General features: G+C 64.0%; 56 protein-coding genes and 2 pseudogenes (1 of these 58 cut by a window edge). 28 read left to right on the top strand and 30 right to left on the bottom strand.

The genetic code is table 11. From position 1 onward, the window contains the following. From FJ934_RS19660 to FJ934_RS19650, 3 genes are all read right to left on the bottom strand, one after another. A protein-coding gene (locus FJ934_RS19660) for a KamA family radical SAM protein (protein WP_140611487.1) crosses the window boundary here: on the bottom strand, positions 1-304 show its 5' end (the start). The gene continues 842 nt to the left of window position 1, outside the view; only the first 304 of its 1146 coding nucleotides appear in the window; its start codon is at positions 302-304; its stop codon lies beyond the left edge, outside the window. A 161-nt stretch (positions 305-465) separates the two neighbouring features. Continuing rightward, on the bottom strand, positions 466-1362 hold the full coding sequence (locus FJ934_RS19655; protein WP_140611485.1) for an NmrA family NAD(P)-binding protein: 897 nt from the start codon (positions 1360-1362) through the stop codon (positions 466-468). Further along, positions 1359-1541, bottom strand: a complete 183-nt coding sequence (locus FJ934_RS19650; protein ID WP_140611483.1) for a DUF1127 domain-containing protein — start codon at positions 1539-1541, stop codon at positions 1359-1361. The genes FJ934_RS19655 and FJ934_RS19650 overlap by 4 nt, the downstream gene beginning before the upstream one ends. On the opposite strand from FJ934_RS19650, the gene FJ934_RS19645 reads away from it, so the two are divergent. The 4 genes and pseudogenes from FJ934_RS19645 to FJ934_RS19630 all read left to right on the top strand — a co-directional run bounded on the left by FJ934_RS19645 (position 1541) and on the right by FJ934_RS19630 (position 4508). Beyond that, positions 1541-1732 carry a hypothetical protein gene (locus FJ934_RS19645; protein WP_140611481.1) on the top strand — a complete coding sequence of 64 codons (192 nt, stop codon included), beginning with the start codon at positions 1541-1543 and terminating at the stop codon, positions 1730-1732. The genes FJ934_RS19650 and FJ934_RS19645 overlap by 1 nt on opposite strands. A gap of 22 nt (positions 1733-1754) precedes the next feature. Further along, the gene (gene gcvA / locus FJ934_RS19640; RefSeq protein WP_140611479.1) at positions 1755-2663 is read left to right on the top strand and encodes a transcriptional regulator GcvA; all 909 of its coding nucleotides are present in this window, start codon (positions 1755-1757) and stop codon (positions 2661-2663) included. A 21-nt stretch (positions 2664-2684) separates the two neighbouring features. After that, positions 2685-2873, top strand: a pseudogene (locus tag FJ934_RS19635) (LysR substrate-binding domain-containing protein); the annotation flags it as partial. Positions 2874-3275: 402 nt separating this feature from the next. Continuing rightward, a complete protein-coding gene (locus FJ934_RS19630) occupies positions 3276-4508 on the top strand; it encodes a peptidoglycan-binding protein (RefSeq protein ID WP_181165691.1) in 1233 nt (410 codons plus the stop codon). A 140-nt stretch (positions 4509-4648) separates the two neighbouring features. Here FJ934_RS19630 and FJ934_RS19625 read toward each other — a convergent pair whose 3' ends face one another. Together FJ934_RS19625 and FJ934_RS19620 are read right to left on the bottom strand one after the other, a co-directional pair. After that, complete coding sequence (locus FJ934_RS19625) at positions 4649-5383, bottom strand: hypothetical protein (protein ID WP_140611475.1); 735 nt, start codon at positions 5381-5383, stop codon at positions 4649-4651. A 41-nt stretch (positions 5384-5424) separates the two neighbouring features. Further along, positions 5425-6486 (bottom strand): hypothetical protein, encoded by a 1062-nt coding sequence (locus FJ934_RS19620; protein WP_140611473.1) that lies wholly within the window; start codon positions 6484-6486, stop codon positions 5425-5427. 276 nt (positions 6487-6762) lie between these two features. Here FJ934_RS19620 and FJ934_RS19615 point away from each other — a divergent pair, with 276 nt between their 5' ends. Continuing rightward, entirely contained in the window at positions 6763-7740 is a 978-nt protein-coding gene (locus tag FJ934_RS19615; protein ID WP_140611471.1) for a nucleoside hydrolase, read from the top strand. A 211-nt stretch (positions 7741-7951) separates the two neighbouring features. Here the strand turns inward: FJ934_RS19615 and FJ934_RS19610 are convergent, their stop codons facing one another. After that, positions 7952-8152 carry a hypothetical protein gene (locus tag FJ934_RS19610; protein WP_226890652.1) on the bottom strand — a complete coding sequence of 67 codons (201 nt, stop codon included), beginning with the start codon at positions 8150-8152 and terminating at the stop codon, positions 7952-7954. A gap of 175 nt (positions 8153-8327) precedes the next feature. On the opposite strand from FJ934_RS19610, the gene FJ934_RS28780 reads away from it, so the two are divergent. Beyond that, on the top strand, positions 8328-8651 hold the full coding sequence (locus FJ934_RS28780; RefSeq protein ID WP_181165690.1) for a hypothetical protein: 324 nt from the start codon (positions 8328-8330) through the stop codon (positions 8649-8651). Positions 8652-9160: 509 nt separating this feature from the next. Here the strand turns inward: FJ934_RS28780 and FJ934_RS19600 are convergent. Next, complete coding sequence (locus FJ934_RS19600; protein ID WP_140611465.1) at positions 9161-9841, bottom strand: DUF1236 domain-containing protein; 681 nt, start codon at positions 9839-9841, stop codon at positions 9161-9163. A 318-nt stretch (positions 9842-10159) separates the two neighbouring features. Between FJ934_RS19600 and FJ934_RS19595 the strand changes: the two genes are divergently transcribed. The 4 genes from FJ934_RS19595 to htpG all read left to right on the top strand — a co-directional run bounded on the left by FJ934_RS19595 (position 10160) and on the right by htpG (position 15973). After that, the gene (locus FJ934_RS19595) at positions 10160-11179 is read left to right on the top strand and encodes an NAD-dependent epimerase (RefSeq protein ID WP_140611463.1); all 1020 of its coding nucleotides are present in this window, start codon (positions 10160-10162) and stop codon (positions 11177-11179) included. Between the two features lie 186 nt (positions 11180-11365). After that, on the top strand, positions 11366-11854 hold the full coding sequence (locus tag FJ934_RS19590) for a hypothetical protein (protein WP_140611461.1): 489 nt from the start codon (positions 11366-11368) through the stop codon (positions 11852-11854). A gap of 1149 nt (positions 11855-13003) precedes the next feature. Then, entirely contained in the window at positions 13004-13891 is an 888-nt protein-coding gene (locus FJ934_RS19585; protein WP_140611459.1) for a hypothetical protein, read from the top strand. 195 nt (positions 13892-14086) lie between these two features. Next, complete coding sequence (gene htpG, locus FJ934_RS19580; protein ID WP_140611457.1) at positions 14087-15973, top strand: molecular chaperone HtpG; 1887 nt, start codon at positions 14087-14089, stop codon at positions 15971-15973. Positions 15974-16050: 77 nt separating this feature from the next. Here htpG and FJ934_RS19575 read toward each other — a convergent pair whose 3' ends face one another. Further along, positions 16051-16752: an alpha/beta hydrolase gene (locus tag FJ934_RS19575; protein WP_140611455.1), complete on the bottom strand. Its 702-nt coding sequence runs from the start codon at positions 16750-16752 to the stop codon at positions 16051-16053. A gap of 186 nt (positions 16753-16938) precedes the next feature. Between FJ934_RS19575 and FJ934_RS19570 the strand changes: the two genes are divergently transcribed. From FJ934_RS19570 to FJ934_RS19540, 7 genes are all read left to right on the top strand, one after another. Continuing rightward, entirely contained in the window at positions 16939-18489 is a 1551-nt protein-coding gene (locus tag FJ934_RS19570) for a winged helix-turn-helix domain-containing tetratricopeptide repeat protein (RefSeq protein WP_140611453.1), read from the top strand. Positions 18490-18644: 155 nt separating this feature from the next. Further along, positions 18645-19523 (top strand): ABC transporter permease, encoded by an 879-nt coding sequence (locus tag FJ934_RS19565; protein ID WP_140611451.1) that lies wholly within the window; start codon positions 18645-18647, stop codon positions 19521-19523. Then, positions 19520-20362, top strand: coding sequence for an ABC transporter permease (locus FJ934_RS19560; protein ID WP_140611449.1), 843 nt, complete (start codon positions 19520-19522; stop codon positions 20360-20362). The genes FJ934_RS19565 and FJ934_RS19560 overlap by 4 nt, the downstream gene beginning before the upstream one ends. Continuing rightward, on the top strand, positions 20359-21501 hold the full coding sequence (locus tag FJ934_RS19555) for an ABC transporter substrate-binding protein (protein ID WP_140611447.1): 1143 nt from the start codon (positions 20359-20361) through the stop codon (positions 21499-21501). Before FJ934_RS19560 ends, FJ934_RS19555 begins: the two co-directional genes overlap by 4 nt. Continuing rightward, complete coding sequence (locus FJ934_RS19550; protein WP_140611445.1) at positions 21494-22672, top strand: ABC transporter ATP-binding protein; 1179 nt, start codon at positions 21494-21496, stop codon at positions 22670-22672. Before FJ934_RS19555 ends, FJ934_RS19550 begins: the two co-directional genes overlap by 8 nt. 284 nt (positions 22673-22956) lie before the next feature. Further along, complete coding sequence (locus FJ934_RS19545) at positions 22957-23580, top strand: hypothetical protein (protein ID WP_246671571.1); 624 nt, start codon at positions 22957-22959, stop codon at positions 23578-23580. Between the two features lie 140 nt (positions 23581-23720). Further along, positions 23721-24374, top strand: coding sequence for a glutathione S-transferase family protein (locus tag FJ934_RS19540; protein WP_140611441.1), 654 nt, complete (start codon positions 23721-23723; stop codon positions 24372-24374). A gap of 2 nt (positions 24375-24376) precedes the next feature. On the opposite strand, the pseudogene fusA reads toward FJ934_RS19540, so the two are convergent. From fusA to FJ934_RS19525, 3 genes and pseudogenes are all read right to left on the bottom strand, one after another. Further along, positions 24377-25246, bottom strand: a pseudogene (gene fusA, locus FJ934_RS19535) (elongation factor G); the annotation flags it as partial. Positions 25247-25376: 130 nt separating this feature from the next. Beyond that, positions 25377-25742, bottom strand: a complete 366-nt coding sequence (locus FJ934_RS28475) for a hypothetical protein (protein WP_140611517.1) — start codon at positions 25740-25742, stop codon at positions 25377-25379. 142 nt (positions 25743-25884) lie between these two features. Then, the gene (locus FJ934_RS19525) at positions 25885-27507 is read right to left on the bottom strand and encodes an ABC-F family ATP-binding cassette domain-containing protein (protein WP_140611437.1); all 1623 of its coding nucleotides are present in this window, start codon (positions 27505-27507) and stop codon (positions 25885-25887) included. 410 nt (positions 27508-27917) lie between these two features. Here FJ934_RS19525 and FJ934_RS19520 point away from each other — a divergent pair, with 410 nt between their 5' ends. Next, positions 27918-28229 carry a hypothetical protein gene (locus FJ934_RS19520; RefSeq protein ID WP_181165689.1) on the top strand — a complete coding sequence of 104 codons (312 nt, stop codon included), beginning with the start codon at positions 27918-27920 and terminating at the stop codon, positions 28227-28229. A gap of 239 nt (positions 28230-28468) precedes the next feature. Continuing rightward, on the top strand, positions 28469-29098 hold the full coding sequence (locus FJ934_RS19515; RefSeq protein ID WP_140611435.1) for a glutathione S-transferase family protein: 630 nt from the start codon (positions 28469-28471) through the stop codon (positions 29096-29098). A gap of 5 nt (positions 29099-29103) precedes the next feature. Here the strand turns inward: FJ934_RS19515 and FJ934_RS19510 are convergent, their stop codons facing one another. Next, complete coding sequence (locus FJ934_RS19510) at positions 29104-29703, bottom strand: YdeI family protein (RefSeq protein ID WP_140611433.1); 600 nt, start codon at positions 29701-29703, stop codon at positions 29104-29106. Between the two features lie 184 nt (positions 29704-29887). Between FJ934_RS19510 and FJ934_RS19505 the strand changes: the two genes are divergently transcribed. After that, complete coding sequence (locus FJ934_RS19505) at positions 29888-30232, top strand: VOC family protein (protein WP_140611431.1); 345 nt, start codon at positions 29888-29890, stop codon at positions 30230-30232. A 142-nt stretch (positions 30233-30374) separates the two neighbouring features. Here FJ934_RS19505 and FJ934_RS19500 read toward each other — a convergent pair whose 3' ends face one another. Further along, positions 30375-30848, bottom strand: coding sequence for a cupin domain-containing protein (locus FJ934_RS19500; RefSeq protein WP_140611429.1), 474 nt, complete (start codon positions 30846-30848; stop codon positions 30375-30377). A 65-nt stretch (positions 30849-30913) separates the two neighbouring features. Here FJ934_RS19500 and FJ934_RS19495 point away from each other — a divergent pair, with 65 nt between their 5' ends. Further along, on the top strand, positions 30914-31369 hold the full coding sequence (locus tag FJ934_RS19495) for a MarR family winged helix-turn-helix transcriptional regulator (protein WP_140611427.1): 456 nt from the start codon (positions 30914-30916) through the stop codon (positions 31367-31369). 98 nt (positions 31370-31467) lie between these two features. Here FJ934_RS19495 and FJ934_RS19490 read toward each other — a convergent pair whose 3' ends face one another. Next, positions 31468-32373 (bottom strand): S1C family serine protease, encoded by a 906-nt coding sequence (locus tag FJ934_RS19490; protein ID WP_140611425.1) that lies wholly within the window; start codon positions 32371-32373, stop codon positions 31468-31470. A 191-nt stretch (positions 32374-32564) separates the two neighbouring features. On the opposite strand from FJ934_RS19490, the gene yghU reads away from it, so the two are divergent. After that, the gene (gene yghU / locus FJ934_RS19485) at positions 32565-33431 is read left to right on the top strand and encodes a glutathione-dependent disulfide-bond oxidoreductase (protein ID WP_140611423.1); all 867 of its coding nucleotides are present in this window, start codon (positions 32565-32567) and stop codon (positions 33429-33431) included. Between the two features lie 47 nt (positions 33432-33478). Here yghU and FJ934_RS19480 read toward each other — a convergent pair whose 3' ends face one another. The 4 genes from FJ934_RS19480 to FJ934_RS28070 all read right to left on the bottom strand — a co-directional run bounded on the left by FJ934_RS19480 (position 33479) and on the right by FJ934_RS28070 (position 36321). Next, complete coding sequence (locus FJ934_RS19480) at positions 33479-34273, bottom strand: hypothetical protein (RefSeq protein WP_246671570.1); 795 nt, start codon at positions 34271-34273, stop codon at positions 33479-33481. Positions 34274-34535: 262 nt separating this feature from the next. Beyond that, entirely contained in the window at positions 34536-34835 is a 300-nt protein-coding gene (locus FJ934_RS19475; RefSeq protein ID WP_140611421.1) for a DUF1236 domain-containing protein, read from the bottom strand. A gap of 707 nt (positions 34836-35542) precedes the next feature. Beyond that, positions 35543-35761: an exopolysaccharide production repressor protein gene (locus FJ934_RS19470; protein WP_319022913.1), complete on the bottom strand. Its 219-nt coding sequence runs from the start codon at positions 35759-35761 to the stop codon at positions 35543-35545. 116 nt (positions 35762-35877) lie between these two features. Then, positions 35878-36321 (bottom strand): hypothetical protein, encoded by a 444-nt coding sequence (locus tag FJ934_RS28070; RefSeq protein WP_181165688.1) that lies wholly within the window; start codon positions 36319-36321, stop codon positions 35878-35880. Positions 36322-36443: 122 nt separating this feature from the next. Between FJ934_RS28070 and FJ934_RS19460 the strand changes: the two genes are divergently transcribed. From FJ934_RS19460 to FJ934_RS28695, 4 genes are all read left to right on the top strand, one after another. Beyond that, positions 36444-37184: a sulfotransferase family protein gene (locus FJ934_RS19460; protein WP_140611417.1), complete on the top strand. Its 741-nt coding sequence runs from the start codon at positions 36444-36446 to the stop codon at positions 37182-37184. 116 nt (positions 37185-37300) lie between these two features. Continuing rightward, the gene (locus tag FJ934_RS19455; RefSeq protein WP_140611415.1) at positions 37301-37585 is read left to right on the top strand and encodes a hypothetical protein; all 285 of its coding nucleotides are present in this window, start codon (positions 37301-37303) and stop codon (positions 37583-37585) included. A gap of 346 nt (positions 37586-37931) precedes the next feature. Then, positions 37932-38138, top strand: a complete 207-nt coding sequence (locus FJ934_RS19450) for a hypothetical protein (RefSeq protein WP_140611413.1) — start codon at positions 37932-37934, stop codon at positions 38136-38138. 467 nt (positions 38139-38605) lie between these two features. After that, positions 38606-38728, top strand: a complete 123-nt coding sequence (locus FJ934_RS28695) for a hypothetical protein (protein ID WP_264296524.1) — start codon at positions 38606-38608, stop codon at positions 38726-38728. A gap of 150 nt (positions 38729-38878) precedes the next feature. Here the strand turns inward: FJ934_RS28695 and FJ934_RS19435 are convergent, their stop codons facing one another. From FJ934_RS19435 to FJ934_RS19380, 12 genes are all read right to left on the bottom strand, one after another. After that, positions 38879-39649, bottom strand: coding sequence for an exodeoxyribonuclease III (locus tag FJ934_RS19435; RefSeq protein WP_140611411.1), 771 nt, complete (start codon positions 39647-39649; stop codon positions 38879-38881). A gap of 173 nt (positions 39650-39822) precedes the next feature. Then, on the bottom strand, positions 39823-40476 hold the full coding sequence (locus tag FJ934_RS19430; protein ID WP_140611409.1) for an alpha/beta fold hydrolase: 654 nt from the start codon (positions 40474-40476) through the stop codon (positions 39823-39825). 232 nt (positions 40477-40708) lie between these two features. Next, positions 40709-41833 (bottom strand): tetratricopeptide repeat protein, encoded by a 1125-nt coding sequence (locus tag FJ934_RS19425; protein WP_140611407.1) that lies wholly within the window; start codon positions 41831-41833, stop codon positions 40709-40711. Next, positions 41830-42735 (bottom strand): Ku protein, encoded by a 906-nt coding sequence (locus FJ934_RS19420; protein WP_140611405.1) that lies wholly within the window; start codon positions 42733-42735, stop codon positions 41830-41832. Before FJ934_RS19420 ends, FJ934_RS19425 begins: the two co-directional genes overlap by 4 nt. Positions 42736-43443: 708 nt before the next feature. Beyond that, positions 43444-43731, bottom strand: a complete 288-nt coding sequence (locus tag FJ934_RS19415) for a GIY-YIG nuclease family protein (RefSeq protein ID WP_140611403.1) — start codon at positions 43729-43731, stop codon at positions 43444-43446. A 116-nt stretch (positions 43732-43847) separates the two neighbouring features. Further along, positions 43848-46346 carry a DNA ligase D gene (gene ligD, locus FJ934_RS19410; protein WP_140611401.1) on the bottom strand — a complete coding sequence of 833 codons (2499 nt, stop codon included), beginning with the start codon at positions 46344-46346 and terminating at the stop codon, positions 43848-43850. A 245-nt stretch (positions 46347-46591) separates the two neighbouring features. Then, a complete protein-coding gene (locus FJ934_RS19405) occupies positions 46592-46816 on the bottom strand; it encodes a hypothetical protein (protein ID WP_140611511.1) in 225 nt (74 codons plus the stop codon). A gap of 227 nt (positions 46817-47043) precedes the next feature. Beyond that, a complete protein-coding gene (locus tag FJ934_RS19400) occupies positions 47044-47352 on the bottom strand; it encodes an EthD family reductase (protein WP_140611399.1) in 309 nt (102 codons plus the stop codon). A gap of 79 nt (positions 47353-47431) precedes the next feature. Next, positions 47432-48625 carry a GNAT family N-acetyltransferase gene (locus FJ934_RS19395; RefSeq protein WP_246671569.1) on the bottom strand — a complete coding sequence of 398 codons (1194 nt, stop codon included), beginning with the start codon at positions 48623-48625 and terminating at the stop codon, positions 47432-47434. 58 nt (positions 48626-48683) lie between these two features. After that, positions 48684-49910 carry a GNAT family N-acetyltransferase gene (locus FJ934_RS19390; RefSeq protein ID WP_140611397.1) on the bottom strand — a complete coding sequence of 409 codons (1227 nt, stop codon included), beginning with the start codon at positions 49908-49910 and terminating at the stop codon, positions 48684-48686. 9 nt (positions 49911-49919) lie between these two features. Further along, positions 49920-51224, bottom strand: a complete 1305-nt coding sequence (locus FJ934_RS19385) for a hypothetical protein (protein ID WP_181165687.1) — start codon at positions 51222-51224, stop codon at positions 49920-49922. After that, on the bottom strand, positions 51221-52402 hold the full coding sequence (locus FJ934_RS19380) for a glycosyltransferase family 4 protein (protein ID WP_246671568.1): 1182 nt from the start codon (positions 52400-52402) through the stop codon (positions 51221-51223). The genes FJ934_RS19385 and FJ934_RS19380 overlap by 4 nt, the downstream gene beginning before the upstream one ends. 424 nt (positions 52403-52826) lie before the next feature. Between FJ934_RS19380 and FJ934_RS19375 the strand changes: the two genes are divergently transcribed. Together FJ934_RS19375 and FJ934_RS19370 are read left to right on the top strand one after the other, a co-directional pair. Next, on the top strand, positions 52827-53996 hold the full coding sequence (locus FJ934_RS19375) for a DUF1972 domain-containing protein (protein WP_140611395.1): 1170 nt from the start codon (positions 52827-52829) through the stop codon (positions 53994-53996). Continuing rightward, positions 53993-55264 (top strand): cellulase family glycosylhydrolase, encoded by a 1272-nt coding sequence (locus tag FJ934_RS19370; RefSeq protein ID WP_140611393.1) that lies wholly within the window; start codon positions 53993-53995, stop codon positions 55262-55264. Before FJ934_RS19375 ends, FJ934_RS19370 begins: the two co-directional genes overlap by 4 nt. Positions 55265-55297: the final 33 nt, after the last annotated feature.

The following is a 55297-nucleotide window of genomic DNA, read 5'->3' as shown; positions in this document are numbered from 1 at the left end:
CCGGGCTGAACTCGTGATCGGCGATGGGATCGCCAAGCTCGCCCTCCGCCTCCTCCAACTCCCCCGGCGACGGGATCACCTGCGCGCGGATCGGATCGGCGGGGTCGTTCCAGTCGATCAGGTCGAGATAGGCTTTCGGCGCGCGCACCTTGTGGCGGCTGGCGGCTTCCCGCGCGGCTTCGCGCTCGGCGGGCGACAGCGGCAGGGAGGCCAGGTCGCTCACATGGCGCACCCCCTGGCGGACATCGTCCTGCCAGATTGTGTCGGCGGTCGGCGCGCGGGTGGCATTTTTGAGGTCGATCATCGGGGTCTCGGGCTGTTCGCGCGGACCTATCGGCCGGATGGACGGCCGGGTCAACCACCCGTCGCATCGACTTGTCATCCGCGGCGTTCCCGCCCACCCCCCTCTGTTTGCCGGGCAGAGGGGGGTGCGACGGAACACCAGCCTCGCCGGATACACCGCACCTAGCCGGCGGTTTGGCGCATTGCGTCCATCGCCACGAAAGCAGTTTCGATGCTTTCAAAACTCAGCTCCGGATAAAGCGCGCCCGCTTCAGGATTGGCCGTTTCCAGCGCCGTCTCGCCACGGATCCAGAACGCCCGCAGCAATCCGAGGCCGGGGACTGCCGCGATCATCCTCTCCAGCTCTTCCGCGCTCTGCCGCACGATGCGCGGCGAACGGCCGCTCACGCGCCGCCACAGATCGATCATCGCGCTTTGCGTGATCCTGTTCTGCGCGATGCGGATTTCACTGCGGACAGCACCGGGATCCTCCAGCGCGCGCATGGTGACGGCGGCGATGTCCTTTTCGCTCACGAATGTCGCCGGCACATTGCCGTCGCCATAGAGCGTCACCTCGTCCGGCGGCAGGGGCGTCGAACCGAAGCGCGTCAGGTCGCCCAGTGTCGCCACCCAGGTCGAGAAGAACCCGTTGGTGTAGATCACCGTATAGGGCAGATCGGCCTCCCTGACCGCATCGAAGATGGCTCTCTTGAGGTCGAGCGGTTCGATCGAGCCCGGCGCGGCGGCGGCAAAGTCGAGGCCGAAGCCGGCGGAAGGCACATAGCGTGAAACGCCCGCGTCCTTGACGGCGCGCACCAGCGTCATCTCGCTGGCCGAACCGACATGCACCGAGCTGATAACGCGATCGGCCTTGCCGACGGCGCGCACAAGGCTGTCATAGTCGTCGAGATCGCCGACATGGACCGTGGCGCCGAGCTCCTTCAGCGGGCGCATCCGCTCTTCATTGCCCGCAGTTGCCGGCCGGACCAGCACATGGACGCTGTCGCCGTTGCGCGCGCTGGCCTTGGCGATCTCGCCGCCGAGCAGCCCGGTGGCGCCGATGATAAGGGTGCTGGTCATATCCCCCTCCCATTGCCAAGGATGGAGCCGTCCCAGTCGCGCTCCAGGCCGATGTCGCGCAAACGGTGGTCTGAAAGCCGGGAAATCCGGCGCAGCGTGCGGCGGCGCTCGAATGTTGCGGCACTGCGCCTGGCAAGGCCGCTTATCGCGGCGCCGATGGGTCCAAGGGTCAAGGTCATTGTCCGTCTCCTGTTTCACTGTGCGCAAGCGCGCCGGTGCCGCCGCGAGGGCGAGCGTGACGATTGCTCACACTGTGATTGGTCATTTCAGCGCATCCGGTGTTCCGAAGGCCGATCTGGATGCGCGCTACACCTGGATATTGGGTGTTTTCGGGCTGGACGACAAACGACTCTTTGTGCAGGATTTGTGAGCAACGCTCACAGATCGAGATCATGCCGCGCCGACTGCCACCTCTAACCGCCCTGCCCGCCTTCGACGCTGCCGCCAGGCATTTGAGTTTTTCCAAGGCGGCGGAAGAGCTCAACCTCACCCATGGCGCGGTCAGCCGCGCCGTCCGCAACATAGAAGGCAGGCTTGGCATCCAGCTTTTCGATCGCGGGACAAGGTCCGTACGCCTGACAACCGTGGGCGCTGCCTATGCGGTGGAGGTCGGCAAGGCGCTCGACCGGATCGCCGCCGCGACCATCGCCGCCACTCCCGACCGCTCGACGCGCATCCTGAATGTCAGCACGTCGGACGGCTTTGCCGGCCGCTGGCTGGTGCCTAGGCTGCACCGCTTCCACCGCGCCAACGCCGACATCGACGTGCGGCTCTCCACCTCCGGTGTGCTCGCCGATTTCGTCAGCGACGGCATCGACATCGCCATCCGTTACGGCCGGGGCGGCTATGCCGGCGTGACGGCTGAATTTCTTGCCGACGAGGAGGTCTTCCCCGTCTGCAGCCCGGAACTCCTGCAAGGCGAACATCCGTTGCGCCAGCCTGGGGATTTGCGGCATCACAAGCTGATCCACGATGCCTTTCGCATCGACTGGGCGACATGGCTGCAGCAGGCCGGCGTCGAGGACATCGACCCCAAGCGCGGCGTGCGCTTCGATTCCGCCACCTTCGCAGTGGAGGCCGCCGTGCATGGCGAAGGCGTGCTGCTCGGCCGCAGCGCGCTTGTCTCGGCCGACCTTGCGGCCGGACGGTTGGTACGGCCGTTCAGTCTCGCGCTGAAATCCGCCGCCCGCTACTACGTCGTCTACCCCGAGGGGGCACTGCGCCAGAAGAAGGTCCGGGCGTTCCGCGACTGGCTGTTCGCCGAGATCGCGGTAGACTGGGCCGGTGCGACAAGCAGCTAAGTAGCCAATGGCAGCACGTGCCTTATCCAGGCGCCGCGCTATCGCTTCGAGAAGGACCTTGCCGACGGCACGCTCGTCGAGGTGCCGGCCGGCTACCCACCCTCGCCGACGCCGCTGTCGGCGCTCTACCCGCAGAACCGGCAGCTCTCGCCGCGCCTGCGCGTGTTCCTCGACTGGGCGGCGCGCATCTTCGCCGAGGCGAACCTGTAAGCGGCTCCGCGACTCGTACCCCTGCCCGCCGCGCTCGGACCGGCCAGGCGCTGCGCAGCGTGCCTCCTCTGCCGCGGCTTCGACCGAGCCGACATCGAGGCGCCGCAAATGCAGCGTCTTCATCACTATGAAGGGGGACGCGAGCCGGCGGCCGTGAGATGATGTCTGGCAAGGCAAACACACGCTTGCCCGAAACCCAGGCCGCAAAAGGCGGACCTGTCCAGGTCTGGTCGCCATGAGCGGATTGATGCTCCCGACACTTGAGAGGCCTTTCCCGTTCGGCCGCGGCATCGCCGAACACAGCCGCCGCCGTCACCGCCTGCGAAAGATGTTCCGAGACGGAAATCGGAGGCTGCGATGAAGCGCCTCTGTCTCATGCTTGGCTGTCTTCTGCTGGGTCTCTTGCCGGCCGGCAGCACTCTGGCGGCCGGCGCGGTCTTCTTCGGCGATGATGAGTCCTATGGTTGGTGCTCCGGCTACACAAGCAGGGAAGCCGCGCGTAAATGCGCGCTCGAGCAATGCAAGGGAGCAGAAGGCGTCAATTGCCAGCTGGCTTTGGAATGCCAGGGCGGATGGGGGGCGGTCGCCACGGGCGACAATGGCGGCTATGGCATAGCCTGTGAGGCCTCCATGGAGGTCAACGCACGCATTCAGGCCCAACTGGCATGCACCTTCGCGGTGAAAGGCTTGTGCCACACGCAAACCACCTTCTCCGAGCGCAATCAGTCCATCAGCCAGGAGGAGAACGCGCTGTTTGACCGCACGATTTTCGCGCAGGTCCTGCTGCTCAAACTGGGTTACTACAAGGGCCGGATCGACGCCCACGCGGGATCGGATACAAGGAGCGCGTTGAAGTCGTTTCAAAGCCAGGCAGGCTTGCCGGTTACCGGCGAACCCGACGAGAAAACGCTCGACCAACTGACGGCCAAGCTCGGCGGCGCCGGCGCGCTCGTGGCAGCCATCCTGGAGGGGAATCGCGATGTCGACACTTCGGACTGGCACATAAAAACGGCAGCGCCGCGCGCCGAGGCCGTGCAGCCATCGACGTCGCAGAACATACCGACCTCCCCGCTCGACGCATTCGGCGTGAACGAGGAGGCCCTGAACGGTGCCCTGTCGGAAGGCATCGGCAACATCAATGGCCAGACGGGCAATAATTTCAGTTTCCAGGGAACTTTCACCTGCGGCCGCCTGGCGGGCGACAGCAAGATCAGGTGCACGGCGACGGTGACCGATCCGGCCAGCCCGGAAGCGGATGTCGTCGATCTCTACCATGTCGATGGATCGGACGTATTCGCGCAAATGGAGGCGATGGCCGACAAGAGGTCGCGCGAGGAAGGCGGCGCCGACCATCTCGACAGGAAGTCGCAGGCGACGTTCACGACCAAGGACGGAGAAAAACGGGTGGTCGATTTCGGTTGCGTGCAGCACTTCGGAGACCGCGTCTCGCACGGCATCTGCTATATCGAAGTCACGAAAAGCATCGGCTTGATGACGACCGTGGCGCCGCCGTCGCCAAATCGCGATCCGGGCGGCGTGAAAGCCACGGACGATGGAACAGCCGAAATGCAAAGAGCGTTCGACCTGTTGGGAGGAATGTCGCTCGCCCTGCTCGACGTCGCGTTGAAGAAGTAGGGACCCGTCTTAGCCCGCCGACGCCCTCGACAAGGAGATGGGGGTCGATCGTTGCCCATCGGCGCCATCTAATGCCATTGTCGCCGCGACAGCGCGCCATGCGACGTCGGCGAAGCGCCGTGCCTCTTTCAGCTTCGGTGCTATATTACCGCAGTGACCCTGCCCGCTTTATTGAGGCGACAACTGACTTGCGCTTGCCGAACTTCGATGCCGCCCTGTCTTGCATAGTCTATTCGCACCTTGATCGGCGCCGTGAGTACACCTCCACGGTGGTGCAAGGCACCCGCGCTGACGGCATTGACACGCACGGCGCCAAGCGGCTTCGCGGCGGACATGATCGCGGCACGGCAGGCTCGCGCGATCGCGGTTGGCTTGCCGGGTTTCGCTGTAACGGGCTCCAGTGATCGAAGGGGATATCCCGGGGTGGGTTCGCCCTCGCCGGCTTTGGAAGGCCTGAGGATGGGCGGCAGGAAATTCGATTGCCTGGCGGCCTTGGCGGAGGCAGTGGCTGTCGTAGCCGCGGCCGGCTTGGCAGCGGCCGGCTTGCCGGGCGCGGTCGCCGAACCGTTTTCGGCGGGCGGGGCGTTGCCGAGGCCGATACCCCTCGAAACGCTTCCGCTGGGGTTGCCAACGTTGCCGCTGGCACCAACGCCCGCGGCGGGTGATCCGTTACCGACGCCGACCGACGCGCCGACGTTTGCTCCGCCTGCACCGCCCACGTTCGTGCCCACCCCCACGGATCCGCCTTGCGAACCGACGCTCGCTCCAGCGCCGTCCCCGAGGCCGCCAACCTTACCGCCTATGCCTGCATCGAGAGCCGAGGCGGGGCCAATTGCGACACCGATCGCCAACGCGGCGGCGAAGTACTCTTTCATCTTCGTCCTCCCCTGCGGGATGCATGTCGCTCGCTCGCCTTTCACTGCGCAGGTGGTCGGGTTGGGAGCAATGCAATGGGAAGAGCAGTGGTTGCCAGCAACACAGGTTGCGGAGGCTTTGGACCCTTCACTTTCTGTTTTTTCGGCAAACCCGGGTTACGGGCTGCGCCCGAACGCGTTGATGAACTTGCAAGCGCATTCGTACGTGCCTTGGGCGCGCGCTCAACGGCCGCGCTCCGACGCTTATCCTTCGCGCCGTCGATTTCCTCACGCGCGGCACTGAGGCTGCGGGCCAAACCGTTGGCCCTTTCACGCTCTTGCTCCAGCGCCGCATTCAATTCCATCGAGTTCTGCTTCAGGGCATCGCGTTCCTTGCGAGCACTCTCAAGGTCACGGATGGCTGCATCTGCTCGTTCACGTTCCAGTTTGAGTGCTTGCCCCGCTTGGTTTGAAGCGGCCTCGGCCACCTGCCGGGCCTTCACGGCCTTGGCCCGCTCCTGCGCGGCCAGATTTGCGCCTGTCTTGAGGGCATCGATCGTTTGGCGAGCCGTGGTGAGTTCTTGTTCCAGGAGCTCTGCCTTATGACGCTCGTCATCAAGCGCTCGCGTCGCGGCGGCCTGAGAGGCTTCGCTTGCGGGGTGCGCTTCAGCCATGGCGCCTTTCTCGCTGTCCCAGAGACTGGCTTCCGCCCTGAAGTTTTCGATGACACGCTGCGCCGTCTCCAGATTGAGCGTGAGCGCTTCGTCCGTTTGCCGCTGCTCTTTCAGGACCTGCGCTTGCCTGGCCAGTTCGGCTCGTGCCGCGGCCAATTCGCGGCGCAAGGCCCCCTCATCCTCGCCGGGCGGCACCTTGTCCGGTTCTTTCGCGATATCGGTGTGGTCCACGACCGGCGAGTGGCCATTGGCTGCGGCAACCGCTGACGTTTCGGGCGCCAGTTGACTGTTGGCCGGGGACGCCAACAGCAGAATGAGGATTGAAGGAACGAGGGACAGCATGGCGTTGCCCCTTCCAGACGTCCCATGACTTGAAATCAAAGGCCGTCTTTTGATAAAGGTGAAGCCGCTGCTTGGAGATTTCGATCTGGTATCCGGCAAATCAATCATCACTTGATCCCACCTGTTGCGACCCTCACCGCGATTCTATTCTCCACTTGGTTCGAGCTGGGGCGCTCTATGCCGCCCCGCCCGCACGCTACCTCCTGATCCCTTGCTTGTTGTCATTCGAACGAACGAAGAGCGTTTCGCCGTCCCATCATTGCGATCGCGCGACAGACCTGCCCAGGGAGCGGGTGCCCGTGTCGCTTGGCCACCGCAACCTTGACTGCATGGACCCGGCAGTCTCTTGTTCGAACGGAATCCGCCGACAAGAGAGGTGCCACCATGGAGAAGATCATCCTGGACTGCGACCCCGGGCATGATGACGCCATCGCCATCCTGCTGGCGGCGGGCAATCCGAAGATCGATCTCCTCGGCATCACGACGGTTTCGGGCAACCACAATGTCGAGAACACCACGCGCAACGCGCTTTCCGTGTGCACCGCCTATGGCATCAAGGTGCCGGTGGCGAAGGGCTCTCCCGGCCCTTTGATCATCGATCAGGTGCTGGCGGTCGAGATCCACGGCGATACCGGGCTCGATGGCCCGGTGCTGCCGCCTGCCTCGTTCGAGCTCGACAAGCGGCATGCCGTCGACTTCATCATCGACACGGTCATGGCGCATGGGCCGAAGACGATCACGCTGGTCCCGGTCGGCCCCTATACCAACATCGCCTTAGCCGTCCGCAAGGACCCGCGCATCGTCGAGCGGGTGAAGCGGGTGGTCGCGATGGGCGGAAGCTACACGCGCGGCAACATCACGCCCGCGGCGGAGTTCAACGTCTATGGCGACCCGGAGGCCGCCGACGTGGTGTTCCGCGCCGGTTGGGATGTCACCATGGTGGGGCTCGACCTCACGCACCAGGCGCTGGCCACCCCGGAGCTGCAGGACAGGGTGCGCGCCGTCGGCGGTCCGATCGCTAGGTTCATCCTCGACATCTGGGAGTTCATTGCGACCACGCATGGCGCCCTGCTGCAAATCGAGTATCCCGCCGTCCATGACGCATGCTGCGTCGCCGCCATGATCGACGGAAGCGTCTTCACCACCGAGAAGGCCGATATCCGCGTCGAAATTGCCGGACGGTGGACCAAGGGCATGACGATCTGCAATTTCGAGAAAATGGGTGGCATGCACCATTTCGGCGGCACGGCAAGCGAGCAGGTCGACTTCCGCCATACCGTGGCGATGAAGCTCGACCATGCGAAGTTTTGTGATCTGATCGTCGATGCGCTCGAGCGGCTCACCAGCCAGAAGGAGGCGTAATTCAAGCGCTGTCCGAACGAACAAGACGCGGCTGGTTGTGAACCGGGGCAGCCCAGCGGAACTGCAGACTTGGCTTGGTCCCGTCCGAGCGACCGCTTCAGGCGATGCATCTCTCATGCGCGCGGCTATGGGCGCGGACGTCGAGACGTGGCTGGCTTGCCACTGCGGTCATGGCTCAGGGAAGATGCGCCTGAGCGCGGCTGTCGGCGTCCTAAGGATTGGCAGCTGGCGGTTTGATCTTCGTCAGGCGGGCCCTGGCTTGGGCCACATATTGCTGCGCAGACCTGATCCGGCTGCACAGCGCGATATTGATGCCGACACCACAGTCTTCATCCATCAATTCCTTGGCCCGAGACAGGGCCAGCTCAGCCCGTTTGACTCGCTGCCTTGCCCGCGCCAGTTCCAAGTTCATAAGTTCTATCATTGTTCCGCATCCGTTGCGGTCCCTTCGATCGTTAACCTCTCCCCGATGCTTTTGTTCCAGCCGTTTGTCAGCTCGGCGGCGCCGCCACGTTGCCCGGCTCCGTCGAGATCGCGGAGCCAGGCAAGTTGACGTCAGATCAGTAACCGCCGTTTTCGATCACGACGTGATGATGGTGATGGCGGTGGGATATGGATGTTGTCACGACGACATTGTCGTGCCGATGATGCCGGCGGCCGTGATCGTAGAATGCGATCTGGCCATGGTGGCGGTGATGCAGGCGCTGGCCGTCCTCATTGATGACCACATTGGCGCGATGATGATGGTGATGTCTGTTGATGACGACGGTGTCTTGCGCCGAAGCCACAGCAGGCGCGGCCAAGCACAGCGCCAAAGTGCCCAAGATCATGATTTTCATTTTGAATTCTCCAAAAAACTAAGATGCCCTTCACCCGATAAACACCGCCCAAACGCTTTTGTTCCGGTTTGACTGAGAGATGTCGGTGAGAGGCCTTGTCCGCCGGTCTCGCGGCACAATAGGTGGTCCGCTTCATCTATTTGACTGATGCGTTACCTTATCCTGAGGGCCATATTGAAGATGATCCTACCGGATCACTGAGTAATCCCGCAGCCAGTCCCTTGCGGATTGCTCCAAGGGCCCCGCTTGACTCCCGGTCGGCGGGGCTTTTCCATGCGTTCCACTTAAGCGCTAAAATGAGTGGCAGGCGCTCAGCGCAGGATCCTCTCTGCAATAGCGAGCTATCCGTTGGGCTCTCCGCCAGCGTGACTGACTGCCGCCGCTGCTGGACTTGTTTTTTCTTGCCGATGGCGCCGATCGTCCTCCCGGCCGGATATGCTCGGCCCACCCACCAAAATGGCAAGGCGGCCTATGTCCTTTCAAAGCGCGTCGCCTCGAAACCGGATTGAGGCGACGCGCTTTGGGGTCTTGTTTATACCTGTCGTTCTCTCAAGACCGAGGTCACTTTTGCGCGACATGCATCAGGTCAAAATGAGAACGATCTTGAGTGAATCCGGATCGACGATCACGATCCGCCCGTCGGCGAGCACGAAATATTCGTAGGATTCGTAGGCCGGCACGATCTTGACGATGCGAGCAGGCAAGCGGTGCAATCTGATCTTGTGCCGCGGAATTTCCACGCCCACGGAAACGTCGAAATCGACATTGGCTACGGGCTGGACCTTCGTCTCCTTGATCACCTGCGTGATCTGGGTTTTCTGTTCAACCGTCACATTGTTGATCGAGGCAGTCGAAGTCTTGTCCTGGGTGGAGGCTTTGCCCTGCGCCTGCTGGTCGGTCTGGACCTTGGTCTTGTCCTGGGCCTGCTGGTCCGTGCTGGTGCCGGTCTTGCCCTGGGCCTGCTGATCGGTCTGGACCTTGGCCTTGCCCTGGGCCTGCTGGTCCGTACTGGTGCCGGCCTTGCCCTGCGCCTGCTGGTCAGTCTGGGCCTTCGCCTTGCCCTGGGCCTGCTTGTCCGTTTTGGTAGTGGACTTGTCCTGGGCCTGGCCGTTCATCTTCGAGCCGGGCTTACAGTTAGCCGTCCCGGAGGTGCAGTTCGTGTCCGCCCCTGATTGGTTGTCGGCCGGCTGCTGCGTCTGGGCCATTGCCGTGCCACAGCCGAGTCCGATCGCGAGCATGCTGGTGATGAGAACATGTTTCATAGGTAAATCTCCTTTGAAAGGTTCGCCCTTCAATGGGTAAAACTTCTCCAAAAAGGGATGGTTCCCCGGGTCAGGAGGCGATACCAAAGCGACCGGCGCGATCATGGCGAAACGATCCTGCCGTTCGTGCGATTTGCAGGGGCTTGTTCTGGCGGGACCTCACAAGCATGATCTGGAGGGCGAAAGGTCTTTCAGACGATCGGGCCGTGTGGAACGCTGTCCGACATCAAGCCTGCCATCAAGCCGGATGAAATTCCTGGCGAGATAGAATATTGAAACCTGTGAGGCTCGGCCCGAAACGAAAGCTGGGGATACGCCGTGACATCAAGCAGGCCAGTTCTGATCACCGGCGCGGCCGGTTTCATAGGTTTCCATCTCAGTCAGAGGCTGCTTGCCGAAGGCCGGCAGGTTGTCGGCCTCGATTCCATGAATGCGTATTATGACGTCACCCTGAAACAGGCCCGGCTCGACCGGCTGAAAGCATTCCCGAATTTTCGTTTCGAGCATGTCGACCTCACCGAACGAGACCGTATTTCGGCGCTGTTTCAGTCAACCGCGCCGGAGATCGTCGTCAATCTCGCGGCGCAGGCCGGCGTGCGCTATTCGCTGACCAATCCGCACGCCTATGCGGAAAGCAATCTCAGCGGTTTCCTCAACATCCTGGAAGGATGCCGGCACACCTCGGTCGGCCATCTGGTCTATGCATCGTCGAGCTCGATCTACGGCGGCAGCACGCGCATGCCGTTCTCCGTGCACGATCCGGCCGATCATCCGTTCAGCCTCTATGCGGCAAGCAAGAAGGCAAACGAGCTGATGGCGCACACCTACAGCCACCTCTTCGCGCTGCCGGCGACAGGCCTGCGCTTCTTCACCGTCTATGGCCCGTGGGGACGGCCCGACATGGCGCTGTTCATCTTCGCCAAGGCCATCCTGGCCGGTGAGCCGATCGACGTCTTCAACCATGGCAACATGCAGCGGGACTTCACCTATATCGACGACATTGTCGAAGGCATTGTCCGCGTGATGCGGCAGCCCGCGACGGCCAATCCGGAATGGACAAGTGCCGCGCCGGATCCAGCGACCAGCAACGCGCCGTTCAGGATCCACAACATCGGCGGCAATACGCCCGTTCAGTTGAGCCGGTTGATCGATGTGCTGGAAGACGCACTCGGGCGCAAAGCCATTCGCAACCTGATGCCGATTCAGCCGGGCGACGTTCCGGCAACGTTCGCCGATGTCAGTTCGCTCGAGGAGGCGACCGGTTTCAAGCCGAATATCCCGATCGAGATCGGGGTTCCGCGTTTCGTGGACTGGTATCGCGAATTCTATCGGGTATGAAAGCGCTGCCAGTTCGCTCGCAACGGTGAAGCCGCTCTCTCGCCTTCGCCGAGGTTGCTTCGGATTCGCACGAGACTCCTGCTCCGGCATCCCCTGTTTGCCGATCCGGTTCGGGCACGATCGCACGGGAACAACGCGGGAAAGCCCTCGTTGATGGACCGGCACGTTTGCTTTGGGATGCTCCCGATGAAGCTCCAGGATGAAGCCCGTCACAAATCCGAAGATGTGAGCAACTCCGTCCTTGCGGACGTCGTGCTGGCTTTGCAGCGACGCATCGAGGTGAACCACCAGTTCGATATCCCTTATCTTGCCGGTTACAGCAAGGACGGGCGAACCGTCTATATCGATCGCCACTTGCCGCGAACCATGGCTTGGCAAGGTCAGTCAGTAAAGCTTGCGCCCTTTTTGGTCACACATGAAATCGTCGAGAAATCCCTCCTTGACCAATTGCGGCTTCACTATCTGCATGCCCATCAGATAGCACTGCGGACCGAGCGGGATGCCGTGCGCGCGGCCGGTGTCTCATGGCGGGCCTACCAAGCCTTGATGAAGCGCAACGAGAAGCCGATTGACGAGGAAAAGGTGCAAGCCGTCCCTCGCGACCTCGATTTGACGCCCTACCGGGACTTGGAGGATTTCCCCGTACTGGATCGGCTGGTCAAAGCTGCCGGATGAGCGGAACACGGCATCCCGGGACGAACACCGGCCGCCGCGGAGCAGGCGAGCCTGGCTCCTCAACGATGAGTGCCGTTACCTCACGATAAGCACCGGGCGATTGGTCTTTCTGCCGAGGGCCAACGCTGGCACGCCGATAGCTACCGGTGGTGGTGCCTGTGATGGCGCCTGTGGTGGTAATAACGGTGCGGGTAATAGTACCGGTGTGGGTAGTAGTATCGGTGGTAATACCTGTGCCGGTAGCCGAAGTACGGCCGGTAAGGCTGGTAGTACGGATCGCCGTAATACGGACCGTAATACGGGCGATAGGCGAACGGCATCCCTCCGAAGCCACCAAAATAGCCGCCGAAGGGTGGGAAGAGAAATTGTGCCTTGGTCGGTGACGTCACAGCGGCTGTGGCAGCAAGCGCGAGCACGGATGAGAGTATCAGTTTTCTCACGGTTACCTCCATTAGTTCGGTCTTGAATAACGCGGATTCTGGCGCCTCGTTCCGCAATCCGTCCCGGCCGCCGCGGCCTGAGATTCGAGACCGCCTTCCCAAGCAGGGCAATTTCGTGCGGATTTCCCAGCACCGCGCCGACCGCAATCCTCGGCAGCGTCTCGTCTGCCGGTAAGTTCCAAACACAAAGCCCGCCCCGGCTTGGCCGGGACGGGCTTTGCTCGTTCACAGTCCGGTGAATGAGCACTCGACGGGCACAAACCTTGTTCGAACGAAATAGTTCCTGCCTGTTCAGCCAATTGGCCTCTGGATAGAGCGCTGATACGGCGAAGGCGCGACACTGGCGCACAATCGCAACCGTCAAAGCATCGCGCCCTGAGCAGCAACGATTGCCCGGACGCGAACGACAAAGTCGCCCCTCGCCTCTCCAGCCGCGATCTGGGACTTTCTGGCTGGCGAAGATCGGCGCGTAGATCGCATCTCGACCATAAGCTTCGCCACTGTCACGCGGCCGGCCCAAGCCGGTCCGGCATCGAACCGCGAGCCGGCTAATCAATGCTTTCACCTACGGCCTTTCGGCCCAGCTCTTGCCAACCGGATTAGCTGGTCCGTTGGCTGCTGCCTCGTTCGCGCCCCTCCGCCAGATTATAGCCGCAAAGCTGCCCGATGGCTGCCAGGCCTGTTGATCGCCACGAAGAAAGGTTCTGTCATGCGCTTGGTCTGGACGGTCATGTTTGCGCTCGCGAGCACTGCCGCTTTCGCGGCGTCGCCCGAGGACGACTATATCACCGCGCGCGACAAGGCGATCGCGGCCATCACCGAGCTGAACAACTCGAATGCACCCGTGGAAACCCTCGATGCCGCCGATGCCAAGGCGCGGACCGACCTCGAAGGGCGCCTGACCGCCCTTCTCGGTCCCTTGACGGTCAAGGATTTCCCGACAAACGGCACCATCAATCTGGAAAGCCTGAGTGACTCCGATGTCGGATACGGCATGCTCGACGGGCTGCGATACACCCAGGGCGACGATGGCCCGAGCCTCGTGGCCACGACGCGGGGACTGCTGGATCGCTGGCTCCAGGCCCGGGCCGCCGAGACCGACGAGGGTCTCAAACTGCCCACCAGCGTCGATGAGGTGCTGAAGCTCGATGCCTTCTACACCCAGGCGATCAACAGCGACGCCGCCTTCATGGGAACGCTCGACTTTCCGCTGAAAAAGCCCGAAGGCGCCGACATCGCCATGGCGCGGCTCGGCGGCTGGACGCAGGATGTCGGGCCGATCCACGAACAGCAGGTCGTCGTCACGCTCGTCAAGGGCAACAGCGTCATGATCGCTTCGGCGCCCGCCACGCCACCTGTTCCCAGGATCGCGGCCTGCGAGGCCTTGTGGACGTCCGCGGACGAAGCCGCCCAGAAACTGGCCGCCCAGGCTTCCGAGACCAAGGACGAGAAGCTCTATGACACCGCCAATGCCGCCTGGGAAAAAGGCGACGGCGACTATCGCAAATGCATGGGCGACAAGCTGCCCAGCGACCCGGCCTTCCCCGCGCTGCTCACCCAGGCGCAGACGCTTGCCGACCACATGGCGGGCAAGTAGGGCGCAGGACGAGCGCCGGCGGCGAAGCTGACGCCGTGCCCACCTTACCCCTTGTCGCCTTCGCACCACGTCACGATATTGTCGGTCGCGCTGGCCCCTGTTGAACGCGGTTGCCAGCGCAATTGAAAATGGTTGAAGGATGATCCCGGAACGTGCATGGCGCGGTGGGCAGAACGACTATGTGGGAATCTTGAAATGACGACGGATACCAAAGCGACGGAAACCAGGGCGTTCGAGGCGGATGTTTCGCGGCTGCTGCACATGATGGTGCACTCGGTCTATTCCGATAAGGACGTCTTCCTGCGCGAATTAATTTCCAACGCCGCCGACGCCTGCGAGAAGCTGCGCTTCGAGGCCGTCAGCCATCCCGAATTGCTGGCCGACGATCCCAAGCCGCGCATCTCGATCTCGGCCGATCCGGACAACAAGCGGATCGTTGTCGAGGACAACGGCATCGGCATGAGCCGCGACGACATGGCCGAGGCGCTGGGCACCATCGCCCGCTCGGGCACGCGCGCCTTCATCGAGCGCGTCGGCTCCGGCACCGAGGACACGCAGCTTATCGGCCAGTTCGGCGTCGGCTTCTACTCCGCCTTCATGGTGGCCGACCGGGTCGACGTCATCAGCCGGCTGGCCGGAAGCGAGGAGGCCTGGCGCTGGTCGTCCGACGGCAAGGGGTCCTACGAGATCGCCCCGGCCCCGCTTGAAGCAGCACCCAAGCGCGGCACCCGCGTCATGCTGCATCTCATGGACGATGCCGCGTCCTACACCGGGTCCTACCGGCTCGAGCAACTGGCCAAGTCGCAGTCGGGCCATGTGCCGGTGCCGATCACGCTGGTCGAAAAACCCGGCGCCGAGGCGCGCGACATCGCCGACGGCACCGCGCTCTGGGTCCGGCCGAAGAGCGAGATCAAGCCCGAGGAATATACCGACTTCTACCGCGGCGTCGCCGGCCAGTATGACGAGCCGGCCGCCACCATCCATTTCCGCGCCGAAGGCCGACAGGAATACTCGGTGCTCGCCTTCGTGCCCGGCTCGCGCCCGTTCGACCTCTTCGACCAGGACCGCAAGGGCCGCATGAAGCTCTATGTGCGCCGCGTTTTCATCACCGACGACGCCGACCTTCTGCCGCGCTACCTGCGCTTCGTGCGCGGACTGGTCGATTCCGCCGACCTGCCGCTCAACGTCTCGCGCGAGATGATCCAGGAAAGCCCGCTGCTCGCCGCGATCCGCAAGGGCCTCACCAACCGCGTGCTCGGCGACCTCGCCAAGCTGGCGGAGAATGAAGTCGAGGCCTATGCCAAGATCTGGGACAATTTCGGCGTCGTCCTCAAGGAAGGGCTTTACGAGGATTACGAGCGGCGCGAGCAATTGCTGAAGCTTGCCCGCTTCCGCTCGACCGCATCGGGCGAAGGCTGGCGCGGCCTCGCCGACTATGTCGCGGCGATGAAGGAAGGCCAGAAGGCGATCTTCTTCATGGCCGGTGACGACCGCGCCCGGCTCGAAGCCTCGCCGCAGCTCGAAGGCTTCAAGGCGCGCGGCATCGAGGTTCTGCTGCTCACCGACCCTGTCGACAGTTTCTGGGTGACGATGGCGCCGGAATTCGATGGCAAGCCGTTCAAGTCGGTAACACAGGGCGTGGCCGAACTTTCCGACATTCCGCTGCTCGACGAGGCGAAGAAGCCGAAGACGGCGGCGACGCCTGAGGTCGATGGCTTTCTGGCTTTCGTCAGGACGGCGCTTGGCGATGCCGTCTCGGACGTCAAGGCCTCGGACCGCCTGACCGAAAGCGCGGTCTGCCTCGTGGCGCCGGAACATGGCCCGGACCGGCAGTTCGAACGGCTGATGAACGCCGCCGGCCGCCTCGACAAGGCCGCCAAGCCCATTCTCGAGATCAACCCCCGGCACGACCGCGTGCTGGCGCTGGCCAGCCTCGGCGACGACGAGCAGGCCTTCAAGGACGATGCAGCCCACCTTCTCTATGACGAGGCGCGCGTGCTTGACGGCGACAAGCCGGCGGACGCCAGGGCTTTTTCCCAGCGCCTCGCCCGGCTGATCGAGCGCGGCCTGCCGAAGGGCTGAGGGCCGCTTCATGGCCTGAACAGGATAAAGCCCGGGCGCCGCCAAGCGCCCAGGCTTTTGATCTCGATCATGCCGGTTCAGTTCTTGCCGACGCCGGCGGCGGCCTGCTCGATGAGCTTGGCGACAGATGCGGGATCGGAGACGTAGACCGCGTGGCTGCCGGGCACTTCGACCGTTGTCGCGCCAGCCCTATTTGCCATCTGGCGCTGTGCCGGCGGCGGGATCATATGGTCGTCGGTGGCGATGAGATACCAGCTCGGCTTCACCCTCCAGGCCGGCTTGGTGACCTTGCCTTCGAGTGCGGCCACGGCCCACGGCACTTGCGAGTCCGCCATGAAGGAGGCGAGCGAGGGACGCACGTCGGCGGCGAACGAGGCGGCGAACTTGGCCTTGTCGAGCATCAGGAAGCCGTCGACGGGCGGCAGGATCGGCGGCACGGCGGCGCCGGGAGGCGGGTTGGCGATCAGGGTCGAGACCGACTCGCCGGCATCGGCCGCGAAGGCCGCGATGTAGACGACGGCCGAAACCTTGGGATCGGTGCCGGCTTCCGACACCACGACGCCGCCATAGGAGTGGCCGACCAGGATGACATTGCTTGGGGCGGCGGCGATGGCGCGCTTGGTGAAAGCGACGTCGTCGGCGAGCGAGGTGGTTGGGTTCTGGACGATGGTGACGTCGTAGCCGTCCTTCTTGAGCTGATGATAGACCCCTTCCCAGCCGGAGCCATCGACGAAGCCGCCATGAACGAGGACGACGGAATTTGCTGCGGTGTTGGACATTTGAGTTCTCCTTTTCAAATCGTTGTTTGCGTTGGTTGCAGGAGGACTATGCGCCGGGGCCGCCGCGCTCGCTTTGAGGTGACCTTCAGGACCTCTTGATTTTGTCTTGAGAGGGCTTTGATTTTGCGGCCACGACACGTCTACAGTGTCCAGATCAGCGTTTCCGCCCCATCTGGAGCCAGCAATTTGCCGTATCTTTTCGAGGATTTCGCTCTGGACGGCGACCGGCGCGAACTGCGCAGGGGCAACGAGCTGGTCCCGGTCGAGCCGCAGGTGTTCGACCTCTTGCAATATCTGATCCGCAACCGCGAGCGGGTGGTCAGCAAGGACGATCTGGTCGATGCGGTCTGGCAGGGGCGTATCGTCTCGGACGCCACGCTGGCCAGCCGCGTCAATGCCGCCCGCGGCGCCCTTCAGGACAATGGCGAGCAGCAGCGCCTCGTCCGCACCATACTGCGCCGGGGCTTTCGTTTCGTCGGCACCGTGCGCGAGGAAGCCGGCGCCGAGGCGGCAGCGCCGGTGGAGAAACCGAAGCCTGGCCTCGGCATTCCCGCCCGCCCCTCCATCGCCGTTCTGCCTTTCGTAAACATGAGCGGCGACGCGGATCAGGACTATTTTGCCGACGGCATGGTCGAGGACATCGTCACCGGCCTGTCGCGCATCCGCTGGCTGTTCGTCATCGCGCGGAATTCGAGCTTCACCTACAAAGGCCGCGCCGTCGACGTGAAGCAGGTCGGGCGCGAACTCGGCGTGCGCTATGTGCTGGAAGGCTCGGTGCGCAAGGTCGGCAGCCGCGTGCGCATCACCGGCCAGCTGATCGACGCCGAGGATGGCAGCTATATCTGGGCCGAACGCTACGACCGCGAGTTGACCGACGTGTTCGCGCTGCAGGACGAGATCACCATCGGCGTGGTCGCGGCCATAGAGCCCAATCTGCGCCGGGCCGAGATCGAGCGCGTCAAGCGCCAGCGGCCCGACAGTCTCGACGCCTACGACCTTTTTCTGCGCGCCCTGCCCGACGTCTACACCTTCATGCCGCAGGGCGCCGCCAAGGGCCTGCCGCTGCTCGACCAGGCGCTGGCCATCGAGCCGAATTATGCGCTCGTCCACGGCTTTGCCGCCTGGGCGCATCAAACCCTTTTCATTCGTGGCGGCATGCTGGTAGAGCACCGCGAGAAGGCGTCGCGCCACGCCCATGCGGCGATCGAGCACGGCTCGGGCGACGCCATGGCACTGGCCCTGGCCGGCTTCACCATCGGCCTGGTGGAACATGACCGCGGGCTGGCCGACGAGGCGTTCGCGCAGGCCCTGTCGCTCAGCGCCTCCTGCGCCTTCGTCTATGCCTTCGGCTGCGTGCCGGTGGCATATGGCGGCGACGCGGCCCGCGCCATCGACTGGTGCGAGCAGGCGATGCGGCTCTCCCCGTTCGACGCCATGAGCTGCGTGCCGCAAGGCATTATCGGCTTCGGCAATTTTCTGTCCGGCCGGCACGAACAGGCGATCGCGGCAGGCCGCAGGGCGGTCGAGCTCAACCCAGGTTTCAGCATCCTGCACGGCTGGCTGGCCGCCCCCCTCGCCAAGCTCGGCCGGATCGAGGAGGCAAGGGCGTCGGCCGCACGGCTGATGTCGCTCGAACCGCATTTCACCATTGGCCGCTGGTCCGCCGCCGTCGGAATCGCCCCTGGCATAATCGACGACGTCACCGACGCCCTGCGCGTGGCCGGCCTGCCGGCGTAGAAGGCGATCTGCCGCCGACAGGTTCAGCGTCCAGCCGGCAACACGCGGATATCCACTGGCTCAATCGCCGACTGTAGACATCGCGCCGCCAATCACCCAATCTTGGCTCGGGAACAAAACAGGCGCTTCAAAGAAGCGCGGACGTCCAGGTGCTCATGGAACGACGATGGACATTGTATGATCCGCGGCTGGCGTGGATGCTGGTCGCGCCGGTGCTCCTGCTGCTGATCTTCTTCCTGGTGCTGCCGATCGCCGTGATGGCGGCCTACACATTCTTCACCTTCGTCACCGCCGGCGTGGAAACCAGCGCGCTGACGACCGCGAACTGGCACGAATTCCTGACCGACAGCTATTATTCGGGCTTCCTTCTGAAGACGTTGCGGGTCGGCGCGATCACCGCGCTGCTCTGCGGGGTGCTGGGCTATTTTCCCGCCTATTTCATCTGGGCGACGACCTTCAAGCACAAATGGCTGCTGCTTCTCCTGCTCATCGTGCCGTTCTGGATCAGCTTCACCATCCGCACCTTTTCCTGGATCAACATCCTGGGCGAGCAGGGCGTCATCAACGTCGCGCTGCTGAAGCTCGGCATCATCAACGAGCCGCTGCCGATGCTCTACAATGAGGGCGCGGTCATCCTGGGCATGCTGCACTTCTTGCTGCCCTACATGATCCTCAACGTCTATGTCAGCCTCGAAGGCATCGACCGCACGCTGATTTCGGCGGCCCGCTCGATGGGCTGCACCAGCGCGCAGGCGTTCCGCGAGGTCACGCTCCCGCTGTCGCTGCCGGGGCTCGCGGCGGGCCTGCTGCTCTGCTTCGTGCTGGCCGCCGGCAGCTATGTGACGCCGCAATTGCTCGGCTCCGGCCGCGACGCTCTGTTCGGCAATCTGATCTACGACACCATCATGGGCGAATTGAACTGGCCGATGGGCGCCACGCTTTCGATCGTGCTGTTCGTCGTGCTCGGCTTCTTCGCCGCCATCTATACCCGCTACATGGGCATGTCGCAGATCGTCAAAGGGCTTGGAGGATGAGAGGAACACGGCGCAAGCAGGAAGGCAGATGGGCCTGGCGGCTGACCGGCTTCGTCACGGTCTGCGTCTATATCTTCATGTTCGCGCCGATCGTAGCGACGGTGGTCCTGTCGTTCAACGCCTCGATGTTCGGCGGCTTCCCGATGACCGGGTTTTCCCTGCAATGGTACAGCAAGCTGATGGCCAATGAGGCCGTGCTGGCCGCCTTCCGCACCTCGCTATGGATCGCGCTGGTCACCGCCGCCGTCACCACCGCGATAGGCGTCGTCACCGCGTTCGCGCTGGTGCGCTTCGAATTCCCTGGCAAGCAGGCGCTGAGCACGCTGGTGATCCTGCCGGCGCTGGTGCCGGAGACCATCCTCGGCGTCGGCCTGCTGGTGCTGATCAAGGCCATCGACCAGCCAAGGACCATGCTTCTGCTGGTGCTCGGCCATATCCTGCTCGCCGTGCCCTATGTGGTGCTGATTACCCAGGCGCGCATGGTCGGCATAAGGCGCGTCTATGAGGAGGCCGCACTCTCGCTCGGCGCCTCACGGCTTTCGTCCTTCCGCGAAATCACGCTGCCGCTGCTCATTCCGGCCGTGGTGGGGGGCGCCCTGCTCGCCTTCACCATCTCCTTCGACAACACCTCGGCCAGCCTGTTCTGGCGGCCGGCGGGCGTCGAGACCATGCCCACCCAGATCCTGTCGATGCTCAAGATCTCGATCAGCCCGGAGATCAACGCGCTCGGCACCGTGATGATCCTGGTGACCGTCGGCATCCCGCTGCTCGGCGGCCTGATCCTGCAGAGCCTGACAAGATTGAAAAGACGTGGCGAACCAAAGGAGGAGATGAAATGAAACTCACCAACAGCAAGCGGCTGGAACGGCTGCAAGACCGATACATGAATGGCGGTGTCAGCCGCCGCACCTTCCTGACGCTGACGGCTGCCGCGGCCGCCGCGGCCGGCCTCGACATGCCATGGATGCGGCAGGCGCTCGCGGCCGTCGAACAGGTCCGCTTCGACGGCTGGGGCGGCACGGTGCAGGACGCGATCGACAAATATGCCTTCCAGCCCTACACCGCCAAGACCAAGATCAAGGTGGTACAGGGCACGTTCGGCGACGAGGACGAGATCATCACCAAGATCAAGACCGCCAAGCCCGGCGACTACCAGGTCATCCATTCCTCCGGCGTCAACTACTACATCAAATACGTCAACGGCGGCCTGACCTCGGAGATCAACGAGGCCAACATTCCCAACATGGTGAATGTGCTGCAGCCGATGATCGAGCCGTTCCGCAAGCTGACGCCGAAGCTGTCGGCCGTGCCTTACGACTACGGCACGACAGGCATCGCCTACAACACCAAGGTGATCTCGCCGGAGGAAGCCAAGGAAAAGGGAGCGGCACTGCTGCTCGACAAGAAGTATGCCGGCAAGGTCGGCGGCTATGACGACATGACCACGCGCGTCTGGTACGCGGCGCTCGCCACCGGCCAGGACCCCAATAACATCAAGGACATGGACACGATCTGGGCCAAGGTGCGCGAGACGCGCGACCTTGCCAAGAAGTTCTGGAGTTCCGGCGCCGAGCTGATGGACCTGCTTTCCAAGGGCGAGATCGTGGTGACCGACGCCTGGTCGGGCCGCGTCGCCGCACTCCAGGACCAGGGCCATCCGATCGGCTATCTCGATCCGGCTGGCTCCTATGCCTGGATGGAGGACATGCTGATCCTGAAGGGCTCGCCGATGGCCGAATGCGAGGAGCTGATCAACTTCATGCTCGACCCGGCGACATCGATCGCCGTGGCCGAGGGCCAGAGCTATCCGCCGTCGCTCGACCCGACCAAGGTCAAGCTGACCGAGAAGATCGAGAAGCTGCCGGCTTTCGACAAGACCGGCACGATGAAGGCACTGACCTTCGCCGATCCAGTCTACTGGGCGACCAACGAGGACGCCTGGACCAAGCAGTGGAACAGGATCTCCAAAGGTGCCTGACAGCCAGAACCTGACCAAAGCACCCCGGCCGGAAGCGGCCGGGGTGGCCAAAGCCGGCGCGGCGAGACCCGCCCCGGTCGGCGCCGAGGCGGACAGCCCGGCGGTCGAATTCCGCAACATCGACATCGCCTATGGCAAGTTCGTCGCCGTGCGCGACTTCTCGCTGTCGATCCGCAAGGGCAGCTTCGTCACCCTGCTCGGGCCTTCGGGCTGCGGCAAGACGACGATCCTACGCTCCATCGCCGGCCTGGTCGACATTTCGGGCGGCCAGATCATGATCGATGGGCGGCGCGTCGACGACGTGCCGATCTACAAGCGCAACATCGGCTTGGTCTTCCAGAGCTACGCGCTGTTCCCGCACAAGACCGTGTTCGACAATGTCGCCTTCGGACTGAAATACCGCAACGTGCCGAAGCCCGAAATCAAGCGCAGGGTCGGCAAGGCGCTCGAGATGGTGCGGTTGCCGGGCAGCGAGAAGAAGCTGCCATCGCAATTGTCGGGCGGCCAGCAGCAGCGCATCGCGCTTGCCCGCGCCATCGTCTTCGAGCCGCAGGTGCTTTTGCTGGACGAGCCGCTGTCGGCGCTCGACGCCAACATGCGCGAGGAGATGCGCGTCGAGATCAAGAAGATCCAGAAGGAAACCGGCATCACCGCCATCTTCGTCACCCACGACCAGGAAGAAGCGCTCTCCATGTCGGATCGCATCGTGGTGATGAATGCGGGCTCGGCCGAGCAGGTCGGCACGCCCGAGGAGGTCTACGAGGCGCCGGCGACGGCCTTCGTCGCCGACTTCCTCGGCAAGGCCAACATGCTCGCCGGGACGGTGAGCGGATCCGGCCAGGCAACATCGGTGGTGCTTGCCAGCGGTCAGACGATCAACGTGGCCTGCCCGAGGACGCTTGCCCAGGGCAGCAAGGTCACCGTGGTCGTGCGGCCGCAGAAACTGTCGGTCGGCGAGGCGGCGAGCGCCAACCGTCTGTCCGGCCGTGTCGTTTCGGCCTCGTATCTTGGCGGCAGCGCCATCTACGAGGTCGATATCGGCGGCAAGACCAATATCCGCGCCCACGCGCCGATCAGTGGCCGCGTGCTTCGCGAGGGCGAGGCGATCGACCTCGGCTTCGATCCCGAAGGCTGCGTCCTGCTCGACGGGGACGGCCAGCGGATTTCGTGATGCAGCGTCATGCGGCTATCTGCGTTGCGGATCAACGCAACGCCTTGGCATGGCATCCAGCGACCTTCGCCGATGAAATCGAGCCTTCCAGCGATTCCCCGTGCTAAAGGAACTGTTTGAGCCCGGTTTCGGTTGTCTGCTGTGCGAACCGCTGTTCCACGGAGGCAGCTGAAGAGCGAAGATGAGACATGAACCCGGCGAAAAGACAGCGCGGTTCCTTTCGCAATATCCTGAGCGGCATCGTTGCGACGATCGCCGCCCCTGACCGCCCAGCGAAGCGCGGCATGAGCACCGCCACCCCGTCAACGGTCGCCGAATGGCCGCTGCCGCCGTCGGCGACGCTTGGCTCCTCCTTGCGCCTGAAGGGCATCGAACGCGAAATCCGCGCCAGGCTGCCGTGGACGGTGAGGAAATTCGCCAGGGTCGAGACGGGCCGCATCGTGTTGCGCATGCCGCAAGCCGACGCGGATGCGTTCCAGGCCGCATCGGCGATCATCTCCGACACGCTGGAGGGGATCGAAGCCCTGGCCGTGCTTCCGCGAGAGGCGGAGGACATTCTCGCCATCTCTGCGCGCGAGCGCCACAAATGGCTGAAGGATGGCCGCCTGAAGAGCATCGGCACGCGCACCGTGAAGATGCGCGGGCGATCCAGGAAGGTAGCCTTCCATGTCTTCGACCCACGGCACATCGAGGACATTCTCGATCGTGACCTTGCGGCCACCTGGCGGGAGGACGATGCGCGGGAAGTGTCCGAAAACAGACGGCGCGGGGCCGGCAAGGCGGCGCTCACTCGTGCAGGCAAGCGGACGGACAAGGCTCGCAAGACCAGAAATCCGGCAAAGGACGATGCTCCAGCGCCAAGGCTCAAAGGCTGGGACGCGTTCGAGGCGGAAGGATTGCTCCGCTAAGGGGCTGCTCTCAGCCGCTTTGGCCCGCGAGACCGAACGCCGAAATCCGGGGCACTGTCGGGAACGACCCTGGTCGTTCGTCCTATGGGTGCCAGGCGCAACGATCGAACCCGACCGATTACCCATCTGGAGCCTTTCCAATGACCCCCACCATCACCGCCTTTGCACGATCCCCCGACCGCGGCAGCGGACAGGCACGCGACATGCGCGTTCGCTGGGCACTGGAGGAAGTGGGCCAGCCCTACGACGTTCGCCTCGTGTCGTTCCGCGCGATGAAGGAGCCTGCGCACCGTGCGCTCCAACCTTTCGGACAGATTCCGACCTATGAGCAAGATGATCTCGCGCTGTTCGACTCCGGCGCGATCGTGTTTCATATCGCCGCGCGCCATGCGGGCCTGCTGCCCGATGACGCGAATGCCCGAGCCCGCGCGGTCATGTGGATGTTTGCCGCCGTCAGCACGATGGAGCCGGCGATCGTCGAACGGGAAGTCGCCGTGCTCGTTGAGGGCAAGGAGAGCTGGCACGAGCAGCGCCTGCCCATGGTCGAGGATCGTATTCGCGGTCGCCTCGGCGAACTCTCCGACCGGCTCGGCGATGCTGAGTGGCTCGACGGTGCCTTCAGCGCCGGCGACCTTCTGATGATAATGGTGCTGCGCCGGTTGAAGCGGTCGGGCTTGCTGGACGAACACCCAAACCTCGCCGCCTATGTCGCGCGCGGCGAAGCGCGGCCCGCCTTCCAGCGCGCCTTCGCCGCCCAGCTGGCGGTTTTCACCGCCGCATCGAGCGACGGATGACGTCAGGCGAACATTGCCGCTGCCGGCGGCGGGTCGCGGTCGTCAGGCAGCGGAACGGGAGCGTATCCGACATAACGGGCGCTCAAGCGTGCCTGCCCTTTCGAACGTGACCGCAGTGTCTCCTCCAATTCGAACGTGGTTGCCAGCGGCACCATGGCGTTGATGACAATGGCGACATCGCGGGTTTCCTCTTCCCGGATCTGGCCACGGCGGCTTTTCAATTCGCCGATGATGCTCACGACAAAGTCCGCCGGCGTCACCACTTCGACCTTCATGATCGGCTCCAGCAGTTTTACGCCGAGATGCGGAGCGGCTTCGCGAATGCAGGCGCGACCGGCGATTTCGAAAGCAAGGGGCTCGATATCGTGCCAGGCGGCATCCACCAGGGTCGCCTTGACACCGATCATCGGAAAGCCCGCAAACGGCCCCGCCGAGAGGACGCTGCGCAGCCCTTTTTCGACCCCTGCAATACAATCGTTCGGAACCGCAGAGCCGACGATGCTGGACGCAAGCGCGAAGTCCGGTTCATACGCGTTCGGCTCGAACATGATCCTGACGCGGGCGAACTGACCCACGCCACCGGACTGCTTGTTGTGGGTGTAGTTCTGCCGGTGGCTGCGGGTAATCGTCTCGCGATAGGCCACCTGCGGAGAGCCGATATTCACATTGATTTTGAACTCAGCGCGCACGCGGTCGATGATGTTGTCGAGCTCAAGTTTACCCATGAAGGCGATGATCGTCTGGCCCGATTCCTCATCCCGCTTGACGTTGAACCAGGGATCCTCGTCCGCCAGCTTCGACAAGGCGATATGCAGTTTCTCCTGATCGGCTTTCGATTTTGGCTCGATCGCGATTTGCAGCAAAGGCCATGGCGCGGCGGGCGTTTCCATGACGTTATGATCGCAGTTTGGCCAGATGTCTGCAACGGGAGAGGAAAGGCGCCGCCGTCTCCCTTCTCAGCTTCTCAGAGCTCGGCGCCTCCTACGAATAAGGCAGGTGCGCTTACGGATATTTCATCTGACTTGCGCCTGCCGAACTTGTATCGCCCTGCAACTCCTTTGGCAGGGGACGGCTCGAGCATTGCAGATGCACATTGCGGGCAAACAGTTTTCGCTGTTTCTGCTCATGCTCCTTGACGGCTGCTATGAGCCCCAATCCATATGGGCCGAGTGCTGCGAATTCCCAACCCGGGTGCTGTTTTTCGCGAAGCTCGTAGTCTGAAGCCGCCGCCCGGGCCTGCTGGCATGCCGGCGATGCCCATTTCTGGTCCTGCTGCGAAAGCGACGCTCCATAGTCGACCGGAGAGGTCGCGCACCCAGCCGCTGTCGCGGCCAATGCGGACATTGCAAGTCTCACCGCAATTCCCATCCGGAAGCCCTTCCCGACCATTGTGGAGAGTGGACGGAACTCTTGCCCTCACAAAGAGATCGTTCTGATAAAGCAGCCCGGGACGCGGTTGCACCAGGCCGGCGCATACAATCGCGAGCCGGGTGGCTGCGATCGGTCGCCCCTAGCTCCGCAGTCCCGGCGCTTCCTGTCCTGTCCTCTCCACATACTCCGTATAACCGCCGCCATAGGTGTGAATACCTTCCGGGGTCAGTTCCAGCACACGGTTGGAGAGTGCCGCCAGGAAATGCCGGTCGTGCGAGACGAACAGCATGGTGCCTTCATATTGCGAAAGCGCCTCGATCAGCATCTGCTTGGTGGTGATGTCCAGATGGTTGGTCGGCTCGTCGAGCACCAGCAGGTTGGGCGGGTCGAACAGCATCAGCGCCATCACCAGCCGCGCCTTCTCGCCGCCCGACAGCACCCGGCATTTCTTCTCGATCTCGTCGCCGGAAAAGCCGAAGCAGCCGGCGAGTGCCCTCAGCGGCGCCTGGCCGGCCTGCGGGAAATTGTGTTCCAGCGTCTGGAACACGGTGCGCTCGCCTTCGAGCAGTTCCATGGCGTGCTGGGCGAAATAGCCCATCTTCACGCTCGGCCCCCGCGCCACCGTGCCGGTGTCAGGATCGGAAGCGCCGGCCACCAGCTTCAAAAGCGTCGACTTGCCGGCGCCATTGACGCCCATGATGCACCAGCGTTCGCGCCGGCGGACCTGGAAGTCGAGCCCCTCATAGATGGTACGGCTGCCATAGGCCTTGTGGACGTTCTTCAAGGTCACGACATCCTCGCCGCAGCGCGGCGCCGGCTGGAACTCGAAATTCACCACCTGGCGGCGCTTGGGCGGCTCGACGCGGTCGATCTTGTCGAGCTTCTTCACCCGGCTCTGCACCTGCGCGGCATGCGAGGCGCGCGCCTTGAAGCGCTCGATGAAGGCGATCTCCTTGGCCAGCATCGCCTGCTGGCGCTCGAACTGCGCCTGCTGCTGCTTGTCGGCGATCGCCCGCTGCTGCTGGTAGAATTCATAGTTGCCCGAGTAAGCGGTGAGCGAACCGGCATCGATCTCGACGATCTTGTTGACGATGCGGTTCATGAACTCGCGGTCGTGCGAGGTCATCAACAGCGCGCCGTCATAGCCTTTCAGGAACTGCTCCAGCCAGATCAGGCTTTCGAGGTCGAGATGGTTGGACGGCTCGTCGAGCAGCATGACATCGGGCCGCATCAACAGGATGCGGGCCAGCGCCACGCGCATCTTCCAGCCGCCTGAGAGCTTGCCGACATCGCCGTCCATCATCTCCTGGCTGAAACCCAGCCCGTCGAGCACCTCACGCGCCCGGCCGTCGAGCGCATAGCCGTCGAGTTCTTCGAAACGGTGCTGCGCCTCGCCATATTTCTCGATGATCTCGTCCATCCGGTCGGCCTGGTCGGGATCGGCCATGGCGGCCTCGAGTTCCGCCATCTCGGCCGCCACCTCGCTCACCGGCCCGGCGCCGTTCATCACTTCGGTGACGGCGCTGTGGCCCGCCATGTCGCCGACATCCTGGCTGAAATAGCCGATGGTGACACCGCGATCGACCTGCACCTGGCCCTCGTCCGGCTGCTCCTGGCCGGTGATCATGCGAAACAGCGTCGTCTTGCCGGCGCCGTTCGGACCGACAAGGCCAACCTTCTCGCCTTTCTGCAAGGCAGCCGAGGCTTCAATGAAGACGATCTGTCGGCCGTTCTGCTTGCCGATGCTTTCAAGTCTGATCATGGGTGGTCCAGGAAGCTCAAGCGGATTGGAGGATTTGCCCGCGCCCTTACGCGAATGACAGTGCGGGGGGAAGAGGCAGAAGCGCCGCAGATAGCCGATCTTCCCCTTGCGGGGAGATGGCCGGCAGGCCAGAGCGGGGGCGCTGTCCCGCCGCCCCTCTGGCCGTCGGCATGTGCGGAAGCGTTAGTAACTATGGCAACGCCTACGAAGTTGGTGATCCTTCGCGCCCCCCTCTGCCCTGCCGGGCATCTCCCCCACAAGGGGGGAGATTGGCAGCTTCAGCCTCCCGGAAACATTCCGGAAACAAGATTCAACACTTCAGAAAAACTGAGGAAAACATCAGCAGGCATATGCAGCGCGCGGCAACCGAACAGCGGTCGCCACATCAACGCGAAGGGATGGTCCCAATAATGCAACGACGTTCGACCGAATGGATGGGTGCCGTAGCCGGCATTTCTCTCGCCATGCTTGCGGTCGCACAGTCGGGCGCGGAAGCGGCGGTTACCCGGAGCGAATATTGCAGCCGGCTCGGTCTTCAACTCGACGGAGCCATCCGGACCAAAGCCGCCCCCGGTGCCAATGCGAGCCGGATCGCCCAGGCAACGGCCCTCCAGGACAGAGCGAACCGGTTCTGTACCGAGCGCAAGCAGGCGCAAGGCATCCGGACCTACGCCAACGCCTTGAAGCTTCTGGGCGTGACGCCGGTAGACCTCGACCAGTGACGGCAACCTTGACTTCCTCCCGGAAAAAGCCGCCACCCGCAGAAGCCCGCAAAAACAATCACTTACGGCAATTGTACGATTCAGACCGTGAAACACACAGCGTCACCTCCGGGGCGGTGCTTGCCGTTCAAGACATCACCACGGCGGTCCCCTTGCCGGTGGCAGGAAAGCCATCAGCATGAATCGGGTGTCGGCGCGCAGCGCACCATGCGAGCATCGATCCATCACGAGGATCGGCCATGCTCACGCTTCACGATTATCTGCCGTCGCAAAATGGCTGGAAAGTCCGGGCCCTGCTTGGGCTGCTGAAGATCCCTCACCACACGCGCATCGTCTCGATTTTCGAGGGCGAGAGCCATACCGACGCGTTCCTGGCGCTCAACCCGGCCGGTGCGGTTCCCGTGCTTCAGCTCGAGGATGGCAGCGCCATCGCCGAATCCAATGCGATCCTCACCTACCTTGCCGAAGGCACGCCCCTGCTGCCTGATGACCGTTACCGGCAGGCGAAGGTCATGCAGTGGCTGTTCTTCGAACAGTACAATGTCGAGCCCGTCATCGGCTCGCTGCGCTTCTGGACCCTGACCGGACGACTTGAGCGCAACCTGGCCATGGTGGCCGGCAAGCGCGAAGCCGGAGCACGAACGCTCGCCGCCCTGAACCGCAGCCTTGGCGAGACGCGCTTCCTCACCGGAAACGATCTCACCATCGCCGACATCGCCGTCTATGCCTACAGCCACCGCGCCGAGGATTGCGGATTCCATCTCCCGGACTATCCGGCATTCCTCGCCTGGACCGGCCGCGTGCGCGAAGCAATCGGCCCCGGCTATCCCGTCCACCCCTATGGCATCGACCCACATTCCGGAGCCTGAGGGCTCTACTTCTTGCCCTGTGGGTGGATCGTCTCGCCACGCTTCAGCATCGCGACGAAAGTCTCGATCTTCTTCCTGCGGCCGGCCTCTGTCTTCATGTTGTGGGTGCGGAAGGCGAGCGCGAAGCGGTTTTGCGCGCTGAGTTTTTCAAACATCGCCCTTGCCTCGGGTTCGGCATCGATCGCCGCCTGCAGATCGTCGGGGATCTTCATCTCCTTGCCGCTGCCATAGGCGCGCGCCCAGCGCCCGTCGGCCTTGGCCGCCTCGACCTGCTTGAGCCCATGCTCGGTCATGCGGCCCTCCTCGACCAGCCGCGCGACATTGTCGATGTTGATCTTGCTCCAGATGCTCTTCCTGCCGCGCGGCGTGTAGCGCTGCAGGAAGCTGTGCTCGTCGAGTCCCTTGCGCACCGCGTCGATCCAGCCGAAGCACAGCGCGACGTCGATGGCCTCCTTGGGCGTTATCGACTTCAGCCCCGATCCCACCTTGTGCACCTTGATCCACACTTCGGTTTCCGTCGCGTGATGCTGGCCGAGCCAGGCATGGAAACTCGCGGCATCCGGAAATTCCCGGACCTTGCCGGGATCGACCTTGACCGGCGCCATCAGGCGGCCTGCCTGTTCGGTGTTGGCGTCACTGTGATCTTGCCTCCGGCATCATGCGATTTCCGGCATTATTGCATGTTTCACTGTCAGCTTTCGTCAGCAGCGGGACACGCTGCCGCGAAGCAACGGAACGCACCAACCGCCGTCGCGTTGCGGCAAGAGTGCAACGCCCAAGGAGATCGCCATGGCAATACAAACCATTTTTGCCCATGTCAGTTGCTCCGACCTGAAGGCCAGCATCGGCTGGTATGAAAAGCTCTTCGGCAAGGCGCCGCTGCGCCAGCCGATGCCGGGGCTGGCCGAATGGCAATTCACCGAAAGCGCCGAGGTGCAGCTCTTCGAGGACAAGGACAAGGCCGGCACCTCGACGCTGACGCTCGGCGTGCTGCCGCTGGCGCCCGAAAGGCAGAGGCTGGTGGAGGCGGGCCTCGAACCCGGCCCGATCGAAGAAGCCGACGATTTCTGGATCATGCGCATGCGCGATCCCGACGGGAACCTGGTGGTGTTCGCGAGCGCACTGCGGGACTAGAGCAATTCCAAGAAAAGTGCGTAGCGGTTTTCCGTCCGTAAAAACAAAGAGTTAGAGCGGGTCAACGATTCTATCGCTGAACCGCTCCAGGAATGCCGGAATGCCGCTGGGCATATCCCTCCCGCCTCGAAGGGCAAGATGCCTATGCCGGTGGCGGCGCTGCCGGCGTCAATCCGTGGCGACGCATGATCTCCATCATCTTGGCCTTGTCCGGCGGTCCGCCGGCGGCAGCGTTGAGCAGGCCGAAGGCCTCGCGGAAATAATCCGGACCGATCGCCGCTGGGGTGATGACGCACAGCGCCTTCGCATCCGTGGTGCCGTTATTGTCGAAGCGGTGAACCGCGCCGCGTGGAATGCACAGTGCCTCCCCTGGCCCAACCTCGATCGGCCTGCCGTTCACGGTCCAGGTCAGCATGCCGTCGATGCCGTAGATCGTCTCCTCGTAGTGATCGTGGCTGTGCGCCGGCGCGGGCAAGCGCTGTGCGCCGGGCACCATCAGTTCGAAAGTGGCGACGCTGCCGTTCGAACTCTCGCCCGACACCAGGAAACGAACCGACAATCCCTTGGTACCGATGGTCTCGTCGGCTGGATTGACCTGAAGGTCCATGGCTGGCATTGCGCAAACTCCTCCGGTAAACTACATTTACTAGCAATCAGTAAACTCAATTTACCAAGCGGTCAATGGCCACATCCACTGAAGTTCTGCAGACCAAGACCGATGATCTTTTGATCGGCGCCCTGCTGCGCGTGTCGGCCCAGGCGATCCAGCGCCGGCTGATCAAGGAGCTCAACGCCGCCGGCTTCGACGAGTTGCGCCTGCCGCACATGGCGGTGCTGCAATTCCCCGGCCCCGACGGCGCGCGGCCCGGCACCATTGCCGAGCGTGCCGGCATGAGCAAGCAGGCCATCAACCAGCTGCTCAGCAGTCTTGAAGCCTATGGCTATCTCGTCCGCTCCGACGGCGAAGGCGGCGCGCGCGTCGTGCGGTCCACCGAACGCGGCCATGCCGCCTTCTGGAAAATGGTCGATATATTGCGCGACATCGAGGAGGAGTGGTGCACCGAACTCGGGCCGGAGCGCTTTGCCCAGCTCAAGGCGCTGCTGTTCGTCGTCTGGGACAGCCCGCTGGTGCGCTGAACGAGCGGCGCGCATCGACAAGGCACTCGGTTCCGCGCGTTGCCGTTCTGCGCCGTTGCGCTTCACCATCGACATGCATCGGGTGGCTGTCGCCCGGCCTATTGCAATTGCGGCTTCTTCAGGAAGCTGCCGCGGTCGGCGGATTTGACGCGCAGCCAGGTCTCGCGGCCATCGCGCACGACGCGCATCGGGATCTCCGCACCCGCCGAGCCGCTGTCCCACAGCTTGCGATAGAAATCAGCGAGCCCGTCGACCGCGCCGTCGCGCACCTCGGAAATGACATCGCCTTCCCGCAGGCCGGCCTTGGCGGCCGGGCCGCCCTCGGTCACGCTCATCACCACCACCTTGCCGTCGCTTTCGGCCGACAGCGCGCCGAGCCACGGACGCGGCGGCTTGGCCACCTGGCCGCGCGTCAGCAGGTCGTCGAGGATGGGCGGCAACAGGTCGATCGGCACCACCATGTTGATGTCGGCGACCTCGCCGGCGCGGCTCATCTGCAGGCGCAGCGAGCCTATGCCGAGCAGCGTGCCGTCGGCGCCAAACAGCGGCGCGCCGCCCCAGGAGGGGTGCGCGGGCGCGATGAAGATCGCCTCGTCGAGCAGATACTCCCAATAGCCGGCGAATTCCTGCTTGGTGACGATCCTGGCCTCCACCGCCCGGCCGATGCCGTCGGCAAGCACGACCGCGTCGCCGATCCTGGCCTTGCCGGCATCGCCCAGCGCAACCGCCGGCAGGCCGACCGGCGCCAGCGCCTGGACAAGGCCAAAGCCCGATTCCTGATCATAGGCCAGGGCGTGCGCGGGGATGACGCGGCCATCATGCGAGGTCAGCCAGACCTCCTCGGCCTCGGTGATAAGGTAGCCGATGGTCAGCACCAGCCCGTCATCCCTGATGACGACGCCGCTGCCTTCCCGCAGCGTGCCCAGCGCGCCGGCCGTGAAGGCATCCTCCGGCACGGTGGCCCGCACGGCGACGACGGAGCGCGGATTGGGATTGATGGTCATGCTTTTGTCCTGCGATGCAAATGCCCTGGCGGCTTCTCCTATAGGTATGCCTCGGGGGGCATGGTGCAAGGGGAGAAGGGAAGAAGCCCCAGCGCCACATCAACAATAGTTCAACACAAGTTGAACTTCCACCTCGCCAACCCTAGTTGTACAGCGACCTATTCATTCCTCCCCACCGCCCGAGGCTCGACATGACCGATTACACCCCGCCGAAAGTATGGACCTGGAACAAGGCAAATGGCGGCGCCTTTGCCAGCATCAACCGACCGATCGCCGGGCCGACGCATGACAAGGAACTGCCCATCGGCAAGCACCCGCTGCAGCTCTATTCGCTGGCGACGCCGAATGGCGTGAAGGTGACCATCATGCTGGAGGAGCTTCTGGCCCGCGGCCACCGGGGCGCCGAATACGACGCCTGGCTTATCCGCATCAACGATGGCGACCAGTTCGGCAGCGGCTTCGTGGAGGTCAATCCCAACTCCAAGATCCCCGCTTTGATGGACCGCAGCGGCGCCACTCCGGTGCGGGTCTTCGAATCCGGTTCCATCCTGCTTTATCTCGCCGAGAAATTCGGCGAATTCCTGCCTGCCGAGCAGCCGGCCCGCGCGGAAGTGCTGTCCTGGCTGTTCTGGCAGATGGGCTCGGCGCCGTATCTGGGCGGCGGCTTCGGCCATTTCTATGCCTACGCGCCGGAGAAGATCGAATATGCTATCGACCGCTTCTCGATGGAGGTGAAACGTCAGCTCGACGTGCTCGACCGGCGGCTGGCCGAGGTGGAATATCTCGGCGGCAAGGATTACACCATCGCCGATATGGCGGTCTGGCCTTGGTATGGCGGACTGGCGCTCGGTCGGCAGTATAATGATTCCGCCACTTTCCTGTCGGTGCAGGATTACAAGAACGTGCAGCGCTGGGCGAAGGCGATCGATGCACGTCCGGCGGTCAAGCGCGGCCGCATGGTCAACCGCGCCTTCGGCGAACCGGCCATGCAGCTGCACGAGCGCCACGATGCCAGCGATTTCGAAACCAGGACGCAGGACAGACTGGCGGCGGAGTGAGCTGAACGGACGACGCGCCGGCCTCCCCGTGCGGGAGGTCAGCCGCTTCAACCCACAGCTCTCTGCTCGACGGCCGATATCCATAGCCGGTCGATGTCGGCAAGAACCGTCTCGTCGATCTCGTCGAGATGGTTCCAGTACATGCCGTCCTCATAGAAATAGCCGAGATCCTTCTCGACCTGTTCGGCCTTTTCGGCCTGGTCGAGTTGAATGGTTCCCAGAATTTCCGCTTTCATTTCGGCGATCCGCGCCGGCGACAGGCCGCCGAGCTGGTCAAAGGCGAGGCTGGGAAAGACCAGCCGGCTGCGCGGCAGGTCGGACAGGTTGATGCACAGGCAGTCGTGCTTCAGGGCCTGGACAAGCAGGCGCGCCGACTTGGCCTCGAGGTTGCGCAGGGTAACGTCATCGCGCAAAGGGTCGGCACGGCCGATGCCATAGAAATGCGTCTTGCCCGGCTGGTCGTAGATCATGTCGCAGCCCAGGAATGCCAGCACATCCGGCTTCTGGCTGTGAATGGTCCAATAGGCTGCCGTCAGCGCCATCGTGGCGCCGGCATAGACGAAGCCACCGAAGGCGTTCTGGGCCGGGACATACTGCGTGGCGCTGAATATCTGAGCCTGCCGCAAGGTCGCGTCGTGAGGCAGGCGGTTCGGCGGGAAATCACCGGCATGGACGAGGAAATCCCAGTCGGGGCGCACGCGCCAGGCATTGTTGATGGCGACGATCCGGCTGAAGGCCTGCTTCGGCCAGGGCTCGCAACGCACCGCGTCGGGCGCGCTGCCAAGCAGAAGGATAATGCGGGCGCCCTCGCGAACATTCATCTCGGCTGGCTGGATGGTCATCGAAGGGCTTTCAGGTCTCAGCCGAGCGACAGGTCGCGCCTGCCATCGTCTGCCGCCTCGGGCGCAGCTGGCGCGGGAAGTTTCGCACGAGCGCAACCATGCACCTTGGCGGGCCGCTTTGCCAGCCCGGCCACGCGGCTGGTACAGACGATCCATGCCCACCCAAGGCCTGGTTCAACAAGCCTGTTTCAAAAGGGATTCAAAAAGGAAAGCCCGTCACAGGACCGTGACGGGCTTTTCCAAGGCGGGCCTGCGATGCAACTCAGTGCAGAACCTCGACGATCTGACGCGTGTCGGGATCGACCAGCACGGTCTGGTCATTGATGACCGCAACGCGGTACTTGACGTTCGGCACCTCGCGCAGCTCAACCCTGTCCGGTACCGGCGAGCCGAGCTTAAGTTCGATGCCCAAAAGGTTCACCGACGCCAACGGCTCCTTCTTGACGTATTCGCGTACGACTGTCTCCTGTTCCGGCTGCAGGACAACGGTTTCGGCCAGGGCCGCACCAACGCCGCCCATCAGAATGATCGCAGCAGCCGCACTTGAAAGATAATACTTCATAACAACCTCCTTGTCGGGATATCTGAAAGCCACCCTGCAAGGAAACTCCATCGCCGCTCCGAAGTTCCATCCGCAATTTTGGAACAAATGTGGCTATCGCAAGATCACAAGATGGCTTCTATTGATAGCATCAGCGAATATGCTTAAAATTCGCATCTAAATTTCGTGGATTACAGATACGGAACAATCGGAGATGGAACACAAGGTTCCCTTCCCGGAACAGCACAGCCGTGCTGCGTCGATGCTGAACCCGCTGTCCTGCCTTAGCAACAGCTAACGTGGAGCGTGCGGTGTCGTTCCAGGTGCCACAACCCTGTGCACAAAAAAAAAAAAAAGGCCCGCCCTGCCGGGAGCAGGACGAGCCTTCAATAACCGGCGGAGGTGGCAACCTCACCGGTCGCATCGGGAAACGCCCGCTTCGGCTTATGGTTCCACCGACAGGCGGCGTGGCCTGCCGGTGTGATGCAACCACGTCGTCCTAATTCCCCCGAAGGAGGCAATGTGGCCCCCGACCTTGCGTGATTTTTCCCGCTGATGTCTGTCGTCATCGCGCTGATGGTGCCCTTGCAGGGATTTGCGGGCGCACTGGCCGAATGGATGGTGGATGAGGTAGGGCTGCGCTTACAGCCAGCTCGGCAAGATCGCCGTGCCGACCGGCGGACCACAAGATCGGCCATCTCGGCCACGGTCCAGGCCGAGCCCGGGCGTCAGAACGAGACACCGTCCCGATGTAATGGCGGGACTGCGTCGATCGAATCCTGGCTCCTTACGGCATCTTGTGCGCGCCTATGGATCAGCCCCACGACGAGCACGAAATATCCGACCTGCAGGACAACCAGGGTCACCACCGTCCAGGTGAGCGCCTTCCAGAAGGAACCGGTGGCCATATAGGTCCAGACCGCGACAAGGATGGTCGTCGCCGACATCCCCACGAGAAACCGCCCAACATACATCGACGCCCAAATCGCCGAACATTCCAATTCGGCCGATTCCCCTGCCCGAATTCCCGATACCCGCGCCCAACGTTTCATTATTTTAGCAGCTACGCAAGTATGTGACCGGCCCGGTAGTGGGTCAGTTTGAAATCCAGCCTTTGAAGTGGCGCATGGCAGTGCCATATTCCTGGCATGAACCCCAAAATACAGATCAAGGCTTGGATCGTCCCCGTTTGGACCGAGAATGAGCCACCCATGGCTTTTTGCTGGATCGCGGGATATGGCGCCCCAATCGAGGCGCAAGAGGCAGTAAGGCGAAAAATAGGGGAAGCCAACATTGGCAGCCCGTCCCCCGTATCAAATCCCACCGCTGACAAGTTGGGGGTCCAGCCAGGCGAGGTTTGGTTACTATGACCGGTAAGCACCCAAAGCGCCCGCGCGATGCCAATCAGTTGGCGAAATCGATAGTAGATCTCGTTACGGGCGATACCGCCGAACCTGTCGATGACGGCAAAGACCCGGCGGCTGTCGGAAATTTCAAACTGACCCACTACGACCGGCCCCTATAGGATCGGCTTGGCGCCGACTCTCGAAATTTGTTGCACCCTGGCCCTATCGGGAGCAATTTGCTGCTCACGGACCGGGCAAAAACAAGTCCGATGGGGATTGGGAAATGACGCTCAAGCTGATCGGGGCCGGTTTCGGCCGCACCGGCACGTGGTCGACCTTTGCCGCGCTGAACAGGCTCGGCCTGCCTTCCTACCACATGCAGGAAGTCATCATGAACAAGGCCAACAAGGGCCATCTCGACTTCTGGCGCATGGTGGCCAACAGTCCGCCCGGCACCCAGCACGACTGGAACCGGGTGTTCGCCAACTATACGGCCACCGTCGACAATCCCGGTTGCTGCGTATGGCGGGAACTGCTCGTGGCCTATCCCGACGCCAAGGTGTTGCTGACGCTGCACCCGCGCGGCGCCGAAGCCTGGTACGAGAGCACGATCGACACGATCTATTTCACCAACAATGTCTGGCAGTTCAAGATCCTGGAATGGCTGACGCCGTTCGGCTGGAAATTCGGCGACATGTCGAAAAAGCTGGTGTGGGGCCGCGCGCTCAAGGGCGTGATGGACGATCGCGCCAGGGCGGTGGCCCGCTACAACGCCTATATCGACGAAGTGAAGGCCGCGGTGCCGCCCGAAAAGCTGCTGGTCTACAAGGTGACCGAAGGCTGGGGGCCGCTGTGCGATTTTCTGGGCGTCGCCGTGCCCAACGATCCCTTCCCCAACCTCAACGACCGCGAAACGATCAAGAAGATCATCCGCGACATCATCAAGGGCTCCTACATCATGCTGGGGCTGAGCGTGGCGGCCGTCGCGGCGGTGGTCGCCGCATTATGGTTGTGGCTGCGGTAGCCCGCCACCAAGGCAGACGGCAATCCGTGATAGGCCAGGCCCGTACTCGCGAGTGCGGGAACAAACGCCGGCAGCCCGAGTTTTGCCTCCAGTCTTCACAGGTATTGGAGGCCACAATGGCACCGCGCGGCAAACCCCGCACCGACGATGATGACGGCCCGCAGGCGGATAGCCCGACCATCGAGCAGCAGGATTGGGACGCGGTCAAGGGCGGCCAGATCCTGCCTGATAGCGTGCCGGAAAACGGCGACATGCGCTACGGCACCGAGAAAGAAGGCGACCTGCCGCAAGAGGATGACGACAACCCCTACCAGGAGAGTGATGAGGCCCTGCCCGACGACGAGGAAGAAGCCGCGATCACGCGAAACCCGACCCGAGAGGGCCGGTTCGACGAGACGTGACTGAACTTCGAAAAATCCCTGCCGTCCCCGCAATGTTCGCGTAATGCCTTGGAGCTACCCCCGGCCGACAATAGCCGTTGGCGCGTCGCCTTTTTGCCCGTCCAACGCCCGCATTCGCCTCTCAACAAGGTAAAGGCTTTATATTGCAATTGGCTAAAATAGCGGAACGTCCAATGGACATTGCCGGAACCGAACAGGCCCCCTCGGACCTTTGCGTGCGCGACCCAAGACCTTAGTCCCAGAAGAAAACGCAAAGGGCCGATGAGGGCCCCTCCTCCGGGAACATCCGGCCCCTGCCGCCGTTTGCAAAGGTCTGTAAACCGGGCTCATCCCTGGAGGGAGCGTGATGTCCCATCGGTCCATCATCATCAAGACAGGTCACGGTCCGGGCACGGCGGTTGCCGTGCTGGCGGTTGGGCTGGTGGTGGTCGGCATCGTGTTCCTCGTCCTGGGCGGCGCGCTCTATTTCGGCGAACAGCCGTCCAATCAGCATGCGCTTTCCTCCGTGCCGGCCCGATCAGTGCAGACGGCCGATCGTGCGGCGGAAAACTGATGAAAGCGCGGCAGGCGGCGCGGTCGCCTTGCAATAAACATTAGATATTGCGAATATAATGATCAACCGGCCAGTGCCAGAAGCCGGCTTGGCCCGGTGTGCCTTTGTTTGCACCTGGTCGCCGGGCCACTTTTCCTGCCCGCCGGCGACGCGCTCAGCGCGCTATCTTGCCGTCCTTCGCCACCGCCTTGCCACGTCGATCCACCGACCGCTCCTTTGCCACGGCCGCGACCGCTTGGGCACGTGCCGCGCCCGCATGGCGACGAAGTCGGCGCTGGCGCCAACCACGATGCCATGGCCTTCCAGCCCCAGCGCCTTCGCGCTTCGGCGAAGCAGGCGTCGGATCCGCGCTGCTGTTCCTGCCTATTCCGCTTTCGCGGAAGTTTCAAACATCAGCCAATGTGCAATGGTGTCGTTGCGGCGGTACGAGCCGCCCTGGTTGACGCGGGCGCCCAGCACACCCCAACATGCGCCCCCCGCCCGCGTCGGCCATGGCGTTCAGCGCCATACAGCTTCTCAAGCGTGGCGTCGGCCAGCCTGCCGGCCAGGCGCGCCGGCGCCAGACCGACCGGCCGTGGCAGGTCCTGTGACACCAGCCCGGCGGGCGAGCCGGGCGCCAGCCGGAAATCCTGCGATTGCGTCGCGTTGGCGCCGGCAAGCGCCAGCCCGGCGGGGTCGAAACCGCGAAGCGGTAGGCGCCGGGCGAGCGGATCACGGCGCTGGCCGACGACGTCGACTGATTACTTCAGCTCCACCCACACCGGCGCATGGTCGCTGGCGCCGTCCTGCCCGCGCACCTCGCGGTCGATGCCCGCCCCGTTCAGCCGGCGGGCGAGCGTCTTCGACAACAGGATATGGTCGAGCCGCAGCCCGGCATCGCGCGGCCAGCGGTTCCGCCGGTAATCCCAGAAAGTGTAGAGCGTTTCCTTCGGATGTTTCTTGCGCAGCGCATCCGTCCAGCCCTGTTCGAGCAGGGCGGCGAAGGCGGCGCGGCTTTCCGGCTGCACCAGCGCGTTGTCGTCATAGGAGCGGGTGGCGTAGATATCGCGTGGCTCGGGCACGATGTTGTAGTCGCCCGCCAGCACCACCGGCAGGCCGGTGTCGAGCAGCTGTTCGGCATGCGCTTCCAGGCGCGCGTGCCAGGCGAGCTTGTAGGTGAATTTCGGCCCCGGCCGAGGGTTTCCGTTCGGCGCATAAAGGCAAGCGACGACGATGCCGTCCACCGCCGCTTCGATGTAGCGGCTCTGCCGGTCTGCATCGTCGCCGGGCAGCGCATCGCGGGTCAGGACGGGTTCGGATCCTCGCGCGAGTATGGCGACGCCGTTCCAGGTCGGTTCGCCCTTCCACACCGCGCCATAGCCGGCCGCGGCGAGCCTGGTCAGCGGAAACTGCGTGTCGCGCGCCTTCAGCTCCTGCAGGCAGACGACATCGGGTTTTGCCGTCGCCAGCCACGCCAGCAGGTTTTCGAGCCGGCTGTTGATGTTGTTGATGTTGAAGGTGGCGAGTTTCATTTTTGAATGCCGAAGGCGACCCTCGCTTCGTCATCCTCGGGCTTGACCCGAGGATCCATGCCGTGACCCTCGCCGTGGAACGCGGCGGGGCAAAACTCCGAACCTTTGCATCGCCTTGGCGTCACGGCATGGATCCTAGGATCTGTGCGCGTCGCTTCGCTCCTTGCTCAGCCCTAGGATGACGACAGTGATTGTCGCGCCACCCATGCCTTCACCGTGTCCGCCACCGTCTTCAGATGATCGGCGGTGGAGAAACCCGAAACGCTCTTGCGCGGCTTCAAATCGTGGTCGCCATCCTCCAGCCAGATCACCTTGATGCTGTCGGACAGCCCATAACCCGCCACCTCGTCCTTGGTGCCGAACTCGTCGCGCGTGCCTTGAAAAATCAGCGTCGGCGTCTTCAGCCCGGTGAGATGCCTGGTCCGCAGCTGCTCGGGCTTGCCCGGCGGATGGAAGGGGTAGCCGAGGCACACCAGCCCGGCGATTTCGCCCTTGGCAAGCGTCTCGTCGGCGACCATGGAGGCGACGCGCCCGCCCATCGACTTGCCGCCGATGATCAGCGGACCGGCGACGCCCCTCGCCCTCAGGTCGGCGATCGCCTTGATGTATTCCGGGTTCACCGTCTCGGCGCGCGGCGGCGGCTTGCGGTGGCCGTAGCGGCGCGCCGCCATATAGTGGAACTCGAAGCGCGCGACCTGGAAACCCGCGGCGGCCAGCGCCTTGGCGGTGGCGGTCATCGGGGGCGAATCCATCGACGCCCCGGCACCATGGGCGAGCAGGATGGTGACGGGCGCGGTTTCGTCGCCGTCGAAGAGGAAGCTGGTCATGGGGTGATGACTCGCGCGACGCCGACGCTGCTGATCTCCCCCCTAGTGGGGGAGATGCCCGGCAGGGCAGAGGGGGGCGCGAAGGAATGCCAGCCTTCGGTCAAATATCCAAGAGGCGGATTCCTTTGAAAAAGGCCGATCTGTCGGCGGGGCAGCGCCCACCTCTGCCCTGCCGGACATCTCCCCCACAAGGGGGGAGATTGGCTGTCATCTCGGCCTTCGCCAATCATGCTCACACCGCCGTCCGCGCCAGTTGCATGTCGACGAACTGCACGCCCTTGGCTGCAACCCCGGCCCATTCGGACTCCGCGTCGAGCTCAAGATACCGCACCCAATTTCGCCGTGCCTCAACCAGATTGCCGGCATCGAACTCCAGCCTGGCCAGGTTGAACACCGGGTCGGCATAATTCCTGTCGAGCGCGATCGCCTTCTGCAGGTGCCTTCGCGCCGAAGCGTCGCGGCGCTGCTCGCTCATCAGCCCGGCGAGGTTGAACCAGGCCTCGACGAAGGCCGGGTCGAGTTTTATGGCGCGGGCATAGTCGTGCGCCGCCTCCGCCACACGCCCACCGGCGCGCAGGCAGTTGGCGCGGTTGAACGCGGCGATCGCGTCGGTGGGGTCAATGGCGAGGCAGCGCTGGTAGAGCGCGGCGGCCACGTCATGGTCGCCGCCCTCCTCCGCCGCTTCCGCCTCGGCGAACAGCTCTTCCAGCGTGTCGTCGCCTTGCGCGGCCGCGCCGAGATCGAACAGCAACTGGCCGTCGAGCTCGCTCTGGCCGCCTTCGAGATAGATCGCGTCGGGCCGGCCATGCTGCGAACCGACATTGAGCGACTTGGCGGTGAGCGAGGCGACCGGGCCGGAGCGGTGCACGGAACGCGCGATGGCGCCCCACGTCGCCCCGCCGGCGACCAGCCCGGCATATTTGCGCGCCAGGATCAGGTCGCGGAAGGAATAGGGTTCCGCGTCGTGCTCGAAGGCATCGAACAGCGACAAAAGGTCAAGGTCTGCGCCGGAGAGCCGCGATTGCTCGATCAGCGATTGCCTGGACAGGGACGACGCTTCCGGCGCCTTCATCAGGCCGAGCAGGCGCAAAAAGCCGTTCTCGCTGATCAGCGTGCGCCCGGCCGCCTGCTCGGCGGCGATGCGGCGCTCGATCCCGGCATCGCCGTTCCTGGTCAGCCCCGCCTTGGCAAGCAAAGTCCGGCCGAACACGATATGCGTGGTGCGCCTGGTGATGCCGCGCCGGAGCTGGCCGTGCTGGCGCTCGACCTCGCGCGCGGCGAGCCGCAGCGGAAACGCCGCCAGCGCGCCGATCGTGCCGAAGACGGCGCCCGGGACCGAGACGGCTGGTGCCGTCATTTCTTGCTCTTGCCGACCGCCTTCAGCAGATTGGCCTTCAGCGGATTTTCAGGCGCACCGCCCGCTGCCGCCTTCTTGGCGGGCTTGGCGGGCGCCTCCTCGGCCTTGCTCTTCGACTTGGCCGGCGGCTTCGACTGCGACAGGCTCGCCTTCAGCGCATCCATCAGGTTGATGACATTGCCGCGCTCGGGCGCTGCCGCGATGATTGGCTTGTGGCCCTTGAGCTTCTCGCGGATCATCGACATCAGCGCGATCTCGTAGCGGTCCTCGTAGTTCTTCGGGTCGAAGGTGGTTTCCTTCTGCTTGATCAGCGCTTCGGCGAGTTCCAGCATTTCCGGATCGGGCTTGCCGGCCGGGATGTTGCCGAAATACTCAGCCGTGCCGCGCACTTCGTTCGGATTCCTCAACGTGCACACGAACATGCCGTTCTCGCGCGGGCCGATCGTCACCACCCGCTCGCGGCTGGACAGCACCAGCCGGGCGATCGCCAGCTTGCCGGATTTGCGCATCGCTTCGCGCAGCACCGCGAAGGTTTCCTCCGCCATGGCGCCATCGGGGGCCAGGTAATAGGGCGCGTCCTGGTAGATGACATCGACCTCGCCTTCGTCGACGAAGGCCTCGATGTTCATCGTATGGTTGGACTCGATGCGCACCGCGTCGAGGTCGGCGTCATCGATGATGATGTACTGCTTGTCCTCATACTCGTAGCCCTTGACCAGATCGGCGCGCTCGACGAGCCCCAGTTCCGGGTCGACCGGCTTCATGTTGATGCGGTTGTGGGTCTTCTTGTGCAGCTGGTTGAACGAGATGCGTTCGCTGGCGCTGGTGGCGGGATAGAGCCGCACCGGACAGCTGACCAGACTGAGTTTGAGGTAACCTTTCCAACTTGCCCTGGGCGCCATGATACACTCCTACGCGGCCATGCACTGACAATGTGTTGGAGCATGGGTCTTGTCCAAAAACCGGTTCCCACTTTTGGGGACCATGCTCCAAGCAGCGCTGTTCGTCCGCAGGACGAATAAGGCTGCGCAAATCCTACACCGGCCCCGCACGATACCGGCAAATCCTGACGAAATGTTTTAGGTCGCCGGCGGGGTCGGAGGTGAGGATAATTCAAAATGTAAGAAGCGTCGATGGCAGTCGACGGCAGGCGGGGTGCTTGCGATTAGGCGAATGCCTCGAAGCTTCGTCATCCTAGGGCGGAGCAAGGCGCGAAGCGACGCGGCGCAGACCCTAGGATCCATTCCGTAACCTGGAAGCGTTGCCACGGTTCGGGTGCCGTGCTGGTGCTATGGGAATTCCGCGCCGCCGCGCTCCCCGCCGACTGACACGGCATGGATCCTCGGGTCAAGCCCGAGGATGACGATCGGAGGGGCTTCAGGCGCGCTACCCACACCGTTGTCGATACCGTGCACGATAGAGCAAAGCGCCCCATCCCTTCGTCATCCTAGGGCGGAGCAAGGAGCGAAGCGACGCGCGCAGACCCTAGGATCCATGCCGGGACATCAGAACCACCGCGGCAGCGCAGAATCTGCAGCCGTCGGTTCCGCGAGCACGGTCACGGCATGGATCCTCGGTCGAGCCCGAGGATGACGAAGGGAATGCCCACGTTACCACCCAGTTCCGCGAAAGAGTTCGAACCAATCCGGATTGCCCTTCTCGATCAGCTCGATCTTCCATTGGCGAGGCCAGCGTTTCAGAGACTTCTCGCGCTGGATGGCATCGGTGATATCGAAATACTCTTCGTACCAGACCAGTCTTTGCACGCCGTATTGGCTGGTAAAGCGCGAACCCTGGCCGGACTTGTGCTCAGGCATTCGACGGCCAAGATCGTTGGTCACACCGATGTAGATCGTGCCACACTTCTGGCTCGCGGTCATGTAAACGTAGCCGGTCATGAGGCGACCCTACTTGATGTTATTGCCGGTGGACATTCAGGCCGGTGGTATTCTGCGGCCAACGTCACGGCATGGATCCTAGGGTCTGCGCGCGTCGCTTCGCTCCTTGCTCCGCCCTAGGATGACGAAAGATGGGACGGCAAATCCCTGGCAAATTCATCGATCTCCGCCCAGGGGTCCCCCGACGTCTCCAGCAAGCCCGGCAGCGACGAATAGTTCAGGTCCTGCGGCGCGTCGATCGCCTCCAGATCCGCCCAGCTCACCGGCGTCGAGGCCGGCAGATTGGTGCGGGCGCGCAGCGAATAGGGGGCAGCGGAGGTGTGGCCGCGCGCATTGCGGTGATAGTCGATGAAGATGCGCTTCTTGCGGTTGTCCTTGCCCATGGTGGTGGTGAACGTGTCCGGCGCGGTCGCCGCCAGATGCGTTGATATCGCGCTGGTTGCCTGATGCAGCTTCTTCCAGTTCTGCTTTTGCGTCACCGGTACGGTGATGTGGATGCCGCTGCCGCCGGAGGTCTTGGCGAACGGCACCAGCCCCAGCCCCTCCAGCTCGCTTTTGATGTGCACGGCGGCCTCGACCACCTCGCGCCACGAAATCCCCTCGCCCGGATCGAGGTCGAGGACGATCTGGTCGGGCTTGTCGAGGCTGGTGCGGTGCGTGCCCCAGGTGTGGAACTCGACGACGCCGAACTGCGCCAGCGCCAGATAGCCTTTCGCGCCTTCGACCGAGAGGTAGGATTTGGTCTCGCCCTCGGAATTGGTCGCCTGGAACGTCACCACCGAGGGCGGCATGCCGGTGAAGGCGTGGCGCTGGAAGAAGCAGTCCTTGGGCAGGCCGGTCGGGCAGCGCACCAGCGACACCGGCCGGCCGAGGATATGCGGCAGCATGAAGTCGCCGACCAGCGCGTAGTAGACGGCGATGTCGAGCTTGGTCGGCCCGGTCCTGCCGAACAGCCGCCGCGTCGGATTGGTCACCCAGATGGTGGCAAGGTCCGCCTCCGAAATCAGCCGTTTGCGCTTGGCCGAGACCGGCGTCGACAGGCCGACATCCCTGAGACCGCGAAACACGCCATGACGCAATGCATTGTCCGCCGTGCGGTTGGCATAGTGGATGCGGGCTGAAAACAGCGGCTTCACCCAGTGCATCTCGCGCATGATCTCGCGCGGCACGCCCTCCGGCGCCGTCGCGCCGGCGGTGAGCGGCTCCAGCCGGGCCAGCAGGTCTGCCGCCGTCTCGGCGTAGAAGCCGGTGCCGACCTTGCCGCGATAATGCAGTTCGCCATCCTCCCACTCGGCCATGCCAAGCGCGGCCAGCCCTTCCGCCGCCTCCGAAATCGTGTAACCCGCGATGACGAAATCGCCCTTCTGCAGCGCCTTGGTCTTGGTCCAGCTCTTGGTACGGCCGCTCTGGTAGGTGGCGGTGGCGCGCTTGGAGACGACCCCTTCGAGGCCCAGATCGGAAGCCTGGTCATAGAGCCCCTGCCCCGAGCCTTCGACATGGTCGGAGAACTGGATGGCGGAATTGGCGCCGAGGCCGGTGAGCAGTTCGGCCAGCAGCGCCTTGCGCCGGATGAGCGGCACCTTCGTCAAATCCCAGCCGTCGAGATGCAGCAGGTCGAAGGCATAAAAATGCAGCTTGCTGCCGGCGCCCTCAGCCAGCGCGTCCTGCAGCAGCGCGAAACGGGAAATGCCTCTGCCGTCGAGCACGACGATCTCGCCATCGATGATCGCCTCGCGGCAAGGCAGTCTGGCGAAGGCATGGGGGAGATCGCCATAGCGCTTCGTCCAGTCGATGCCGCCACGCGTGATCAGCCGCACCTCTCCATCGAACACATGCGCCATGGTGCGGTAGCCGTCGAACTTGATCTCGTGCAGCCAGAGCTCGTTGGTATTCTCGGCAAGGCTTTCGCCGCCCGGCGGCTTCGGCACCTGTGTCGCCAGTTGCGGCTCGATGCGACGGAGCGCCGGCGCCTTGACCGCGCCCGGCAATTCTGCGGGCTGCAGCGAACCCGGTTTCGGCGCGGACTGCGCCGCCGGCTTCGGCGGCGCCACCAACTCCTCGATGCGCAGCCCGGATTTCACGCTCTCCGGCCGCGCCTCGAGTATGTCGAGCCTGGTGTCGGAAGCGAGGTCGCGCTCCTTGAACAGCAGCCAGTTCTTCTTGTTCTCATCCTCGCCGGGCTTGGGCTTTAGGCGGGTCAGCATCCAGCCGCCATTGAGCTTTTCGCCGGCCAGCCGGAACTTGAAGGCGCCGGTCCTGAGGCTCTTCTCGACATCGTCCATCGGCGCCCACGTGCCGGTGTCCCAGACGATCATCGGCCCGCCGCCATATTCGCCCTCGGGGATGACGCCCTCGAAGTCGATATATTCGAGCGGATGGTCCTCGGTCTCGACCGCCAGCCTCTTGTCCGCCGGATTGAGCGAAGGCCCGCGCGGCACCGCCCAGCTCTTCAGCACATCGCCGACCTGCAGGCGCAGATCGTAATGGTCGGCGGTGGCGTGGTGCTTGTGCACGACGAAGCGGTTGCCTTCATCGAAGACAAGTCCGCCGGCGGGTTCGGGGGTTTTCGAGAATTCGCGCTTGGCGCGGTAGGGGTTGAGTTTGGCGGGGGACATTGGTCAGGAACCGAGGCGCACGGCAGCCGCCAACCGCCTCGTTGCTTCGCGTTCCGCAAACCTCGCGGTCGTCATTCTCGGGCTTGACCCGAGGATCCATGCCGTGACCCCTACCGTAGAGCGCAGCCGAGCGGAACCTGGACCGCAGCGGCGCATTGATGTCACGGCATGGATCCCAGGGTCTCCGCGACGTCGCTTCGCTCCTGCTCCGCCCTGGGATGACGAAAGCGTGGAGACCATGCAGCTCAATCGTCAGCAGCCGGCGTCAGTTCGAGTTCGGCCGGCGTCAACCCCTGCTGCAACTGGGCGAGCCGGAACTCGTCGACCCAGTAGGCCTCGCCGTCGACCAGCACGCGCGCCCGGTAGGCGCCGTCCGAAAAGCTCTGCGCGGTGATGTAGACCTTGTGGCGATCGAGCGCCTTGCGCACGGCGGCACGCTTGGCATTCTGGCCGGTGACGGGACTGAACATGACGCTGCCCTCGGTCGCCCTGACACGCAACATGGCCGCTCCCGCGGCCCGGCGACTGGGCTCAAGGATGACGGAGACGCGCTGTCCTGTCAATTTGGCGGGCCACGCCCTTCGGCGATTGACGACCCGCCGCTGTCAGGCGAGTTGCGAGGGGAGGAATTTTTCCAGGCTGTTGAAGGGGCTTCGCGCCTCGGCTTGAATCAAAACTTCAAGCAGGAATACCCGCCTCACACATCCTCGCTGTCGAAGATCAGCATATCGGCGCCGCCGGTCGCGAAGACCTGGAGATCGGCGGCGGTCGCCTGCCCTTCGGCGCTGGCGAATGCATTCTGGATGCCGGCCAGATCGTCGAACCGCAAGGTGGCGACCAGATGGACCTTTGCCGGCCCCGCTGGGGTCATCACCGGACCGCTGCTGATTTCGTAGCGCCGCAATCCCGGGATGGTCTTGGCCAGCGGAACGTGCTTTTCGCGGTAATAAGCATCGAACGCCGCAGGATCCGCGGGCGTGCCATACATCACTACCAGGCTTGCCATCATTGCCTCCCCGAAGCCGTTGCTCTTTCGGCAGCGTGATGGTTTGCGGGGAGCTCGTCAATCCGTGTTGGCGGGAACCTCAGTTCTTCAACCGCCGCAGCCGGCGCATCACGCCCTGCACGGCCTTGAACAGTCCCGGCCTGGAGCGCACGAAAACCTCCGTCTTTCCACGCAGCTTGATATAGGCGGTCGCGCCCCTGCCCCGCAGCGTCATCGCCTCGCACAACTCGGCCAGCACCGCGCTCGAAGCGCCGATATGCTGCTTGTACCCCTGGCTGCCGACCGACAGGTCGAAATAGTCAAGCCCCCGGGCGCGCGCCCACATCATCAGCTTGCCGATCGTCGTCAGGCCTGGCGGGGTGTTGGCCACCGCGTCCTGGTCGATCCCCAGCAGAAGCGCGTGCAAAGTGTGCTTCATGATCAGCACGTAGATCACGGCGAGATAGGCTTCCCCGACACGCAGCCCGAACAGCCGCACCGAGCCGTCGGACAGACCTTGCAGGGCGGCGTCGCGATAGAACGCGACGACCGGCGCCTGCGTCAGCAGGTCGAAACGCCCGAGCTCGCGGAAGCGGTTGAGCCTGAGCTCCAGCAGTGTCGCGAACTGCTTCTCCACCATATCAGGCGTCCAGGCTTCGACCAGATCGAGCTTGCCCATCTGTTCGAAACGGCGGCAGTGCTTGTGGAAATTCTTGGCGTAGGACGATTTGCAGATGCGCTTGATCAGCGTCTCCGGCTCGCCATCCATGGCCAGACCCGAGGCGATCTGGATAGAGTCGCGCGACGCCGAAAGCAGCGCCAGCGGATTGGCGACGCCGTGAATCCGTTGCGGGATCCCCGCGACATGGATGCGGTCCGCCGGCGGCAGCACGGCGCGGACCGCCGACCAGGCGGCGGCAGCGCTCTGTTGGGTCCAGGGTCTCGCATCGGCCAGCAGCGGCGCCGAATAATCACAGACGCCGCAGCTCAGCCATTCGATCACATGATGGCCCAGCGCCCGGCGCCGCATCAGCGGCAGCAGCATGGCCGGCGCGCCCGTGGCGGCGTCGTTGACCTCGACGACGAGCAGGTCGGCACTTTTGGGCATCAGCCGTCTGGCGATCCCCTCCACCCAGGCAAAGGCCTGGTGGCCGGTGCACAAACCATTCGCCTCGAGGCGCAGCCACAGCGGCTTTACGCTGTCGAGGCTGGTGTGCAGCCGCGCCGTATAGCGCGCGGAGGTGCCGGTGCCGGCGGCAACCAGCGAAACCGGCACGTCGGGTCTATCAGTCATCGCAGCCGCTCGCATTGCCTGGCCTGCCACATGCTTCGCCTGTCGTTCTGGCCCGCCCTCAGCTTCCTCCACGCAAGCGCCGCAAACCCCGCATCGTTCCCTGGACCGCCTTCAGCAGCCGTGGGTTGGCGCGCACGAAAGCCTCGGCCCGGTTGCGGATCTCGATGGCGTTGCTCGCCAGACTGCCCCGCATCGTGAACCCGTGGCGGAGTTCGGCCAGGACCGAACCCGTGGCGCCCATATGTTGCTTGTAGCTCTGGTTGCCGACCGACAGGTCGAAATAGCCGAGCCCCTGTTCGCGTGCCCAGCCCATCAACCTGCCCATGATTGCAAGTCCCGGTGAGACATTGGGCACGACGCTCTGGTCCATCGCAATCAGGAGAGCATGAACAGTCCCTTGATGGACCAGCAGATATTGGACCGCGATCAGGGCCTCACCGACGCGCAAGCCGAAAAGCCGCACCGAACCGTCCGACAGGGCCCGAATAGCTGCGTTCCGGTAGAAATCGACAATCGGCTTCTGCGTCAGCAGGTCGAAGCGGCCAAGCTCGCGAAAGCGGTCGAGCCGCATCCGGACCAGCTCGCCGAAAATACCCTCCACCTTGGCCGGCGTATCGGCCTCGACCAGTTCCACGCCGCCGAGCCGTTCGAGGCGGCGCCAGTCCTTGCCGAATTCCTTGACGAAGGATGGCCTGCAAAGGCGCTTGAGGACGGTTCCCGGGTCGCCGTCGATGGCAAGGCCGAAGGTGGTCTGGATGGAATCGCGCGTGGCCGGCAGCAAGGCCAGCGGATTGTCGACGCCGTGGATCCGTTGCGGAATTCCCGTGATATGGAAGCGGTCCGCCGACGGCAGCACGGAGCGCACCGCCGCCCATGCTGCCTCGGCCGATTGCCTGGTCCACGGGCTCGCATCCGCCAGCAGCGGCGCCGAATAGTCGCAGACGCCGCAGCTCAACCATTCGACCACCCAATGGTGGAAAGAGCGCCGCCGCAGCAAGGGCACCAGCATCCTGGGCACTCCCGTCGCGGCGTCCCTCACCTCCACGATGAGCGGTTCGGCACCTTTCGACATCAGCCGCGCGATGATCTCCTCGGCCCACGCATAATGCTGGTGGGCGGTGCACACGCCGTCTGCCTGGAAACGCAGCCAGAGCGGCCTGACCGTTTCGAGGCTGGTGTGCAATCGTGCCGTATAGGTGTCGTTCGCGGCTATGACGACGGGAGGAGAGACCTGCCCGCCGAGCGTGTCGGTCACCTCAGCAATTCGCACTGCCTGGCCTGCCACATCTCTCTCCTATCGTTTTGCCGCGGCGAAGGTGACCGCCCGCCGCCGCCACGAACCCGGCAGACTGTCGTGCTGCTGGTCCGGATGCTCGATGTTCCACATGCGGTGATGCACGAAATACCATGATGCCGCGAGCACGAAGGTCTCGGAGACCGCCGAACCCAGCAGCGCCCAGGGTGGAGAGGCGATCGCCAGCAGGATTGCGATCAGCGCCAACCCGACGATCGCGCCGCCCATCGTGATGAAGGCGACGATCCGGAAATCGCCGAGGATTTCGAGGACGATGCGGGGCATGATGTAAAGCATGATCGGGACGAAATTCGCGATCACGAAAAGCCCGATGAACCCGACCGAGGCATCCTGGAGAGCCTGGGATTTCACCATCGGCAGGACGAACATGACAGCGCATCCATAGACCAGGCCGCCCAGCCCCATGACGAGCGACCAGATCTTCGCCTGCGCCCAGACACGGCCTGTTTCATTGTGCTGCATGAGCTTGGCCAGCTCCGGCTGCGTCATGTTCACGAAGGCAAGGCTGATGATGCGCAGCGGCGCAAAGAACACCAGCACTGCCGCCAGCGGTGCGTAGGCGGCAGGCCCGGCAATGCCCGCGACCAGCAGCGCCAGGCATTGTCCCTGGATGTTGGTGGTGGTCGCGCTGAAGGCCGACCAGCACAGCTGGCGCCAGAGCCTGGCATAGCGCCGCCGCGTCGGCATACGGAAGCTGATGCGAAGCGTGCGGCGTGCCAGCCGGACCAGGACGAGGATACCAACCAGATTTGCCGCGGTAAGCGCGTAGAACGTGGCCTGCAGCCCATCCTTTGCAAACCAGATCGTCAGCCCGGCCAGCACGGTGCCGGAGATTGTGAAGGCGGCATCGCTGATGGAGACGATCACCTGCAGGCGGCGCGCGAAGAATGCCGTGCGCATGTGGCTGCGCAGCGACCAGGCGCCGACGAAGCAGCCGGCGGCGATGCCGCTTGGATCGCCCAGCAGATGCATCAGGACAGCCGTGGCTATCGCCATCAGCAATGCCACGACCAGCGCCGCCGTTCCGAAGGCCACGTCATGGGCGTCGACGCCGGCGCTGTTGGTGCTCTTGCCCATCCATATCGAGGCCGGAACGGCGGTCAGCGACCTGATGTAGGACAGGCCGACCCCGCCCATCACCATGGCGATGGCGAACAGGCCGTAGCCTTGCGCTGACAGCAGATGCAGCAGCATGATGTTGAGGGCAAAGTGAAAGCCGCTCTGCATCGCCTCGCCGCCGATCATCAGCACGAGCCGCCGCACCAGATGGCCAGGAAATTTCACGGCCGTGTCTCCGCCTGGCGGGCGGTTGCCGCCCTGGCCGGCCTTGCCATGGCCGCTTTCAATTTGTCGGCGGCGATGGCGGTGATCGCGGCCGCGGCGACCGGCCCGCTGAAGACCGCCTCGTAGCGCTTGCGCCCGGCGGCGACAAAACCGCGCCAGGTTTCGGGCCGCAGGACGATCTCCTGCAATTTCGCGGCAAGGGCGGCTGCGTCGCCAGGCGGAACGTGCCAGCCGGTCTCGCCGTCGGCGACCACTTCGACCAGCCCGCCGATCGCCGACACCAGCGGCGGGCGGCCATGGGCCATCGCCTCGATGGCGACGCGGCCGAGCGATTCCGGGCGCCGCGACGGCACGGCGACGATGTCGGCCCAGCGATAATGCTCGGACGGGTCCGGTATGAACGGCAACACGCTGACCCGCCCGGTGAGTCCCATACCGCCGACCAGTTCGGCGAGCGCACGCTCGCGCTCGATGCTTTCAAAGGCGCCGCCGACCAGCCGCACCTCGATCCTCGACTTCAGCTCCGCCGGCAGTGAGGCGATCGCTTCCAGCAGCACTTCCTGGCCCTTGATCCTGTTGACACGGCCAAGCAGCAGTACGCGCAGCGGGCGCTTGCCGTCATAGGTCAGCGCTTCGGCCGCCGCCGGACCGGCAACGCCATTATAGACGACATGGGAGCGCGCGGATCCGGGATCGCCGAACGCGGCGCGCGTCGCCTTCGAGTTGAAGATGAGATCGGCATGGCTCCAATGCATCAACCCGACGAGGATCCGGCGCAGCACGCCTTCGGGAATTTCGTGGATGTGCAGCAATGCCTTGTGCGGGAGAAGACGCGAGGCCAGCGCATAGTCGGCGACGATCGAAGTGTTGACGTAGACGAGGTCACAATCGCGCAGGCGTCGCCATGCCCGCCACACCGCGACCGGCAGCCGCGCCATCTCGATGGTGGCAAGGCGCGCCATAGCCTGGCGCCTCAGCACCCAGAGCGGCTCGAAGACGATGCGGCTGGCGTGAGATTCCAGGATCTGCACGATCGGCCCGCTGCGCGGCAGGACCACCTCGATGTCGGCGGACGGAAACGCGGCGCGCAACGCGGCGACGCTCTCCGCGAAGCTGCGGTCGGAGCCATAGAGCTCATAGCCCTGATGGACGCATGCAATCCGCATATTCCCAAGCATCTTTCTGCCAGGGGAAGTTTGACGATCCCCGCCGCCTGACCGTACAGGCGACTGGAAATCTCAAGCCCAACACCCCTTTGGACTTTCACTGGTTGCCGGTATGGCCATGAAGCGGATGTCGAATCCGGATCACCACACCAATTCTGCACGTCCTCCGCCGATTCTGACGCACAGAAATTCCCTGAGCAAGGATCATGCCGGGCCTGATTTCTCCGTCTGGTGGTCGCCAGGGCCGGCAATGCCTCGTTTCGATACACATACGTGCGGAAAGTTGACCGATAGTGAAACAACGCGGGCGTCCGGAAGAAATATTTTACAACCCGGGTGCAATAATCGCGGGGTCGGAGCTGGCAGGCATGTTGCATGGCCAGCTTTTGAGATCAGGCAGCACCGCGGATCGAGCGGACTTGAAAGCGTCACGGCCATGAAATCGGAAAAGCCCTCCATCCTGATCCTGGGAACGCGCGGCATCCCCGCGGCCCATGGCGGCTTCGAAACCTTCGCCGAGAAGCTGGCGCTTTTTCTTGTCGGACGCGGCTGGAAGGTCGGAGTCTATTGTCAGGACGAGGTTGCACGGGTCGACCAGAGGGTGCGCGTCGCAAGCTGGAACGGCATCGACCTCATCCACATCCAGGTCGCCTCGAAAGGCCCACGCGCGACGCTGGAGTTCGACTGGCAATGCGTGCTCGACGCCGCCCGGCGGCCCGGCGTCTGCCTCGTGCTTGGCTATAATGGCGCGGTCTTCCTGACCTGGCTCAGGCTGATGCGGCGCAAGATCATCACCAACATGGACGGCATCGAGTGGCGCCGGCCCAAATGGGGTGCTGCGGCACGCACATGGTTCTGGCTCAACGAGTGGATCGGCGCCTGGGCCTCGCACCGCCTGGTCGCCGACCATCCTGTGATCGCGGATCATCTGGCAACGCGCCGGCCGCGCAGCGCCATCGCCACCATCGCCTATGGCGCCGACCCGGTGACAGCGGCACCGGAGGCGCCGGTGCGCGCGCTCGGCCTCGAGCCTGGAAAATACCTGATCTCGATCGCGCGCATCGAGCCCGACAACAACATCCTGCCCATCGTCGAAGCCTTCTGCAGCCAGAAGCGCGACATGAAGCTGGTGGTGCTGGGCACCCTTTCCGATGCCATTCCCTACCATGTCGCCGTCCGCCAGGCGGCGAACGCCTCGGTGGTCCTGCCGGGCGCCATCTACGACCAGGCCACGGTGAAGGCGCTCAGGTTCCACGCCCGCGCGTATCTGCATGGCCACACGGTCGGCGGCACCAACCCGTCGCTGGTCGAGGCGCTGGCCGCCGGCAACATGGTGATCGCCCACGACAACCCCTACAACAGATGGACCGCCGGCGCCGCGGCCATCCACTTCACGGACACGCAAAGCTGCGCCGAGCGGATGCGGCAGGCGATGGAGGATGACGCCCTGGCCAAGGCCTGCGGCGAGGCCGCCAGGACGCGCGCCCGCGAAGCCTTCCGCTGGGACGACGTCCTGCTTGCCTATGAGAATGAAGCCTATCGGCTTCTCGGCGCGACCGCGGCGCGGCCGGCCGCGATCGAGCGTCCCTCGCCCGGCGCCGTATGACGGACTGGTCGCGGCGGCGGCTTCTGCGCACAGCGCTGTCGACCGCGCTAGTGCCCGCCGCGCTCGCGCCGCTCGCGCCGGTACCGCCCGCTTTTGCTACAGGCGGCGAGTGGCGTTTCCGCCGCGGCGTCAATGCCTGGCCGTGGTTCGCGCTGACCCGTGAGTTTCCCGCGCCACGCACCGATTACGACTGGCCGCCCTTCCAGTCGCAGCGGCCGGTGCCGACACCGGACGACCTTCACCGGCTGCGCCAGACCGGGCTCGACTTCATCCGCCTGCCCGTCGATCCCGGCCCGTTCCTGGCGGCCGACGCCGCCACGCGCGGCAAGCTGCTCGACATGCTGGACGCGGCCGTCGCCGCCACGCTCGAGGCCGGTCTCGGCATCATCGTCAACGTCCAGGCCAATGGCGCCACCCATTACTGGAACCCCGACCGCATGGTCTCGAGCACCGCCGCGCCCGAATTCGAAGCCTATCGCGCACTGGTCGGCGAGCTGGCCGGCCGGCTGGAACGGTTTCAGCCGGGCATGGTGGCGCTGGAGCCGGTCAACGAGCCGCCGCAATCCTGCTCCTCCAACGTCTGGTCGCAGGTCCAGGCAGCCCTTCTGACGGCGGCCAGGGCGTCATCCCGTGGCTTGCCGCTGGTCGTCACCGGCGGCTGCGGCTCGATGGTGGGCGGGCTGGCGGCGCTCGATCCGGCGCCGCTGGCCGTCTTCGAGCCGATCCTGTTCACCTTTCACTTCTACGAGCCCTATCTGTTCAGCCATCAGGGCGCGCCCTGGATGCGCGAACCTGTCTACCGCGCGCTCAACAATGTGCCCTGGCCGGCATCCGCCGGCTCGCTCGAGCGGACGCTGGCCTCCGTCAGGGCGCGCATGGCCAAGGATACCGAGACCACGGACGAGGCCAAGAAAGCCGCCTATGCGCAAACCGAGCGTGTGCTGAAGGTCTATTTCGACGCCCGGCCCGACCGCTGGTTCATCGACAAGTATCTCGGCCAGGCGCGCGACTGGGCCGACAGCCACGGCATTGCGCCGGAGCGCGTCATCATGGGCGAATTCGGCGCGCTGCGCACCGACGCCCGCTACACCGCCGCGCCCGACCCCGACCGCGCCCGCTACATTTCCGATGTCAGGCAAAGCGCGGAGTCGTTCGGCTTTCCCTGGGCCTTCTGGGATCTCTTCGACGGCATGGGCATGATGGACGACACCACGCGGGCGCTGGACCCGGCGATGGTCGAGGCGCTTGGGTTGAGGATGGCGCGGTAGACGGCAGCCCCCGCGCTTCGTCATCCTAGGGCG

The organism is Mesorhizobium sp. B2-4-12, from assembly GCF_006441575.1.
Classification (GTDB): Bacteria; Pseudomonadota; Alphaproteobacteria; order Rhizobiales; family Rhizobiaceae; genus Mesorhizobium.
This window is presented reverse-complemented; position numbering and strand designations above follow the sequence as displayed.

Excerpts from the sequence above, each read along its gene's own strand:
- FJ934_RS19655 (WP_140611485.1), bottom strand. The coding sequence starts at position 1,362 with ATGACCAGCACCCTTATCATCGGCGCCACCGGGCTGCTCGGCGGCGAG.
- FJ934_RS19650 (WP_140611483.1), bottom strand. The coding sequence starts at position 1,541 with ATGACCTTGACCCTTGGACCCATCGGCGCCGCGATAAGCGGCCTTGCC.
- gcvA (WP_140611479.1), top strand. The coding sequence starts at position 1,755 with ATGCCGCGCCGACTGCCACCTCTAACCGCCCTGCCCGCCTTCGACGCT.
- FJ934_RS19625 (WP_140611475.1), bottom strand. The coding sequence starts at position 5,383 with ATGAAAGAGTACTTCGCCGCCGCGTTGGCGATCGGTGTCGCAATTGGC.
- FJ934_RS19620 (WP_140611473.1), bottom strand. The coding sequence starts at position 6,486 with ATGATTGATTTGCCGGATACCAGATCGAAATCTCCAAGCAGCGGCTTC.
- FJ934_RS19615 (WP_140611471.1), top strand. The coding sequence starts at position 6,763 with ATGGAGAAGATCATCCTGGACTGCGACCCCGGGCATGATGACGCCATC.
- FJ934_RS19610 (WP_226890652.1), bottom strand. The coding sequence starts at position 8,152 with ATGAACTTGGAACTGGCGCGGGCAAGGCAGCGAGTCAAACGGGCTGAG.
- FJ934_RS19600 (WP_140611465.1), bottom strand. The coding sequence starts at position 9,841 with ATGAAACATGTTCTCATCACCAGCATGCTCGCGATCGGACTCGGCTGT.
- FJ934_RS19590 (WP_140611461.1), top strand. The coding sequence starts at position 11,366 with ATGAAGCTCCAGGATGAAGCCCGTCACAAATCCGAAGATGTGAGCAAC.
- FJ934_RS19585 (WP_140611459.1), top strand. The coding sequence starts at position 13,004 with ATGCGCTTGGTCTGGACGGTCATGTTTGCGCTCGCGAGCACTGCCGCT.
- htpG (WP_140611457.1), top strand. The coding sequence starts at position 14,087 with ATGACGACGGATACCAAAGCGACGGAAACCAGGGCGTTCGAGGCGGAT.
- FJ934_RS19575 (WP_140611455.1), bottom strand. The coding sequence starts at position 16,752 with ATGTCCAACACCGCAGCAAATTCCGTCGTCCTCGTTCATGGCGGCTTC.
- FJ934_RS19565 (WP_140611451.1), top strand. The coding sequence starts at position 18,645 with ATGGAACGACGATGGACATTGTATGATCCGCGGCTGGCGTGGATGCTG.
- FJ934_RS19560 (WP_140611449.1), top strand. The coding sequence starts at position 19,520 with ATGAGAGGAACACGGCGCAAGCAGGAAGGCAGATGGGCCTGGCGGCTG.
- FJ934_RS19555 (WP_140611447.1), top strand. The coding sequence starts at position 20,359 with ATGAAACTCACCAACAGCAAGCGGCTGGAACGGCTGCAAGACCGATAC.
- FJ934_RS19545 (WP_246671571.1), top strand. The coding sequence starts at position 22,957 with ATGAGCACCGCCACCCCGTCAACGGTCGCCGAATGGCCGCTGCCGCCG.
- FJ934_RS19540 (WP_140611441.1), top strand. The coding sequence starts at position 23,721 with ATGACCCCCACCATCACCGCCTTTGCACGATCCCCCGACCGCGGCAGC.
- FJ934_RS28475 (WP_140611517.1), bottom strand. The coding sequence starts at position 25,742 with ATGGGAATTGCGGTGAGACTTGCAATGTCCGCATTGGCCGCGACAGCG.
- FJ934_RS19525 (WP_140611437.1), bottom strand. The coding sequence starts at position 27,507 with ATGATCAGACTTGAAAGCATCGGCAAGCAGAACGGCCGACAGATCGTC.
- FJ934_RS19520 (WP_181165689.1), top strand. The coding sequence starts at position 27,918 with ATGCAACGACGTTCGACCGAATGGATGGGTGCCGTAGCCGGCATTTCT.
- FJ934_RS19515 (WP_140611435.1), top strand. The coding sequence starts at position 28,469 with ATGCTCACGCTTCACGATTATCTGCCGTCGCAAAATGGCTGGAAAGTC.
- FJ934_RS19510 (WP_140611433.1), bottom strand. The coding sequence starts at position 29,703 with ATGGCGCCGGTCAAGGTCGATCCCGGCAAGGTCCGGGAATTTCCGGAT.
- FJ934_RS19505 (WP_140611431.1), top strand. The coding sequence starts at position 29,888 with ATGGCAATACAAACCATTTTTGCCCATGTCAGTTGCTCCGACCTGAAG.
- FJ934_RS19500 (WP_140611429.1), bottom strand. The coding sequence starts at position 30,848 with ATGCCAGCCATGGACCTTCAGGTCAATCCAGCCGACGAGACCATCGGT.
- FJ934_RS19495 (WP_140611427.1), top strand. The coding sequence starts at position 30,914 with ATGGCCACATCCACTGAAGTTCTGCAGACCAAGACCGATGATCTTTTG.
- FJ934_RS19490 (WP_140611425.1), bottom strand. The coding sequence starts at position 32,373 with ATGACCATCAATCCCAATCCGCGCTCCGTCGTCGCCGTGCGGGCCACC.
- yghU (WP_140611423.1), top strand. The coding sequence starts at position 32,565 with ATGACCGATTACACCCCGCCGAAAGTATGGACCTGGAACAAGGCAAAT.
- FJ934_RS19480 (WP_246671570.1), bottom strand. The coding sequence starts at position 34,273 with ATGACCATCCAGCCAGCCGAGATGAATGTTCGCGAGGGCGCCCGCATT.
- FJ934_RS19475 (WP_140611421.1), bottom strand. The coding sequence starts at position 34,835 with ATGAAGTATTATCTTTCAAGTGCGGCTGCTGCGATCATTCTGATGGGC.
- FJ934_RS19470 (WP_319022913.1), bottom strand. The coding sequence starts at position 35,761 with ATGTCGGCGACGACCATCCTTGTCGCGGTCTGGACCTATATGGCCACC.
- FJ934_RS19460 (WP_140611417.1), top strand. The coding sequence starts at position 36,444 with ATGACGCTCAAGCTGATCGGGGCCGGTTTCGGCCGCACCGGCACGTGG.
- FJ934_RS19455 (WP_140611415.1), top strand. The coding sequence starts at position 37,301 with ATGGCACCGCGCGGCAAACCCCGCACCGACGATGATGACGGCCCGCAG.
- FJ934_RS19450 (WP_140611413.1), top strand. The coding sequence starts at position 37,932 with ATGTCCCATCGGTCCATCATCATCAAGACAGGTCACGGTCCGGGCACG.
- FJ934_RS28695 (WP_264296524.1), top strand. The coding sequence starts at position 38,606 with ATGCGCCCCCCGCCCGCGTCGGCCATGGCGTTCAGCGCCATACAGCTT.
- FJ934_RS19435 (WP_140611411.1), bottom strand. The coding sequence starts at position 39,649 with ATGAAACTCGCCACCTTCAACATCAACAACATCAACAGCCGGCTCGAA.
- FJ934_RS19430 (WP_140611409.1), bottom strand. The coding sequence starts at position 40,476 with ATGACCAGCTTCCTCTTCGACGGCGACGAAACCGCGCCCGTCACCATC.
- FJ934_RS19425 (WP_140611407.1), bottom strand. The coding sequence starts at position 41,833 with ATGACGGCACCAGCCGTCTCGGTCCCGGGCGCCGTCTTCGGCACGATC.
- FJ934_RS19420 (WP_140611405.1), bottom strand. The coding sequence starts at position 42,735 with ATGGCGCCCAGGGCAAGTTGGAAAGGTTACCTCAAACTCAGTCTGGTC.
- FJ934_RS19415 (WP_140611403.1), bottom strand. The coding sequence starts at position 43,731 with ATGACCGGCTACGTTTACATGACCGCGAGCCAGAAGTGTGGCACGATC.
- ligD (WP_140611401.1), bottom strand. The coding sequence starts at position 46,346 with ATGTCCCCCGCCAAACTCAACCCCTACCGCGCCAAGCGCGAATTCTCG.
- FJ934_RS19405 (WP_140611511.1), bottom strand. The coding sequence starts at position 46,816 with ATGTTCAGTCCCGTCACCGGCCAGAATGCCAAGCGTGCCGCCGTGCGC.
- FJ934_RS19400 (WP_140611399.1), bottom strand. The coding sequence starts at position 47,352 with ATGGCAAGCCTGGTAGTGATGTATGGCACGCCCGCGGATCCTGCGGCG.
- FJ934_RS19395 (WP_246671569.1), bottom strand. The coding sequence starts at position 48,625 with ATGACTGATAGACCCGACGTGCCGGTTTCGCTGGTTGCCGCCGGCACC.
- FJ934_RS19380 (WP_246671568.1), bottom strand. The coding sequence starts at position 52,402 with ATGCTTGGGAATATGCGGATTGCATGCGTCCATCAGGGCTATGAGCTC.
- FJ934_RS19375 (WP_140611395.1), top strand. The coding sequence starts at position 52,827 with ATGAAATCGGAAAAGCCCTCCATCCTGATCCTGGGAACGCGCGGCATC.
- FJ934_RS19370 (WP_140611393.1), top strand. The coding sequence starts at position 53,993 with ATGACGGACTGGTCGCGGCGGCGGCTTCTGCGCACAGCGCTGTCGACC.